We start from the raw sequence: 57,671 nt of genomic DNA on the forward strand, positions 1-57,671 counted from the left end.
ATAGATAGCTAAGAAAATGGCTGTCAATAGCAGGCCTCTGCTGAATTTCATATGTTTTCTATAGATGATGGCAAATACAATTGCGGCAATGGTCATGATGAGTGTGAAACCCATGGAAATCCAAGTCATGATAGATGCGGAGTGATCCTGCTGATCGATCCAGACTTGATGCGACGCAGGTAAGCTGAAGAGTACGTTATAACCGATCAGATTTTTATCATCGAAATCAACTCGAACCTGTAACTTTGCTTCGCCAATTGGTTTCGTTTGTTTTTCATAAAATAAGGTAGTTCCATGTGCTTGATCGCTTTCGGCAGTCCGTTTATCTATGGGTGCAAAGTCATCCGGCTCAAAACCTTGCTGCCGAATTTCCTGCTTGGCCAAAATGTCTGCTTTCTGCTTACTGATCATTGCTTGATCGGAAGGATTCTGCGTTTCACGCCATCCAATGATGGAAGCATTCGTGTAATTAATCTCAACTTCAAATTGACGGTTGGTCTTGGTGTCCTCTACGCTTACTTGATAATAATCAATGGGGTAACGCTCCCCATAATCCTTCAAATAGGCTTCTAACAAATGCTCCTTTTGCAAATAACCGCTGCGGTCCTTCTTGGACTGATAAACCACATAGGTTTGCGGGTTATGCAAATCATAGCGCTCACTTACAAATTGGGCTGCGCGATCCGCTGCCTGCTGCTTCGTGATAGAAGGATTGTCTGCTGCCGAAGGTTCTTCTGCCCGAAGTCCGTATAATGAGGATATTCCCAAATAAAGAGCTACTCCAATGCATGCAAGGAAGAGGAGAAAACGATTAAATTTTGGCCTGATCATAGTGAGTTCCCTTCTACATTTTCGATTCTGAAATCACATCTTTCACGTTATCATAGTTTAAAAAGAAAGCCAATTTACTGGTAAAGAATTAAAAACAATTATATAATACCTATCAATTGGGTAAGTTCGGAATTTCTAAATAATAACGAGGGAATCCTACCGTTAACGTATTTGAAATCCTTATTTCTTTTTTGTAAACACAGGAGGCACTATGATTAAAAAAATGAGTATTTGGCGACTAACGCCTCCGCAAATTCTCGTTCTCGGATTTGCTGCTATTATTTTCTTAGGAGCAGGGCTTTTGACACTTCCCTTTGCTTCGGCAACGGGACATTCGATTGCTTTTATTGATGCGCTGTTTACATCGACTTCGGCAACATGTGTAACGGGTCTGGTCGTAGTGGATACAGGGAGTACCTACACGATGTTTGGGCAGATCGTTATTGTGAGCTTGATTCAAGTTGGCGGCTTGGGTTTTATGACAATGTCGACTTTAATCGCTTTTGCCTTCCGTAAAAAAATCACATTAAAAGAACGACTAGTTCTGCAAGAGGCTTTTAACCAAAGCAGTATGGAAGGTATCGTCCGACTTATCCGTAAAGTTATTATTTACTCATTAACAATTGAAGCAATTGCAGCAGTCATTTTAACGATTCGTTGGTCATTTGACATGGAATTTGCTCAAGCCCTTTATTTCGGAATCTGGCATTCGATATCGATGTTTAATAACGCTGGTTTCGATTTATTTGGAACTGTCGATGCACCATTTGTTTCCTTTACAGCCTATGCTGACGATTTCGTTGTAAACTTTGTTGTAATGGCGATTATTGTGCTTGGGGGTATTGGATTCATTGTTATGTCCGATGTGATGGACTTCCGGAACAAGAAGAAGCTTACCCTCCATTCCAAAGTTGTTCTTAGCATGTCGGGTTTTCTCATTGTGTTTGGAGCTCTTGTCATCTTTATATTCGAATTTACAAATAACAGAACCATGGGTTCACTAGATATGGGCGGAAAAGTATTAGCTTCTTTCTTTCAATCGATCGTACCACGTACGGCTGGTCCGAATACGGTAGATATTGGAGCTCTTCGTCAAGCAACACAATTTTTTATTATCATCTTGATGTTTATCGGTGCATCTCCTGGCTCTACAGGGGGCGGTATCAAAACAACTACATTCACGATTCTTATTAGTGCTATCGTTACTATGATTCGAGGGAAAGAAGACATTGTTATTTATCGTTACCGCTTGGCAAAAGACCGTATTCTCAAAGCCATTACATTATCGATGATGGCATTATTTCTGGTTATCTTCGTGACGATGCTTTTATCGACAACAGAGGATTCGCCGTTTTTGAAAATTTTGTTCGAAGTGACTTCCGCCTTTGGAACTGTTGGTCTATCTATGGGATTGACCCCCGAACTAACGACATTTGGCAAGGTTCTCATTAGTTTAACGATGTTTGCAGGAAGATTGGGAACCATCACACTAGCCTATGCCCTGCAGCCGAAGCAAGAGAAAGAACTATATAGATACCCAGAGGGTAAAATCACGATTGGATAAGGGGAACAAGGAACATGAAAAAAAATCAATATGTTGTAATCGGGCTGGGTCGTTTTGGGGCCAGTATTTCCAAAGAACTCATAAAGCTTGGTTATGAAGTGTTGGGTATTGATAAAGATGAAGAAGTCGTTGATGAGATGAGTTCTGAGCTTACCCATACAGTAGTTGCGGATGCAACGGATGAAGAGGTATTGAAATCATTGGGCGTACGAAATTTCGACTGCGCGGTTGTAGCCATTGGGGATGATATTCAATCAAGTATCCTAGCGGCTATTGTGCTTAAAGATTTGGGCATCAAGAAGGTTGTAGCTAAAGCGTTGTCCGAATTGCATGGCAAGGTACTGAGTAAGCTGGGTGTTGACCGCGTCATTTATCCGGAACGAGATATGGGTATTCGTGTTGCGCATCAACTCGTATCACCTAATCTACTGGACTACATAGAGATTTCCAAAGAGTACACGATCGTGGAATTATCTGTCCCTAAGAATGTATGTGGCTTAGCTCTCAAGGAGCTGGATCCTCGTGCTAAGTATGGCTGCAGCATTGTGGCTATCAATAAGAAAACAGGGATTATCATTGCGCCAACGGCAGATGATGTTGTGAATGAGAATGATGTGATGGTCATCATCGGAACCAACAATCAAATTGATAAATTTGAAAGTGAAGTCATCGGCTAATGGAAAATACAACCTCGATCCTAATTGAACATGTTATGATTATTCTTGTGCTTATTTTTGGGTTGGGCATGATATCGGGGAAAGCGGCGCAATGGTTGAAGCTTCCTGACGTTGCCCTGTTTCTCATAGCAGGTATGCTGGTGGGACAAGCCTTTCATTGGATTACAGTATCCAGTACATCGTTTACGAACCAATTCATCCTTGTCTTGGGCTCAACCTTAATCCTCTTCGATGGAGGACGCAATATCAGACTCTCTGGTCTTCGCAAGGTATGGCTTACTGTAAGTTTACTTAGTGTTCCTGGCGTTCTTATCACGTGCGGCGCAGTGGCGGTAGTCGCTCATTTGCTGCTGGATTTACCTTGGCTTTATGCGCTGTTACTGGGAGCGATTATTGCTTCAACAGATCCAGCAACCCTGATCCCGGTGTTTAAACAAGTGAAGATCCGTCCGAAAGTGCGTGAAACGGTTGAAAGTGAATCTGCTTTTAATGACGCGACGGCTTCGATTCTAACTTTTTCTTTATTAGCGATTATTCTTGGCACACAAGAAGTTTCTGTTACTTCGGGTGTCTTTGATTTTGTGAAGACTGCATTGGGTGGGCTCCTAGTTGGTGCGGTAATCGGTTATGTAATGACGTTCCTGACGGCACATTTGAAGCTGGGTCATCTAAGAGACTACGCTACAATAGCGATGGTTGTGACTTCACTTGGTGCATATATCGCAGGAGAGGCGATAGGCGTTAGCGGTTTTATGGCGACCTTTACAGCAGGATTAATCTGGGGGAATGCGGGTACATTTAAGCTGGAAATGAATGATAAACAGCTTGAAATGGAGCATTTTTCAGAAAATATTACGGTCATTATGCGCATGCTCATTTTCATCTTACTAGGCAGTCAAGTGAACTTCCCATTACTCCTTGAGCATTTCTGGCCAAGCTTAGGTGTTATCTTTGTATTTATGTTTATCGCCCGCCCGCTTACGGTTCTGATCTGTACATGGCCGGATCGTAAAGCGAAATGGAAGCGAAATGAAATTCTGTTCATGTTCTGGGTTCGAGAGACAGGGGTTATACCCGCGGCGTTATCCGGAATGGTAGCTGGGATGGGCGTTCAGCACAGTGATCTTATAGCCAGCGTTACGTTCATGGCTGTGCTTATAACCATTTTGTTTCAAGCGAGTACAACTGCTTATGTGGCACGTAAACTGGGTCTTGAAATAAAGCCCGGCGATCCCGATAACCATGATTAAAATAAATTTTTTTGATCACCATTCGACTATTCAATTAATAAATTTGCTAGTACATATACAACAAGAGAATTTCTAACTGAAGGTGGACTCCCCATGTATAAGGTATTAATAATTGAAGACGATGCCATGATCGGCGATATGGTCACCATGTATTTAAGTGAAGAAGGATTTCATGTCGTAAGAAAGGCAAATGGGGCTGAAGGCATTGCAGCTGTCTCACAATTTGATCCAGATGTTATTTTACTTGATCTGATGCTGCCTGATATGGATGGTCTTGCCTTATGCAGACAAGTTCGGGAAACCTCGAAAATACCTATTATGATCCTCTCGATGAAAAATAAAGTCGTTGAACGCGTTAACGCGCTCGGGGCAGGTGCCGACGACTATATGTGTAAACCATTCAGTATGCATGAAATGAGTGCGAGAGTTCACGCTCTTATTCGGCGCTCCAACTTGTATTTGAAATCTAGTGTGAATACTCGTCGAGTAACGGAAGCTGTTGGAGGGTCAACGACTGCGGTATTAGAGGCGGTCTTGGATATCGATAAGAAGATTACGCTCAATCCGAATACGCGCTCTATGCGTGTTCATGGCGTTTTAGTAGAGACGACTTATTCGGAATTCGAAATTATGAAATGCTTTGTGAATCATCCTGGTCGCGTATATAGCCGGGAAGATTTACTGCAAACGGTTCGTGGATTCGATAGTTTAGTAACGGATCGGGCCATTGATGTGCATATTGCTAACCTTCGTAAAAAGATCGAGGACAATCCCAAAGAGCCTAAGTGGATTCGGACGGTTTGGGGTGTAGGGTACAAATTTGTATATTAGAAAAAGAACCTCTAGCCTCTGCATCTTCTAGGATGAGCGGCATGGAGGTTTTATTTTTGCTTTCGGAAGTAATTGATCGCTTGAGTGACAAACTTCATAGACGCTATATTATCCGCTGTATGATCGGAGTAAATAAGTGAAGTCGTTCGTTTCGTCTGTTCTAACTCGGCCAGATTGCGCAAAATCAATTCATTATTACGAATTAAATCTTCACGTAAATAGGATCTTGGAAGCAAGGTAGCTGTTTTACAAGTTGAAACGAGTCGGATAATGGCTTCGAAGGAGTCGATCTCCATTTGTACGTTGGGTAATATGGTATAACGGTTGAACAGCTCATCCATCAGAATACGATACCAAGTGCCTTTGGAGAAGAGGATCATCGGCAATTCATTTAAATCGTTCATTGTAATGGTAGCGCGATCGATAAGAGGATGCCCTAGAGGAAGCACCAGACATAAGTGATCATCGAATAAAGGCTCACAATGAAGGCTGGAAGCATTAATCTGGGAAGCGACGATGCCGATATCCACTTTGTTTTCTTTTGCCATAGTTACGATTTCATGTGTCTTACCCGTAATCAGTTTAATTTCTGTCAGGGGGTAATCCTGCAAGTAATCTGTGATGAGATCTGGGAGCGTCATTTGCAGTGTTGTCAGACTTGCTCCTATCGTAATCGAAGTGTGGCTTCCCGCTGCTTTGTAGGTTTGGATCGCTTGCTTGAACTTGCGCTCTAGGTGACGCAGTTCCAAGGCGTGGTCATAGCAAATTTGACCGACCTTGGTTAGTTCCAGCCTTTTACCTTTGCGGATAAAAAGTTCTACACCCAGCTCTTCCTCTAGCTTCATTATTTTGCGTGAGAGAGCCGGTTGCGAGATGTTCAATAGCTGAGATGCTTTATTGAGGCTTACTTGTTCGACAACAACTGCGAAAACATCCAAGAGTTCCATGCTTCAATCGACTCCTTTTGCGCTATGCATATGTGTTAAGGTTATAAGTATATATAAAAAAACGGCACTTCCATTATAAGCGTGAAAGAGGTACGATGTACATGTCACTTTTTATTCACATTTCTTGGACGAAGGTGTATAATCATTCACTGATTTGGCAAAATAGGCTTGGATGATTATGGGTTGACGCTCGTTTGCGGCGAGAGTACAATGGTATGTGGCTTGTCTTGTCTGATAATGTCGGATAAATGATGAATTTTTATGAGGGGGGAATTGGTTCAATTATGGGTAATTCGTATTACTTTCGAAAGATCCACTCTTTGCTTGGCGTAATTCCTGTGGGCTTCTTTCTTATTGAGCATTTGCTCACAAACTATGAAGCAACAAAAGGACCAGGCGCGTTCGTGGACCAAATTAACTGGTTAAACGGTTTGCCATTAGTATTGCTCATGGAAATCGTGGGGATTTGGCTTCCGCTTCTTTACCATGCCGTTTATGGACTCTACGTTGCGTATCAAGCACGAAATAACGTGTCGAATTACAGTTATTTCCGCAATCAAATGTTCATGCTTCAACGGGTTACTGGTGTCATTACCTTCTTGTTCATTGCTTGGCATTTGTTCGAGACTCGTTTGCAGGTTGCCTTAGGTAATGTTGCGCATGAAGAGCTTGGTCGAACGATGCATGATATTGCGACGAATCCGGTTATGTTCACGATCTATGTAGTAGGTATCGTTTCTGCTACGTTCCATTTCTGTAATGGACTTTGGTCGTTCCTGGTTAGCTGGGGTATTACAATTGGGCCGCGTGCGCAACGTATATCTTCCATCATTTGGATGGCTGTATTCGTTGTCATGTCCGTGATGTTTATTATGTCTTTGACTGCATTTACAGATACGCAATTTCAGCTTCCGGTAGAAGCGCATACGGGGAAATAAGGGAGGGTGAACAGAAGTGGCTAATTCAAAAATTATCGTCGTCGGCGGAGGCCTTGCGGGACTCATGGCGACAATTAAAGCAGCAGAAGCCGGAGTTCACGTGCAATTGTTCTCCTTGGTTCCTGTTAAACGTTCCCACTCCGTATGTGCACAAGGCGGCATTAACGGAGCGGTGAATACGAAGGGTGAAGGTGACTCCACGTGGGAGCACTTTGATGATACAGTTTACGGTGGAGATTTCTTAGCGAATCAACCGCCTGTTAAAGCTTTATGCGATGCGGCTCCAGGCATTATTCATTTAATGGACCGCATGGGCGTTATGTTCAACCGTACACCGGAAGGTCTTCTGGATTTCCGTCGTTTCGGCGGTACCAAATATCACCGTACGGCATTCGCAGGCGCTACTACAGGGCAGCAGCTCTTGTACGCACTTGATGAGCAAGTACGCCGCTGGGAAACAGCTGGTCTTGTAACGAAATTCGAGCATTGGGAGTTTCTAGGTTCCGTTCTCGATGATGATGGCGTATGCCGTGGTATTGCGGCTCAAGATTTGCGGAGCATGGAAATTCAAACATTCCCATCCGACGCGGTCATCTTGGCTACAGGCGGTCCTGGTATCATTTTCGGCAAAACAACGAACTCAGTAATTAATACTGGTACGGCGGCAAGTGCTGTTTACCAACAAGGCGTTAAATATGCGAATGGCGAAATGATTCAAATTCACCCAACGGCGATTCCCGGAGATGACAAGCTTCGCTTGATGTCTGAATCTGCGCGCGGTGAAGGCGGACGTATTTGGACATACAAAGACGGGAAGCCTTGGTACTTCCTCGAAGAGAAATATCCGGCATACGGTAACTTGGTGCCGCGTGATATTGCAACTCGTGAAATCTTCTCGGTATGCGTAGACCAGAAGCTTGGTATTAACGGCGAGAACATGGTTTACCTCGATCTTTCTCATAAAGATCCGAAGGAGCTTGATATTAAGCTTGGCGGTATTATGGAAATCTACGAGAAATTCATGGGCGACGATCCGCGTAAAATTCCAATGAAGATTTTCCCTGCGGTTCACTATTCTATGGGCGGAATTTGGGTTGATTACAACATGATGACGAACATTCCCGGCTTATTCGCTGCTGGTGAGTGTGAGTATCAACATCACGGTGCGAACCGTCTCGGAGCTAACTCGCTCGTTTCGGCCATCTATGACGGAATGGTTTCCGGCCCTAAAGCGGTTGAGTATATCCGCGGCTTAGAGAAGCATGCTGATGATACTTCCTCGATCGTATACGATCGCGAGAAGAAACGTCATACAGACCGTTACGAGAACTTGCTTAAAATGAACAACGGTACGGAGAATGCCTACGTTCTGCATAAAGAGCTTGGCGACATGATGAATGCCAACATGACGGTTGTTCGTTATAATGATCGTCTCGAAGATACAATTGGTAAGATCAAGGATTTGAAAGAAAGATACAACAACATCAACATCACAGATACAGCTCGTTGGAACAATCAAGGGGTAGCGTTCACACGTCAGCTCTGGAACATGTTCGAATTGGCTGAGGCGATGACACTTGGCGCCTTGCTGCGTAACGAGAGCCGCGGCGCGCATTACAAGCCAGAATTCACTGAGCGTGACGATGAGAACTTCATGAAAACAACAATTGCCGATTGGACGCCGGAAGGTCCGAAAATCAGCTATGAAGACATCGATGTATCTTTGATTGCACCGCGGAAACGTGACTACTCCACGGAGAAGAAAAAGGGAGGACATTAATCATGGCTGAGACACTAAGCGCACAAAAGACAGTGAAGTTTATCGTGACTCGTCAAGAGAGTCCTGATTCCAAACCTTATACCGAGGAATTTGAAATTCCTTATCGCTCCAATATGAACGTCATCAGCGGTTTGATGGAAGTACAGCGTAATCCAAAGAACTCAAAAGGCGACAAGACGACTCCTGTATGCTGGGAATCCAACTGTCTCGAGGAAGTATGCGGAGCTTGTTCCATGGTTATCAACGGTAAGCCGCGTCAAGCTTGTTCGGCTCTTGTTGATAAGCTGGAGCAGCCGATTCGCGTAGCTCCAATGAGCACGTTCCCTGTTATGCGTGACCTTGTTATCGACCGTGGGCGCATGTTCACTGCTTTGAAGAAAGTCAAAGCATGGGTTCCAATCGATGGTACGTATGATCTTGGACCAGGACCTCGTATGGCGGAGTCGAAGCGTCAATGGGCTTACGAGCTTTCCAAATGTATGACATGCGGCGTTTGTCTTGAGGCTTGTCCGAACGTGAACGACAAGAACTCCTTTATCGGACCATCTGCGCTTTCCCAAGTTCGTCTGTTCAATGCGCATCCAACGGGTGAAATGAACAAAGACGAGCGTCTGGATACGTTGATGACAGATGGCGGTATCGAAGGCTGCGGTAACTCGCAGAACTGTGTACGCTCCTGTCCGAAAGGCATTCCGCTGACGACTTCAATCGCAGCACTGAATGCAGATACAACGAAACATATGTTCAAAAAATGGTTAGGCGTGTAAACGAGATCGCCCGAGCCCGATGCCCTGTTATAGGGTGTCGGGCTTTTTTTGAGTAGATAAGACTTCCATACCGCGTTGCGGTACCGTCGCCACCGGGTGCTAGCGCACAAAAATTGTGCGCAAGGTCGTCGGATCGGTCGCGACCGGATGCTAGCGCACAAAAATTGTGCGCAAGGTCGTCGGATCGATCGCCACCGGACGCTAGCGCACAAAAATTGTGCGCAAGGGTCGGCAGATCCGTCGCCACCAGGCGCTAGCGCACAAAAATTGTGCGCAAGGYCGTCRGATCSRTCGCSACCGGACGCTAGCGCACAAAACCATCATGACCGAACCGGTCACCGCCATGTATGAAAATGAAAAGATGTTTTCAAAGACGAATTCCATCCAATACTGGATAATGGCAGGNCTAGCGCACAAAACCATCATGACCGAACCGGTCACCGCCATGTATGAAAATGAAAAGATGTTTTCAAAGACGAATTCCATCCAATACTGGATAATGGCAGGTCAAAGGTCGATCAATTTTTTGGTGAACCCAAACCCGAGCACAAAACCGCTCTATTGTAACGATGAGTACCGCCGATTGTTGCCCGAGCACGTGTATAAAATTACACACTCTCCGTTACATGACCTGTACAACTCAATTAATGAGGGATGAGTATGGATGCAGTATTAGAACGATGCGCGGGGTTAGACGTGCATCAAGAAACCGTAGTGGCTTGTGTTATAAGTGGTCCACTGGACCGCAAGCCACAACAAGAAATTCGAACTTTCGGGACGACAACGAAGGAACTCTTACAGTTGTCGGATTGGCTAACGGACATGAAATGTTCCCATGTCGCTATGGAAAGCACGGGGGTCTACTGGAAGGCTGTTTGGAACGTCCTTGAAGGTTCTTTCACACTCGTGCTGGGTAATGCCAAGAAGATTAGGAATGTCCCGGGAAGAAAAACGGATGTGAAAGATGCGGCCTGGATCGCAAGTCTTTTGCGCTGTGGGCTCATCGAGTCCAGCTTTGTACCGCCCGTCGACATTCGAGACCTTCGAGATCTGACCCGGTACCGTCGAAAGCTTAAAGGTCAAGTGACGTCAGAAAAAAATCGCATTCACAAGATTTTGCAAGACGCGAACATAAAGCTAACCACTTATGTATCCGACTTATTTGGCAAGTCAGGACTTGCTCTGCTTGAAGCTATTGTTAACGGTGAAGTACTTGATACCGACTCTGTCAAGAATATGGTATTCAGTCAATTAAAGAAGAAAGTGCCTGATTTAATCGAAGCTTTGAACGGTCGCGTGCGCGCTCACCACCGCTTTATGATCGGACGGCACTTGGAGCATCTCCGTCAAGTAGAAGAGCATATCGAGTTCTTGCAAGGTGAGATAGACCGTATGCTAAAGCCATATAGAGAGGAAATTGACCTGCTGATTACCATTCCGGGAATTCAAGAGGATGCTGCGGCGAGCATTCTGGCGGAGATTGGTGTAGACATGTCGGTATTCCCTTCCGAAAATCATCTGGCTTCGTGGGCTACAGTCTGTCCAGGAAATAATGAAAGTGCAGGCAAGAGTAGAAGTTCCAAGACAAACAAAGGCAATAAGGGGTTAAAAGCTGTCCTTTGCCAAGTTGCTTGGGCCGCTTCGAAAACCAAAAGCACTCGTATTGCCGCCTTCTATAGCAGGGTTGTGAAACGACGAGGACCTAAGAAGGCTGCTGTGGCAACGGCGCATCTAATTTTGAAGATATGCTATATCATGCTACGAGATAAAACCACATATCAAGAACTGGGATGGGATTATTTGCAAACCAAAGAAAAAGGACTTGATTACTGGGTAAGTAAAATCAAGTCACTAGGTTATAGCATCCAAATACAGGATGCCCACTCAGCTTAACTTTTAAAAAATTTTCGAAAGAAATTTTCGGGGGGTGGGTCTTTTTGTGCCAAAAACGTGCAAACCCATCATTAAACCACATTTTCGTATAAAAATTGTGCNTTTAAAAAATTTTCGAAAGAAATTTTCGGGGGGTGGGTCTTTTTGTGCCAAAAACGTGCAAACCCATCATTAAACCACATTTTCGTATAAAAATTGTGCGCAAGGWCGTCGGATTTGTCGCGGCCGGGCGCTAGCGCACAAAAATTGTGCGCAAGGCCGTCGGATCCGTCGCGACCGGACGCTAGCGCACAAAAATTGTGCGCAAGGTCGTCAGAWCCGTCGCGACCGGGCTCTAGCGCACAAAAATTGTGCGCAAGGWCGTCRGATYSGTYGCGRCCGGGCGCTAGCGCACAAAAATTGTGCGCAAGGTCGTCAGATCCGTCGCGACCGGGCTCTAGCGCACAAAAATTGTGCGCAAGGYCGTCAGATCCGTCAGCCGCAGCACACTACTCTTAAGGTAGTGCTTCTTTCAAAAAAACTATTGTAATTTTGCTTAACTTGAAGTAAATTATCCATTATCAGGTCGTGAAGTACACGCCGCTTGCTCCAGAAATTCATTTCTGTAGCAAGCGGCTATTTTATTTCCTAAAGGTGGAGAAGGTGGAGAAGATGGAGAAGATGGAGAAGATGGAGAAGGTGGAGAAGGTGGAGAAGATGGAGAAGATGGAGAAGGTGGGGAAGATGGAGAAGGTGGAGAAGATGGAGAAGATGGAGAAGAAGATGGAAAAAATAAACGATGAAATGAATCTGCAGCTTCGTGCTGCATACGAAAAGTGGATAGCATTTCAAATCAAATCGTGCACAGGGGAACGGTGTAAGAGGCTACAAAAGGGCCTGAGCTTTTCTCTAAAGAAATTCATTATCCATGTGTTTTGGCCCGCTTTCGGGAGTTTTGACGATTGGCTTGCAGAGTACGAAGTAATCGATTTTAAAGACGGCTTCAGATACCTGGATTTGGCCAAACCATCGCCCGTCAACAAAATTTGCATCGAAGTAGACGATAGGGGAACACATGGTTATAACGCGGATTCGTATAAATTTTCAGATGACCGGTTCCGCCAGAATGACCTTGTAATTGACGATTGGAAGGTGCTTCGCTTTTCACTGCATAGCATACTGGAGCAGCCTCGCCGCTGCCAACAACAGATGATGCATGCGTTAGCGAAGTGGGGGATTGAATCAAATATAATTGAACCGCCTTTGTCTCCAACGGAACTTGCTATTTTCAAATTTATCGAAAATAAGACAGAGGCCTATTCCCCGATTACGATAGCTCAAGCAGTTGGAATCCACAGAAATACTGCATAAAATATCTTAAGTGTCTAGTTGAAAAAGGCAAAGTGATGCCTGATGTCAAAACTAGTGGTCCAATAAGGCGGTACCGCAGCAATAGGCTTGAATAACGAAATTCCCCGAAAAAATTTCAGCAGCCGGATCAGTCTTCCTGGGGAAGGTCATTCGACCCAACTGTGGCAGAAACTCGATTGTTGAAATGTGAGCATTATCAAGCTGGTATTTCCGAAACAGCTTATAAGAAAAATTTCAACAGTTGCGAGAAGATTTTCTATTATTTTTAGTTTTGATCGAAGGTATGATGAAGACACAGGATGGTCCGCCAGTATCCGCTGTAATAGACCGTATTGCAGGATTTAAGGAAGCGATCAAAGGATCTCCGGATATTAAGAGTGGAACCATTTCATTACGACACAAAACGTAAAAGACTATAAAGGCTGGTAATATTGAGTCATTATTACCGATGTGGTACCTGCTAGCGGGTACCATATCGTGCTTTAATGAGAGAGAACGGCGCCGGTAAGTCGACGTTTATGAAGATTATGGCAGGGATATACCGTCCGGATAACGGTGTAATTCATGTATCGAAGGGAGGTGTAGAACATAGGTATGCTCCTGTAGGATATTTAAACAATCGATCCATTATTTTATGAAAGGGGTTACAAAAAGTGGCGATTAGCGCTCGAAAGGTAAAAAGTAATGTTGCGTTAGGTTTAGCTAGTTTTATGTTATTTTCTAATGTGGTTGCTTTTAGCGGAATATCGACAGCCGCGAATGCTTTACAACATCCTGTCACAATTGAAAATCCTGATTTTGAAGCTGGCGATCTATCAGGATGGATGACAACTGGGAATGCATTTAGCGATCTACCCTCATCTATACAGCATTTTTGGGGAGACCATCCATTTAAACAGAACGGGACTTATCATGCATGGGGATGGAATCCGGAGGCAGTAGATCCCAGCGATAGCAGCAAAAACATCTCAGATTCCAGAACAGGAACGTTGAAATCGAGTACGTTCAGGCTTTCTGGGAATGGCGAGGTTAACTTCTTGGTTGGCGGAGGCAATGATATCGACAATTTGTATGTCTCTCTCGTTCGCGCTTCTGATCATACAATCTTGTTTAAAAGTGCGGGGTTCGCATTGCCGGATCAATTTGAGCGATATGTACGAGTGAATTGGCAAGCTCAAGATTACATAGGGGAAGATCTCTATATTGAAGTTGTGGACAATAGCACAAGTCAGCACATTAATGTGGACGATTTCCATGTATACAATGTAACGAATAGTATTGACAATCCAAGCTTCGAAACGGGAGACTTGAGTGGTTGGAACGCTAAGGGCGATGCTTTTTCAGTCTCGAACGCGGTAGCTTATGGTGAGGCGCAAACCTCTTATTATCAAAAAGGAAAGTACTTTGTATCGGGCTTGACCGGTGATAAGTCAGGTTCTCTGCAGTCTACCTCATTCAGGCTAGAAGGAACAGGCGAAGTAAACTTTCTTATCGGCGGAACGAATGATATGGATCATACTTATGTTGCTCTAATTAGAGAGTCCGATGATACAGAATTATATAGAGCAACCGGTTCTTCTCTAGGTGACGGTCCCGAATCCATGAAAAGAGTGATATGGGATGCTTCCGCTCATCTTGGCGAAGTGGTCTACTTGAAAGCAGTTGATCTTGGTCAAGGACACATCAATGTTGATGATTTCCATGTATATAATACAATTCATGACATTATAAACCCTGATTTTGAAACTGGCGACTTAACAGGATGGACCGTCGTATCTGGAGAAGCGCCTGGTCAAGTTTCGCCAACCGTAAAATATTGGCATGAAAATCCGATTAATAAGACAGGTCAGTTCCATTTTTGGGGCGATGACATGAAGCAAGGATCTATCAAATCCAGTGAGTTTATCCTTGGTGGAACTGGCGAGATTAATTTCATGATGGGTGGCGGAAATCTCAATACGCAGTATGTTGCTTTAATGCGTGCTTCTGACAATACGGAACTGATGAGAGCAAATAATACACAATTTGCGGATTCTGAGGCGTATGCAAGAGTGACTTGGGATGCTTCGGCTTACTTAGGCGAGCAAGTCTATTTAATGCTTGTGGACCAGATAGCAGCAGGCGGATGGCAGCACGTGAATCTTGACGATATCCATGTTTATAATCTGCCTCATGACATTGTGAATCCTGGCTTTGAAACCGGGGACTTGACGGGTTGGACGGTTACGAGCGCTGAGGCACCTGGTCGGGTCACTTCAGAAGTAAATTACTGGCATCCTGACCCTATTAATAAAGTCGGTGAGTACCACTTCTGGGGTGATGATTGGAAGGAAGGCAGTATCCAATCAAGCACGTTTGTGCTAGGCGGGAATGGTGAAATTAATTTCATGCTAGGCGGAGGTAATTTCCCCCAAACGGAGTATGTTGCGCTTGTTCGTGCTTCTGACGGGAAAGAACTGATCAAATCCACGCATACAGCTCATGCAGGCTCTGAGGGGTATGACCCGGTTGTGTGGGACGCTTCTGCATTTACAGGTGAGGAAGTGTATCTGAAAGCAGTGGATAACGTGCCTGGCGGCGGGTGGCAGCATATTAACCTTGACGATATTCATGTATTCAACAACGATCCGGCCGATATCTTGAATCCAAGCTTCGAAACAGGCACTTTAGTGGGCTGGCAAGCTGCAGGTGATGCTTTTACAGGAACTGTTTCCGCTGAGGCAATGTCGGGTGAAGACCCAATCAACCAAATAGGAAATTACTATATTCAAGGCTTAGCTGGCGCCGGTTCTGGAAATGCGAATGCAAGAACAGGCTCTCTCCAATCATCGGTCTTTAAACTCGGCGGCAACGGTGAAATTAACTTTATGTTAAGCGGTAATCATGACCCGAGTAACCTTTACGTTGCGTTAGTAAACGCGGAAGACGATTCAATCCTATTTAGTGAGACACCGGCAAATGGTGCGGTAAACCCTGAATCTCTTCGACGGATTGTTTGGGATGCCAAAGCCTACTTAGGGAAAAAGGTGTTTTTGAAAGTTATGGACAATAGCCTAACGGGACATTTGAATGTCGACGATTTCCATGTTCGCAATACAGGTTCTCCTTCTTATGTGATGAATAATGAAGATTTTGAAAAGGGAGATTTATCTGGATGGACAGTTGGCGGCAGCGCCTTTACAGTTTCTAATCAGAAGACTGATTCTGCGGGAAATGCCTACGGGCAACAGCGCAATTATCATGTTATTGGAAATAACGAAGCGACAGGCACTTTAACATCCAGTACATTCAGGCTGGCCGGGACAGGGACTGTTAATTTTAAAATTAGCGGAGATATAGACGTTGACCATCTTTATGTGTCATTAGTTCGAGCTTCCGACCATAAAGAATTGTTTAGATCAACAGGTAACAACTCTCAGAGTTATCAAACCGTTAGTTGGGACGCTTCGAAATTTATAAACGAAGAGCTTTATTTCACTATAGTCGACAATGTGGCGACAGGTCATATCAATGTCGATGATTTCAACTACTATGTGTCTCATGAAATCATGAATGGCGATTTCGAGAGCGGAGACTTACGGGGTTGGAAGATCGTTGAAGGCAACGCTTTTGATAATACGGTAACAACGCAGGATAAATTCTGGGGAACAAAGCCATTTAAGCAAAATGGACTGTATCATCTATGGGGCTTTCAAGGCGGTGGAGACGGCAGAAAGGGAGTTATGGAATCCAGCCATTTCATCGCTTTGGGCGATAAGAATATCCCTACATCGGGAAGATTAACTTTCCTGATGGGCGGCGGTTCGGATATTGATAACTTATACGTTGCTTTAGTAAGGGATCGAACAGGCGAGATTCTTTTCACGGCTACAGGCAAGGGAGATGAACAGTATTCAGAGTATATTTTTGACGCTACCCCGTATGCCGGTGAAGAACTGTATTTCCGGATTGTGGATCAAACAACTGCCGGATGGGGACACATCAACCTGGATCGCTTTGTAACGGCGAATGCGGTTTCACAATTGGAAAACCCTGATTTTGAAACTGGCGATTTGTCTGGATGGACGCTGGAAGGTGAAGCGTTCAAAGATTCTATCTCAAATTTATCCGGAAATGGAAATTATGGAACGTATTATGTGAACGGGAATAAAGCGAGTAACCCTGCCCTGACAGGTACATTGTCATCCAAAGTATTCCAATTGACAGGGACTGGCATTCTGAGCTTTTTGGTCGCTGGAGGCAAGGATGCTGATCAGCTGCATGTAGCTCTAGTCAGAGCTTCAGATCATATGGAACTTTTTAGAGCCACGGGATCGGACTCAGACATATTTCAGGATGTTACATGGGATGCTTCAGCTTACCTGGGGAAAGAAGTATATTTTAAAGTCGTGGACAATAAGACCTCTGGCGCTTTTGGTTATATCAATGTAGATGATTTTCAATTGAGTATTCCGCGTGAAAACTATTCAGAACTATACAGACCACAGTTCCATTACACACCTGAAAAAAATTGGATGAATGATCCAAACGGTATGGTCTATTATCACGGAGAATACCATCTGTTTTACCAGTATAGTCCTTTTTCCACATCCCCTGCTTTCGATAAGATGCATTGGGGGCATGCGGTAAGTACAGATCTTACCCATTGGGAAGAACTTCCGCCGGCCATAGCGCCTGATGAACATGGTGCCATATTCTCAGGAAGCGCTGTAGTAGATGCGAATAACACATCCGGATTTTTTAATGAAGAAGGCTCCGGTCTGGTAGCGTTCTATACTCAAAATGGATCACAGCAAGTGCAGAGTATCGCCTATAGTAAGGATAATGGCAGAACATGGACGAAATATACAGGAAATCCTGTCCTGTTGCCGGAAGCTGCAACGGATTTAAGGGATCCTAAAGGAACTGCGCCGGATTTCAGGGATCCTAAAGTATTCTGGCATGAGGCTACTCACAAATGGATCATGCAATTAGCAGTTGGTCATCACATTGAGTTCTATTCATCGACAAATTTAAAACAATGGAACTATGAAAGCTCATTTGGTTCTGACGGTCTTGGTTCACATTTCGGCATCTATGAATGTCCTAATTTGATCGAATTGCCCGTCGATGGAGATTCAACCAAGAAGAAATGGGTTATGATCATAAGTACCGGTGATGGCAACGGAATCAGAAAAGATGTTGATCCTCAGCCTCCTGGCAAAGGATCGGGTATGATGTATTTTGTCGGCACGTTCGATGGCAAAACCTTTACACCGGATGAACGGCCAACTCCTGATCAATCCAATTGGATTGACTATGGTTCAGATTTCTATGCAGCAGTAACATGGAGCAATATTCGAGATGAGCAAGGAAGACCCATATGGCTCGGCTGGATGAATAACTGGAGATATGCGAGCAATACGCCTACAAGTACTTGGCGGGGTGGAATGAGCATTCCGCGTACGATTGAGCTTAAGACGACAACGGATGGAATCCGTCTGATTCAGGAGCCGATTCAGCAGTTAGAACAATTAAGAAAGCCGGTTCTGCATTGGACCAATCTCCAAGTTGGGCAGGATAACAATGTATTGCAAGCCGTATATGGAAGTACAATGGAAATTGTCGCGGAATTCGATATTCAGGATGCATCGGAATTTGGATTCAGAGTTCGTAAGTCCAACTCGCAGGAGACAGTGATCGGGTATGACACGTCAAGTCAAAAAGTGTTTGTGGACCGTACACATTCAGGAGGGCCTGACGTAAGTGATATTGTCCCTGTCCGACAAGAAGCTCCTCTGCTTCCGGAAAATAACAAAATTAAACTTCATATCTTCGTGGATGAGGATACTCTTGAAGTGTTTGCAAATGATGGAAGAAGAGTCTTCACAGATCAAATATTCCCTGATTCGAATAGTAAGGGCATTGAGCTATATGCAGAAAATGGGAAAGTGAACGTCAACTCTTTAAGTATTTATCAACTTGACAGTATTTGGGCGGATAGGTCGATCAAGAAGCTTCAAATGGATAAAAGAAGCTATACGCTTGGAACGAATGAAACCCACAAAACCGTTGTATCGGCTCTTGTTTTAAGTTCAATGACTCAAACTGTTAGCCAAGCGGTATATGGCGGTGCCATTCAAGATGCAAACAACTCTGTAACGGGAATCGTGTATGGAGGTTTGCAGGGTATGCCATTAACGGTATATGGATATGGCGATCTAACAAGCAAACAAATGGTTACGCACCAAGCAGTCTTCAAAAGCTCTGATCCTTCTGTAGCCTTTGTGAATGCTGCCGGCATCGTCCATGGGAAGCGACCGGGTCAAACCTTGATTACAGCTGCGTATAAAGGACATGTGACAACAGCTTCTGTTACGGTAGTACAAGCGAATGAAACTGGTTCAGACCCGGATCCAGATCCAGATCAAGATCAAGATCCTACGCCGGAGCTCCCGCTAACTACTGGTGCGGGCACGGCTAACAACCAGGGCCGACTTGTTGTTCCGACTAGCGTGATTAATAAAATTGCTGTGGGTAAAGTTTCGAAAGAGACGTTGAATAAAGCGTTGGATGCCGCAAGGATTGACCCTAAAGGCACTAAAAAGATTACAATCGAATTGGACAAAGCGGATGATGTTAAAGGGTACAGCATCGAGATACCATCTACATTCTTATCGAGTGATCCTGCGAATCGACAATTTGAAATTCGTAGTCCAATAGGCACCATGACTGTATCGAGTCAAATGTTTACCAAAGGCGCGTTCGATGAGAATGACAACATTGTATTAAGTATGATCCTTGCGGACCGTGATGCAGTTAGTAAAGGCATACAATCTGAAATCGGAGCAAGGCCGGTTCTTGAATTAATTGCCACTTTGAATGGTAAAGTTATTCCATGGCGTAATGCGGATGCTCCTGTACAGGTAGCTGTCAATTACACGCTTGCAGCAGAAGAAATGAACAAAACAGATCATTTAGTTGTCTGGTATCTGGATCCATCCGGCAGCATCGCACCTGTTCCAAATGCCAAATTTAATAAAGCAACGGGTGAAATGATCTTTCAAACGATCCATTTCAGCTATTATGTAATTGCTTATGTGAATAAGTCCTTTGATGATCTTAATGATTATGATTGGGCTAAAAAGCAGGTCGAACTCCTTGTATCCAAAGGCATTATTCAAGGCACAACAGAGACAGCTTTTGCTCCGCAAGAGGATATTACAAGGGCAGACTTTATTCTGCTGCTTGTACGCGCACTTGAATTAACGGGCCAAGCGGATTCCAACTTTGATGATGTTAAATCTGATGATTATTATTGTGAAGCGGTCAGTATCGCCAAAAAGCTGGGTATTACCAATGGCATGGATGGAAGTCACTTTAACCCGAGCGCTTCCATTACAAGGCAGGATATGATAGTTATGCTGAATAGAGCGATGGCTGCAGCGAAACGCGATGCAGCCAAAGGTACAAAATCGGATTTGACTGTATTCCAGGATAATAATGATATTTCGTCATATGCCATTGACAGCGTTTCTTCTCTTGTGAAATCCCATATTATTGAAGGAAGCAATGGGAAGATTCATCCATTCGATCATACGACGAGGGCTGAGACGGCTGTAGTGCTTTACCGATTATTGATACAGGAATAAGCGCAGCTAAGACGAATGTGTTGGTGTAAAGAGAAGTAGCAAGATATCGCCCTAGCCTGTCATAACAGGCCAGGGCGATCACAACATGACAACATGCGGCAACGTTACGGGAACAGACTTATTCTTGTTCATTCGGAGCCAAAGGTTGTTTTTTTCGTATTGGCGAATTATGCGGAAGGCAGAAAATAAAAGGAGAGCTGATACATGAAAATGAAATGGTTACAATTGCGAGTCCTGTTTTTCACAATGGTTATTTTTACTTCAAGTATAGTTATTAATTCCCCGGTTTCAAAAGCGGTTTCAAGCGTTGTCGCTCAATGGAGCTTCAATGAAGGGACGGGCAATGTGACGAAGGAGCTAATTTCCCAGATAAGTGATCCGATCCATTATTTTAAACCTGCGCCTGCTATTCCGGAATGGAAAACAGATGGCATTAGCAGCAGCGCTCTGCTTTTTGACGGCTATTCAACTTGGGTATCGCATCCTGCCATTTCCATTCCACAGAGCAAAATAAGCGTTGAAACCTGGGTTGCTCCGCGGGCTTATACATGGGGTGATGATTTCAAACTGGATGCTATTGTCAATCAGCAATCCAAAAGCGCAAATCAAGGGTTTTTATTAGGTATGTATCGTTATGGGACATGGTCCTTCCAATTCGGTTCGAACGGTACCTGGTACGATGTATGGTCCTATGAGCCCTTGCCTAAATTCGAATGGTCCCATATCGTAGCTACTTATGACAGCGCTTACGATAATACGGGAGGGTTGGCTGTTCTATACTTGAACGGCAAGCAGGTGGCTTCGAAAAGAACACCACTCAATACGTTGATTACTTCATCCGCGAACAATTTGTTGATTGGGACTAATAATGAAAGCACATATGGCGCTAGTCCATCTTTATTTCCGTATCATACATTTAACGGTCTAATTGATGAGTTGAAAATTTATAACGGAGCTTTGACAGCAACTGAAGTCCAAAATTCGTACAACTCGCAATTGACCAACCTTGACGGCAACTTGCCAACACCTAATCTGTCTTTTGATCGGAGCGTTTATAACGGGGACAATTACCGACCAACCTACCATGCCATCGCGCCCCAGCATTGGATGAATGAGCCGCATGCACCACTTTTTTTTAACGGGCAATATCATATGTTCTACCAATTTAATCAGCAAGGGCCTTACTGGCACAATATGCATTGGGGCCACTGGGTCAGCACGGATATGGTGCATTGGCGGGATCTTCCTCCTGCGCTTGCGCCTTCACTTTTCCAAGTTGATCCGGACGGCGATTGGACGGGCGGCTCGGTTATCGATGACAGTGGGAATCCAGCGCTGTTTTTCACGGCGGGTAACGATGCGAAAGCTCCTAATAACGAAAATGTTGGGTTGGCCAGAAGCACGTATCCTACAGATCAGGATAATGACTTGAAGCGATGGGATAAAGACGCTTCACTTGCGGTCACTCAACAGGCTGGTCAGGGAATACAAGGCGAATTTCGTGATCCATTTGTATTTAAGGACGGCAGCACCTGGAATATGCTTGTTGGATCGGGCATTAGCGGTCAAGGCGGAACAGCATTGGTATATACCTCGTCGGACATGACAAACTGGCAGTATAAAGGACCGCTTTATCAAAATAATCTATACCCTGCGGAGTTGGGCAATGTATGGGAGCTGCCTGTTCTGCTGCCGATCAAGGATTCATTGGGCCGCCAGAAATATATATTTATGGTCAGCCCTATCGGGGGGCAAGTCCGCGTATATTACTGGATTGGCACCTGGAATAACGTCACTTCCCAGTTTACCCCTGATCCCGGTTCGGATGCGCCGCAGCTGATGGACTATGGCGGTTTCCATTTTACCGGACCGAGCGGATTTGTAGATAAATCAACATCAGCGTACAATACACCAAATCGTACAATATTGAATACAATCGCTCAAGGAAATCGGAATTCACAGGCAGACTCGGATGCCGGTTGGGCGCACAATGCTGGATTACCTGTTGCACTGGATCTGCGTCTTGACGGTCAACTCGGCATCAATCCGATTTCTGAACTGCAATCGCTCAGAGGTACGCAGCTAGTGGATATTACCACGGACACTTCGTTCACTGATGCGAACCAAATTTTGTCTAGACTTCAAGGTGATACGCTTGAAATCGATATGGAACTATCGCCCGGTACGGCGGATAAAGTCGGCATGTATGTACGGAAGTCTCCTACCAGCGGTGAGAAGACACTGCTGTACTACAAAAAAAGCACGAAAGAATACGGAGTGGACCGGACGAACACAATCGCCGGGCAACCGCAAGGCATCGACAGCGGCACGATCGACTTGGCAGGTGACGATACGGTGAAGCTCCACATTTTCCTCGATAAATCGATGGTGGAATCCTATTTGAACGGGCTGAAATCGATTACTACCCGTACATACTCCACTTCCAACGATGCGCTAGGTCTGCAGTTGTTCGGGGATGTCAACCCGGATACGATCACGGTGAAACATTTGCAGATCTGGAACATGAATTCTGCTTATACTCCCGTACCCGTAACCGGAGTAAGCCTGAATACGGAGAGTTCTCAGGTTTTCACCGGAGGCAAGCAAACGCTTTACGCTACTGTAGCTCCATCCAACGCAACGAATAAAGACATTGTTTGGACTTCAAGCAACTCTGCCGTCGCGACTGTAACAAATGGAAGTGTTAGCGGAAACTCGGTCGGAACCGCGATAATTACGGCAAAAACGCGGGACGGAGGTTTCCTGGCGACAAGCACCGTTACAGTTGTTGCTCCTCCTGCATCAACACCTCTGACCAATGGCAATTTCGAAGCGGGGAACTTAAGCAATTGGACGGTCGTCAGCGGCAATGAATTCACCGATCACGCCGTTGTGACCAAATCTCCAACCTGGTGGGGCGTGCAACCGTTTAACCAACAAGGTGCCTTTCACCTATGGGGCTCCAATGGAGCTGAAGGAGACAGCCCAATCGGCGAGCTTAGATCGCAAACCTTTACGTTAGGAGGTAATGGTCAAATCAATTTCTTGGTTGGAGGCGGAATTGATATTGACAACCTTTATGTCGCTTTTGTTCGTTCTTCTGACGGCAAAGAGCTTTATCGGACTAGCGGGCCTGGGACCTATAAGGATTGGGCAGATCATAAAGGGGACACTGAACAGTATACGAGGAGGTACTGGGATGCAACCCCATACATCGGAACGTCTATGTATATTAGAGTCGTCGATAATAGGTCCGATTCATGGGGTCATATTAATGTAGATGATTTCAATATACCTATCCAAGCAACAGAGCAGCTACCCAATTATAATTTTGAAGCAGGTAACTTAAGCGGTTGGATTGTGGAGAGCGGCAATGCGTTCACTGACGCTGATGTGAGCTCCGCATCGACTTTTTGGAGTCCACCGCAATCTTTCAACAAAGAAGGCGATTATCACTTCTGGGGCTTCAATAATGGAGGTGATGATAGAGTTGGCGCGATGAGATCCGTAAGCTTTGTGCTTGGAGGGAACGGTTTAATCAACCTTCGCGTAGGAGGAGGGCAAGACATTAATAACTTGTACGTTGCTCTTGTTCGAGCTTCCGACAACGCTATATTGTTCAAAGAAACGGGACTTAACAACGAGGGATATACAGTAAGTAACTGGGATGCTTCAGCTTATATTGGCACAAGATGCTATATTAGAGTGGTCGATAATTCGACAGGAGGTTTTGGCCATATCAATCTCGATGCCGTGAATGTTCCTGTTCAAGCCGGTTCGATGATAGGCCAGTTGGCGAACCACGATTTTGAACTCGGCAACTTAAGCGGTTGGAACGTGACAAGCGGCAATGCATTCACCGACAGCGACGTGAGCTCCGCATCGACTTTTTGGAATCCGCCGCAATCTTTCAACAAACAAGGCACGTATCACTATTGGGGCTTCAATAATGGAGGTGATGGCCGGGTCGGCTCGATGCAATCCACCAATTTTGTGCTTGGAGGGGACGGACAGATCGACCTTCTCGTAGGGGGAGGGCAAGACTTGAATAACTTGTACGTTGCTCTTGTCCGTGCTTCCGACAACGCTATCTTATTCAAAGAAACTGGACTAAATAATGAGGCGTATACTCGAAAGAATTGGAATGCATCCACATATATAGGAACGACATGCTACATTAAGATGGTCGACAATACGATGGGTGGCTTTGGCCATATCAATATTGATGATGTGAATGTTCCAATTAGAATCCCTTAAATGATTTTGATCAAGGCCGTCGGACTCAATTCCGATAGAGGCAAACAAGACTTAGAGACCGGACGCTAGCGCACAAGAATTGTGCGCAAGGTCGTCGGATCTGGCGCGACCGGACGCTAGCGCACAAAAATTGTGCGCAAGGTCGTCGGATCTGGTGCGACCGGACGCTAGCGCACAAAAATTGTGCGCAAGGTCGTCAGATTCRTCGCGACCGGACGCTAGCGCACAAAAATTGTGCGCAAGGTCGTCGGATCTGCCGCGACCGGACGCTAGCGCACAAAAATTGTACGCAAGGTCGTCGGATCCGTCGCGACCGGACGCTAGCGCACAAAAATTGTGCGCAAGGTCGTCGGATCTGCCGCGACCGGACGCTAGCGCACAAAAATTGTGCGCAAGGTCGTCRGATYCGTCGCGACCGGACGCTAGCGCACAAAAATTGTGCGCAAGGTCGTCGGATCTGCCGCGACCGGATGCTAGCGCACAAAAATTGTGCGCAAGGTCGTCGGATCTGCCGCGACCGGACGCTAGCGCATAAAAATTGTGCGCAAGGTCGTCGGATCTGCCGCGACCGGACGCTAGCGCACAAGGTAGTGCGCTTTAAGCAAATTATCCATTTATCAGGTCGTGAAGTACACGCCGCATGCTCCGAAAATTCATTTCCGGAGCATGCGGCTATTTTTTTATCTGAATGAAGATAATGGAAAATTTTCAACAGTTGCGAGAAAATTTTCTATTATTTTTTGTATTTATCACAGGTATGATGAAGACACAGAAAACAAACATCCAATCTTTTAGGGAGGTGAGGTTTCTTTTAGGTAAGTGATTAGTGTCAATCATGCTTGACTTCATTTGGGGGATTTGGTTGTATCCAAAAAGAAAAGGAGGGAGAAAAGAACAACACATCTTCCTATTGTTCGCCAAACTTATTTTTTTGAAAATAATAATAAATCGGAGGAATTTGAATATGAAACACATGAAAATGATCTTATTGCTTTTTGTTGTATTTGCACTTTCGGCTTGTGGTAAAGCAGTGGAAACAAAACCCGCAGCAGCAACTGGGGCGCCGGCAGAAACAGCTAAAGCGGCAAAAGCAGCAGATCCGACACCAGGGAAAAAAGTAGTTATCGGTTTGACCGTACAAAACTTAAGCAATCCTTTCTTCGTAGCGATGTCCAAAGGTGCGGCTGAAGCTGCTAAGAAACACGGTGGTGAAGTTATCGCAGTTAGTGCAGAGGATAATTTGGCTACACAAACTGCTCAAATCGAAGATTTTATTACGAAAAAAGTAAGTATGATTATTCTAAGCTCCGTAGATACCAAAGGTATTGCGGCAGCAGTGGGTCAAGCTAAAGCAGCAGGTATCCCAATCATTTCTGTCGATACCATTTCTGAAGGCGGCGTTAATGCGAGCGTAACTTCCGATAACGTTCAAGCAGGACGTATAGCGGGTGAATATTTGGTTAAACGGTTGAATGGAAAAGGAAATATTGCCGTATTAGATGGTCCACCGGTGTCCGCTGTAACAGACCGCATTGCAGGATTTAATGAAGCTCTCAAAGCAGCTCCGGGAATTAAAATAGTTGCTAATCAAAATGGTAACGGTAATCGTGAAACATCGCTTGCTAAGATGGAGACCATTTTACAAGCAAACGGTAAAGGACAAATCGACGCCGTATTTGCCATTAATGATCCAACAGGTATTGGCGCCAAAATTGCTGCAGAGCAAGCTGGTCGCGACAAGGAAATGTTTATCGTTGGTGTGGATGGATCTCCGGATGCAGTGACTACACTTAAAGAAAACAAAAGCTATGTCGGGAGCTCAGCACAAAATCCATTCAATATGATTACAATTGCTGTTGAAACGGCATTTAAAGTTCTTGCTGGTGAAAAAGTGGAACCATTAATTAAACTTCCAACTGACTTCATTACGACAGAAAACGTTAAAGACTATAAAGGCTGGTAATATGGAGTCTTTACTGCGATGTGGTTCCCATTTCTGGGGGGGCCACGTCGTATAATTCAATCATCAACAAACGATATAAACTAATAAATGGGTTGGAGTGAGAACATGGAAGCTGTACAAGCGGAAGCTCAGAAGAACATTTCCTCTGAATCGTCGTCAATAGCGTTAAGCATGCGAGCGATCTCCAAGTCTTTCTCAGGGGTTAACGTATTAAAAAACATCAACATCGATCTGTATAAAGGTGAAGTACATGCGTTAATGGGAGAGAACGGTGCCGGTAAGTCGACGTTAATGAAGATTATGGCAGGGATATACCGTCCGGATAACGGTGTAATTATGTATCGAGGCAAATCAATCACATGGCATAATGCGATGGAAGCGCGTGAGAAAGGCATTAGTGTCATTCATCAAGAGCTTAATCTTTCTCCGAATATAACCATAGGTGAGAACGTATTAATGGGAACCAAATTCCCGAAAAATAAGTTGGGTATGGTGGACTGGAAGAAAGTTCACGAACGAGCCCATTTCCTTTTAAAATCAATCGGATCTGATTTAGATCCTAGATCATATGTCTCAACCTTAAGTGTTGCCCAACAACAAATGGTGGAAATCGCGAGAGCCCTATCTATAGAAGCAGAAGTTCTAGTGATGGATGAACCCACAGCTTCATTAACACACAAAGAAATAGATAAGCTGTTTATTATTATTAATGAATTAAAGCAAAAAGGTGTTGCGATTGTTTACATTTCACATCGTATGGATGAAATTTTTAAAATTTCGGATCGCTGTACCATTTTGCGTGATGGAGAGTGGATTACATCGATTCCTATCGCCGAAACCAATCCGGAGCATCTGGTTAAGACAATGGTTGGCCGTGAATTAAACGATTTATTTCAAAAACCGCCTTCACATACGAGTTGGATTAAAGGTAAAACGCCGGTTTTAGAGGTTAAAGGTTTATCTGATAACAAAAACGTAAAGGATATTTCGCTCGAGGTGCATTCAGGAGAGATTGTTGGGATTTCAGGACTGGTAGGGGCAGGAAGAACAGAATTAGTCAGAGCGATCTTTGGTTTATCGGAAATATCAGCAGGTGAAATTCTGATTAACGGTCAACCTGTGAAAATCTCTTCTCCTGAGGATGCTATACGTCATGGTATTGCTCATGTTCCGGAAAGTCGTAAGGAACAGGGATTATTCTTGAATATGTCGGTCAAAGAAAATATTATGATGGCTGAAATGTATAAATATCGAAAAGCAGCCCTCTTAGATTGGTCACAAATAAGTAATGAAGCTGACATGTATATAAGAGAACTAGGCATTAAAACGGCAAACAAAGAACAAAAAGTGGTCAGCTTAAGCGGAGGAAATCAGCAAAAAGCGCTGCTTGCTCGTTGGTTATCCATCCAGCCAAAAGTGCTATTGTTAGATGAGCCGACAAGAGGTGTTGATATTGGCGCCAAGACCGAAATTCATAAAGTTATTTGTAAATTAGCCAAAAACGGTCTTGCTGTGTTAGTCATTTCCTCTGAACTGCCAGAAATATTAGCGTTGAGTGACCGCATACTTGTTATGCATGAGGGTAAATTACGGGCAAACCTTGGGCGCGAAGACGCGACACAAGAAAAGATCATGTATTATGCAACGGGGGAGATCAAATGAGCGCTGGAATGGAAGTAGTCGTTAATAAAAAACAAAATGTTGGATTTTCCGTGAGAAAAATTTGGAATCAACTAGGCATGTTAATTGTGTTAGTTGCTATTTGCATCATACTCGCTATTTTTGCACCTAATTTCACGGATACGGGGAATATTCTCAATATATTAAAACAATCATCCGTTAACGGAATTCTTGCAGCGGGTATGACATTAGTAATTCTGACTGGCGGGATTGATTTATCTGTGGGATCTACGATCGCACTTTCAGGCGTTATTTCCGTACTGCTTTCAAAACAAGGAATTAACCCTTTTATTTCCATGTTCGCTGGGATTGCGGTGGGATATGCAGCAGGCTGGATCAATGGTTTCCTGACTGCAAGAACCAAACTTCCATCCTTTATTGTTACATTAGGCAGTATGACTTATATAAGAGGCGCTGCTTTTGTGATTAGCGGGGGATTACCTACCATATTGGCTTCGGAACCCTTTAAGTTTGTTGGATCAGGGAAGATACTATCGGTTCCAACCCCCATTTACATTATGCTCAGTGTATATATTGTTATGTTTATCGTACTTAAATACACGATGTTTGGCAGACATATTTATGCGATTGGCGGTAATGAAGAGGCAGCGAGATTAACAGGTATTAAGGTTGAAAAGACGTTAATTAATGTGTATGCCATTAGTGGTTTATGTGCGGGATTAGCTGGCGTAGTACTTGCAGGGCGTTTAATTTCCGGTCAGCCGAATGCTGGAAGCATGGCCGAGCTTGATGCTATTGCTGCTGTTGTACTCGGCGGTACGAGCCTAGCTGGAGGAATTGGCCGAATTCAAATGACGATTATCGGTGTGTTAATTTTAGGTGTAATAAGAAATGGATTGACGCTTTTAAATGTTAGCTTTTTTTGGCAAACCGTTATAACAGGTATTGTTATCGTACTTGCGGTGTTATTAGATCGTTTGCGTAGTGATAAGTAAGAGGAGAGGCTGTTAATATGGTAAAATTTCGTTTCAGAAGCATTCGTACCCGCACAATAGTCACGATTCTACCATGGTTAATTTTATCGATGGTTGTGTTGTCTGCATTAAGTTACAACTATTCTAAGCATATCATCAATGCAGAAATTCAAGATAAAATGGCATATCAATTAAACGCAACGATTAACAATATGCAAACCATATTAACAGCGCACAGTAAAATACCTGAAAGTTTAGCACGAACGATTGAACCTGTAGGTGACAAGATTGATAAAGGCAAATATTTTCAAATCATTCAAGGCTTGTTGTCGACAAACCCTGATACCTTTGGAGTTGGGATTTGGTATGAGCCCTATCAATATAAAAATTATTTACAATATTACAGTTCCTATGCCTATCGGGATAACGGCCGAATTTTATTTTCCAATGATTATGATACGAAAGAATATAATTATCCCGAAAAAGATTGGTATCTACTTGGTAAAAACACAAAGGAAACAGTGGTATGGACGGATCCGTTTTTTGATAAAACCTCGGGCGCTATGATTTTAACAACAACAGTACCCTTTTATAATAACAATAAGTTTCAAGGGGTTGTAACAGCCAACATCAATTTGACCAACTTGCAGCAGAAAATTTCAAATATTCATGTTGGAAAAGATGGATGGGCATTTTTGTTGGATCGTAATGGGAACTTTATTGCTAATAAAGATAATCAGGGTTCAACGAATCATCAAATCATGAATGATCCTAATGTAAGCTTGGCACAAATTGGCCAAGAAATACTTTCGAATAACAATGGAAATGCCGTTTTTAATGACGATACAGGTTCCAATAAAGTTTATTATCAGACGGTTCCGGAAACATCTTGGAAACTGGCTATCGTCATATCGCAGAAGGAGCTTTACCAGAAGCTAAACGATTATTTTAGCATCTCGCTTATGATTATAATTGTGTTGATATGTTTTATTATCATGGTGATTTATTTCTACAGTTTATACATTACCAATAACATTAAGAAAGTAAATATTCTTTCTCAATCGATGTCAAGCGGGGATTTAACCCAGACTATATCTGTAAAAACGGTCGATGAATTTGGCCAAATGGGCACAAATCTAAATACAATGGCAAGTAACTTGAAGTCCATTTTATTGCAAGTATCTGAAAGTGCGAAAAGCGTATCTGAAACTTCTGTTCTTTTATCCAATAATGCGGAACAATCCGCGAAAGCAACAGAAGAAATTGCACAATCGATTCAAGAAGTAGCGGGTGGTACACATACACAACTTTCATTAACGGATGAAGCTGTTGAAGAAACAACAGACATGTTTGTGAATATCAAAAAAATTACGCAACGAATTGAACTTGCAAGCCAATCAGCAAAGGATGCGCTGCAAACGGCCATTGAAGGAAAATCGGATATTGCTGAAGCAATAAATCAGATTAATTTGATTTCACGAAACTCAATCGATTCGGTTAGGATCATCCGCCAGCTAGAAGAGAAGTCCAAAAAGATCAATCATATTATGACCTTACTATCCACTATTGCCAAGCAAACGAAAATGCTTGCTTTAAATGCAGGTATTATTGCCGCCCACGCAGGATCAAATGGAAAAACATTTTCGGTGATTTCTAGTGAAATTCGCCTTCTTACTGAAAATTCAACGATATCAAATCATGAGATCGAAACATTAATAACAGAGATCCAGGAAGATATCTCGCATGCAGTGAAAGTTTTGGAAGATGGAGATTCATCGATTCAAGATGGGAGACTGCTTACGAAAAAGGCAGGAGATTCCTTCACTACGATTCTTAACTTAGTCGATGGGGTATCTGGGCAAGCGGGTGAAATGACCAATGAAATTATAATGATTCAAATGAATATGCAGAAAATGGTTGAAAACATGGAGGTAGTCTCTAATCTCTACGGAAGTTCAGCAAGTTCAACCAATCACATCTCGGCAACGACAGAGGAACAGACAGCGGCAATCCAAGAAGTTGCTTCCTATTCCAACGAATTAGCCCATATGTCTAAGGTCTTACAACAATCTGTGGCTTCATTTAAACTCAAGTAATTTATAAATCGGATGTGATTAAGCGATACATAGACTAATTGACTTTACGTGATGCTAGTAACATTAGGTGGTCTGCTTTTAGCTGATAGGCAATTTGGGGAAATCTCAAATAACCTAGGAATAGCTATTCAGACCTTCTTTTGTCATTCTTTTTCCGATAAAAAGAAGGATTAACGCCTTCTATTTTTTTGAACGCTTTACTGAAAGAATGAATATCCGGAAATCCGATAAGTTCCGCAATTCTTTTTAAAGGTTCATCAGTGAATTGGATCATCTCTCTTGCTTTTTCTATTCTCATTAATTGGTGATAGTGGATAGGACTCATTCCAAATGTTTGATTAAACAGGGTGATCAAATAGTACTTGCTGATTCCAGATATTTTGGCAAGTTCATCTAAAGTCACCCTTTGACCAATATTATGCTTTAAGAAAATTCTGACTTGCTCCAACTCATTGATATTGGAAAATAAGTGAGGATTTCTGTTCCAATAGTTTTCGCGCAATAATGCGGTGAATAATTGAATAAATAATCCCTTAATATTTAATTCATAAAATGGCAGCTTCATTTGAAATTCTCTTATAATTTCATAAAGTAATTTTTCTATAGCTAAATGATACTGCAACCGTATATGACTAGCTAGAGGAATAGTTAATCTGTCAATCTCGTCGCTTCGGAACCACTTCTTTTCATCGTTTGTCATATTTTCTAATTTTTTAAAAGAAACTTTAACATCGGGACTATCTTCTTGATAGAACAAATCAAAATGCAAATGGGGCTGTCGAACTAAATCAGTTCCAATTTTACTAATCGAATGCCTTTGTTTGGGGCGAAAGAAAAATATGTCACCTGGTTCTCCAAAATAAACATCATCCTCTACAGTAACTTTTAATCTGCCTTCTTTGAGATAAAGGATTTCATAGTCAAATAATACCCTTTCCTCCAAAAACCAAGGAAATGAGACGTAGCTATCCATAGCAATTCGTAAATAAGGAGACAGATTGTGTAAGTTCAAGTATTAACCTCCAACCAAAATATTTGACAAATTAATCATAATTTAAGCCAACGACAATGTTTCATTATTAGTATATCATTGGTTTTGTGGAAAAGAAAACGTTTAACTGAGAAAAGAAAACGTTTAACTGGAAAAAGAAAACGTTTTCCGAGAAAATCAAACGGTTTTCGAGAAACACAATTTTGGATAATCTTTTCTGTTTACTTGGGGGGATTGCCTGGGGATATTTGAGGGTATTGGAAAGCATAATGACAAAACAAATGAAAAGATGAAGGAATGAACGCTTGGCAACCTAATAGTCCTTTAAAGGGACTACCATTTGTTAAATAATAATGAGGGGGTAACTTTTTATGAAATTAAAAGGTAAATTATTATCTGGTGTTCTTGTACTATGCATGTCTTTTTCAGCGATTTTGGTTGGATGTTCTAGTAATGAAAAGAACCCTGAAAGCTCTGCGTCCAATAAAGGACAACAAACTTCTGAGAAAGGAGCATCTGGCTCGTCGGATAAATCCATCACGGTTCTGCTTGAGGGCGGAAGTCCAGCCAATACGGTCGCCAGCCAAACGGCGGAAGAATTTAAGCAAAAGACTGGCTATGAAGTGAAGATTGAAACGGTTCCCTACATCGGTGTCTATGACAAATTGAATGTAGAAATGAAAGCTAACTCAGGAGCATACGATGTTGCCACGATCGATATCTTGTGGTTTCCTGCTTTGGCAAAAAACTTGGTAGCTATGGATGACTTAATGACGGATGAGGTCAAAAATGATTTTGTACCTAATGTAGTCGATGGCGGTAAAGTGAACGGTAAAATTCTGGGCATGCCGGTTTGGACGAACTCAAAAATTTTATTGTATCGAACCGATTTGTTTAATGATCCGAAGGAACAAGATGCATTTAAGGCTAAATATGGATATGATTTGAAGCCGCCTACGAATTGGCAGCAATACAGGGATGTCGCCAAGTTCTTTACTCGTGATACGAATAATGATGGGACTACTGATCTATATGGTACAGGCGTATTAGGAATGAATAACGGGGATTCAGTTGCCAGTTGGTTGGATCATGCCGCACAATCAGGAGCCAAACCGTTGGTTGTGGGCAAAGATAATAAAGCCTTAGTCAACTCGGCACCATATGTAAAAGCTCTGGAATTTGAAACAAAGATTTTACGTGAAGATAAGTCTGCGCCAGAAGGTGCACTAAACATGGCGTCTTCTGAAATTTCTGAAATGTTTTGGAATGGAAAAATGGCTATGATGCTTGAGTGGGCTCATTTCTTTGTCCCCTCTAACGATCCAGCCAAATCGAAAGTAGCGGGGAAAGTGGGGGCGGCGCCAATGATTGCCGGAGAATCCGGGGTAGGGGTTGTACCAGGACCTTGGTATCAAGTGATCCCGAGCACTTCCAAAAAACAAGATATCGCAAAACAATACGTGAAATTTATTTATGAAAAAAATGAATTGTTTATGAAAGCATTAGGAGTGGCTGCACGAAAATCGGTCTTTGACAAATACGGCCAAAAACCTGAATATGCACACCTGAAAGCACTTGAAACTACACTGGCTGCCAGCCAAACACAAAATCGTCCAATATTGCCACATTGGAACGAAATCGAAAATGAAGCATTAGTCTCTGCAATTCAAGTAGCTCTCTCCGGAAAGGAAACACCGCAAGAAGCATTAAACAGAGCTGCAGCAAAAATAAACGAGATACAAGGAAAATAAATGGAAAAAGGGGCTCAGGTTCGAGCCCCTCTTTAACCGAATTCCAATTCTCACAGAAGGATGATGGATATGTCCCTAAGAGATCAGAGGCTTTCTTTCTTATTTTTTCTACCGGCTTTCGTCTTCATGATCTTGTTTTTTGTTTACCCAATGATGTTGCTTTTTAAAGATAGTTTTTTTGATGATGAAGATCCTTCAAAATTTATTGGTCTACAGCATTATTCTCACGCTTTAACTTCGGACACATTCTATCAATCCTTACACAATACAATTGTGTATGTGATAGGTGCAGTTGCAATTGAGTTAGTATTGGGCATGTTTCTTGCTCTTCTGCTAAGTACAGGGTTTAAAGGCGCCAATATCATTCGCACTTTGCTTTTGAGTCCGTTAATGATTTCTCCTTTGGTTTGTGGTTTAATATGGAAATTTATGCTAAATGACCAATTTGGTATCTTAAATGTAATTATATACAAATTAGGTTTGATTAAGAATCCTCAAAGTATCTTGTGGTTATCTGACAGTAAGTTGGCTTTAATTTCCTGTATGATTGCCGATGTATGGCTTACCACGCCATTTATGATGTTGATATTATTAGCGGGCATACAAGGTATACCTGAAAGTTTATACGAAGCTGCCCGCATGGACGGAGCAAATAAGTTTCAAAACTTTTTGCATATCACACTGCCAAGTTTAAAACCGGTCATTTTAGTTGCAGTTGTCATACGTATGATTGATGCAGCTAAATCCTTTGATATTATTTGGGTGATGACACAAGGCGGTCCGAATGGTTCCTCTTCCTTAGTAAGCACATTAATTTATAAATCGGTAGCCAGATACAATCAAGAGGGCTTTGCAAGTGCAATGGCGGTAATCTTTATGATTATATTGCTGGCGATATGCTCATTCTTTTTTAAACAATTCTGGAATCCTCATAAGAAAGCGGTTCGATAGGAAGGAGATCAGCAAGATGATTGTAACCTTGAGTAAACAAAAATCCAGAGTTACCGAGATACTTGTCTTCGTCATATCAAGTTTCTTTTTGTTAGTTACTTTATTCCCATATATGTATCTTGTATTGTCTTCATTGAAACCGCCAAATGAAGTGATCTCCACAAACCCATCGTTATTGCCTTCTGTTTTTACTTTAGCCAATTATAATGCCTTGTTTCATCAACTGGCAATCGGCAAATATTTTGTTAACAGTCTTATAACTGCAATGTCAGGTACACTATTGAGTGTTTTTCTGGGTTCATTAGCTGCTTATGGCTTAACCAGATTTGCATCAAAGTTAGGGAATTTATTTCTACTTTTTACTTTGGGTGTTCGTATGACGCCTCTGATTAGTGTTGCAATACCGATGTATCGTATTATTGGGCAATTAGGTTTAATGGATACAAAATTAGCATTAGTTTTAGTCTATACCAGCATAAACATTCCGTTTGTTATCTGGATGATGATTGGTTTTTTTGACAATTTGCCAAAAGAGCTTGATGAATCTGCGCGTGTCGACGGATGCGGGATGTTTGGAACTTTTATGCGTATTATCTTACCGATCTCGCTGCCTGGAATCGCAACTACCTCAATTTTTAGCTTTATGCTTTCCTGGAATGATTTCTTGTTCGCATTACTTTTAACAAGCACTTCGGCCAAAACGGTGCCAGTAGGAATTTCAGAGTTTTTAACAGCTTACGGTTTGGATCTAGGCCCCATGACGGCTGCGGCAACCATATTTAGCGTGCCTGTCATGCTATTTTCGTTTGTAATGCAAAAATACATTGTTCGCGGAATGACAATGGGTGCTGTTAAAGAATAGAGAATTTGAATGATGAAATAAAGAGTGGAGGAAATATTGATGCAATATGATCACCATACGTTCCATAATCTCATGTTAGGTAAAGCAGAACAATCGGCTGCAACTATAAAGGACCATGTGGGTAAAGACCCTATGCGCTTAAAGTTTCATTTTATGCCTCCCGCCTATTGGATGAACGATCCTAACGGGCTTATATACTATCAAGGAGAATATCATATGTTTTACCAGTTTCACCCCTATTCAGCCGAGTGGGGTCCGATGCATTGGGGCCATGCAAAAAGTAAAGATTTGGTTCACTGGGAACACCTTCCTATTGCACTTGCGCCAAGTGAAGTCTACGATCTTGACCAAAAAGGCGGATGTTTTTCCGGAAGCGCCGTCGATGACAACGGGATATTGACTTTGATCTACACCGGCACGATTATGAAGGAAGGGCGTGTCATTCAAACCCAATGTATAGCTTCCAGTACCGATAGCGTGACATTTCAAAAATATGTAGGAAATCCGATTATCTCTGTTCCTCCAGAAGGGAGTTCCTCTGATTTCAGGGATCCGAAAGTATGGAAACACGAAGATAAATGGTATATGGTCGTAGGTTCAAGTAAAGATGGAAAAGGAAGAGCCTTGCTTTATCGCTCGAATGACCTGTATGTATGGGAGTATGTAAGTGTATTGGCTGAGAGTGACGGTACGATGGGTACGATGTGGGAATGTCCGGATATTTTTCAGCTTGGCGATCGTTATGTACTAATGTTCTCCCCAATGGGAATGGGTGAAAAAAAAGCGAGTTATTTAACTGGTTCATTAGATTATAGTAGTGGGAAATTTACTTGGGATTATTGCGGAGAAGTGGATTGCGGGTTCGAGTACTATGCTCCTCAATCCTTCCTTGATGATAATGGAAGACGAATTATTATAGGTTGGTTGAACGCTTGGGATTGGATGCCGTGGTTTCAAAATTTCGGTCCCACTTTTAAAAACAATTGGTGCGGCGCGATGTCCATTCCAAGAACTGTAGAAATGGACGATGACGGACATTTGAGATTTCTTCCAGTTGAAGAATTAAAGGCGTTACGGGGGGGACATTTCCATCTTGACCGTACGGCGATTGAAGGGGAAATACAAGCGCTTCCCCGATCGATAAAAGGGGATAGTTTAGAGATTGTGGCGGAATTCAATCTGAAAAATTGCCACGCGGAGGAATTCGGCTTCAAAATGCGGGTGTCGGATGACGGCAACGAGGAGACGGTACTCTCTTATTCGCCTAAGACCGGAGAACTTCAATTTGATAGAAACAGATCGGACGGATGGAGTCAGGGGATTCGAAAATGTAAACTGGAATCTGCCGATAAGGATACATTAAGGCTGCATATCTACTTAGATACTTGCGTTGTTGAAGTATTTGCGGATGAAGGGCGCACGACAATGACCAATAACATATATCCCAATCCGTACAGTATAAACTTGAAACTTTTTAGCCTTGGAGATAAGGTTGAACTCATTTCTCTTGATATATGGCAACTTCACTCTGTCTGGTGAAGGAAGACTGTGAAAGTAAGAAAATCGCCTCATCCTGCCTTCTTGGCAAGGATATTGGCGATCTTTTTGACCATATAATTAATTGATAGGAGAATTTAATTATGGCTAGTGAAAATTATTACGACGTAACAGAGTGGCCTGTCGGTAATCCGTATGAGGATATTGGTGAGGTAATCAATAGCATTATAGCAGATATTAAAAGTAGGCAAACGGACACTGATGTGAATAAAGGCGGAAAGCCGGGTGCGGTTATCTATATTCCACCGGGAGATTATCATCTTGGCAGTCAAGTAGTTATAGACATCAGTTATCTTAAAATTATGGGTTCTGGACACGGGTTTACATCTTCGAGTATTCGTTTTAATACTTCTGAGAATGAATGGGCGGATTTGCATGAATTGTGGCCGGGAGGAAGTCGCATACTCGTAGATATTCCCCTAGAAGTAAATGACGAGGAATATAAAGGAGCTGCATTTTATGTTGAACGAAGTGGAAATCCCCGAATAAGTTCGGTAGAGTTTTCAGACTTTTGTATTGATGGATTGCATTTTATTGAAGATGGTTCAGGAGAAACAAATCCGGAAAACACATACACTAACGGGAAAACGGGTATTTATGTTGCAAGTGCTTGTGACTCATTTCGGATTACAGGCATGGGGTTTGTGTATTTAGGGCATGGAATTACTATTTATCATGCAGATGCACTGACTATACATGATAATTTCATAGCTGAATGTGGTAACTGTATAGAACTACGAGGTTGGGGACAGGCTTCAAAAATAACCGACAACTTGATAGGAGCCGGTTTTAAAGGATATTCAATTTACGCTCAAAATTTTGGTGGACTTTTGATTACAGCGAATAATGTTTTTCCACGAGGTGCGAGCAGTATCTATTTTGATGGTGTGACACGTTCCAGTATCACAAATAATAGACTTCATTCATTTTATCCAGGAATGGTGGTATTCAGGGAAAATTGTTCGGAAAACTTGGTTTCTTCAAATCACTTTTTACGTGACCATGAACCTTGGACTCCTTTTCTGGGAATAGACAATGGTTTAGATGATTTGTATGGTCTCCTCTATATCAGTGGCAATAACAATTCTGTAATTGCTAATCACTTTTCTGAAGGAATTAATACTCAGAACATCAAGCCGATAGGTGCAACACCTGTAATCATACGTATTGTTTCGGGTAATGGAAATTATATTTCTAATAATCATGTTGTTGCCACGGAGGTTCATGCCAAGATAAGTGATTCTTGTTTCTCTGCGCAAGTAGACGCTTTGTTGACTACCGAAGCATCAGAGCCGCTTACTGTATCAACAGTGTTGGTAGAAAAAGAATCGCTTCAAAATACGATTCTTGATTCGGGAAGTGATGCGCAGGTTGTAATGGACAAGACTGTAAATGCATTCAGAGCCACTCCAACGCCAGGAGCATAAATAATATATTCAACAATGTTTTTGTGGTAGTTTTTGTTCCAAAGTTTCTAATTTTTTGGGTGCTTCCTAGCGATGGAAGTGCCTCTTTTTAACAAAAATACATTGTTCGCGGAATGACAATGGGTGCCGTTTAAGAATAGGGAATCTATACCCCATCGGTTATGTATAACTCTATGGAGTGGGGGGGAGAATGGGAAATATTACATTTACATCTAGGTGGGCTTTTTAATGAATAAATTTCTGCAGCGTTTTGCCCCGAAATATAAGGAGAGCTCGCAACAAGACGTTCAAGTAAACACGAAACAAGATGATACACTATCAAACAGCCTTGAGCAGAATATCTTAAAAATATCAGAGTTAACGGGAAACAGCTCAGATATTTCCATTCGTACCTTTCAAGGGGCTAATTGTTTACCTATGGCTATTGTATATATAACCGGTCTAACCGATACCTTGGTCATTAACGATAACATTGTGAATCCGATTATGTCCGATATAGAAATAAATTCAACTCAGCAAAGGACTTTAGTCAATTCATTTACGGCTATTAAAGATAAAATTCTTACCGTTAGCGCCACAAATACCGTGAGTAAAATAGATGACTTAATGTCGGCTTTGTTCAAGGGAGATACCATTATTCTTGCAGAGGGCTGGGATCAAGGTATTTCCGCAAGTTCTTCCAAATGGCTACATAGAGGCATAGAGGAACCTTCTTCCCAATCCGTTATTCGGGGACCAAAAGATGGATTCACTGAGGATATAAGTATTAATGTAGCGCTAATCCGGCGTAGAATAAAAAGTTCGAATTTATGGAAAATAGATCGAAAAATAGGAAGGGTGACCCAGACTGACGTAAGTGTCATGTATCTTAAAGGGACCGCCAATGATTTAGTGGTGAACGAGGTGCTTCAAAGGCTCGATCGTATTGAAATAGATGGCATTCTGGAAAGCGGATACTTGGAAGAATTTATACAGGATCAAACCTTCACCCCATTCCCCACAATCATAAACACGGAACGTCCTGATAGTGTTGCGGCCTCCATTTTGGAAGGACAGGTCGCCGTCTTGGTGGATGGAACACCATTTGTACTTATACTTCCCATCACCTTCTTTAAATTTTTTTTAGCTAGCGAAGACTATTATCAGAGGTTCGATATCGCTACCTTTCTGCGTCTTTTGCGTTTCATTTCGTTTACCATTTCTATGATTCTACCTTCTTTATATATAGCAATCACGACTTTTCATCAAGAAATGATTCCTACGACCCTTCTGGTCAGTCTTGCAGCACAAAGGGAAGGTATTCCTTTCCCCGCATTCTTTGAAGCATTAATGATGGAATTCACGTTTGAGGTATTAAGGGAAGCGGGAGTTAGAATGCCCAGGGCCATTGGTTCTGCAATTTCCATCGTTGGAGCACTTGTTTTGGGACAGGCGGCTGTTGAAGCAGGTCTAGTATCAGCAGCCATGGTGATTGTGGTTTCTTTCACGGCAATTTCCAGTTTCGTCATTCCAGCTTTTAATATCTCCATTGCCGCCCGGTTGATCCGGTTTATTTTGATGGTTCTTGCCGCAGCCTTAGGATTGTTCGGGATTATGTCTGGCCTCTTCTTTCTCTTGATCCATCTGTTGTCTCTTCGCTCTTTCGGTGTTCCCTATTTAACACCATTAGCGCCATTCGTGCCAAACAACATGAAAGATACCTTTGTAAGGGTGCCTTGGTGGATGATGGTGACCAGACCACGTCTTTTCGCAAAGGAAAATTATGTTCGCCAAAACATAAATAAGCGTCCTGGACCTTCCGACAAGGAAAGCGAAAAGTAAGACAACAAAAGGGGACAAGGACATGAAGCGAAGACTATTCATGATGTGGACCATCCTCATGGTATTATTTGAGAGCGGGTGTTCGAACCGTACCGAACTAAATAAATTGGGGATCATCAACGCAATCGCCTATGATTTAGACGAAAAGAATCAATGGGTATTGACCTTTCAAGTCATCATACCGAAGTCAACTCAGAGTAAATCCGGCGGCGGCTCCCAATCACCGGTTACTGTCTATTCAGCGAAAGGAAAGACCATATTGGAGGCCATTCAAAAGAGCGAACTAGAAGCTCCACGCCACCTCTTTTTTTCCCATACGCAAGCCATTATTATCAGCAGGCGGGTTGCTGAGTACGGAATAAATCAACTATTGGACTCTAACTTGAGAAGTTACGAATCAAGGGAAAATACGAATGTTCTTCTTTCTGATGGAGATGCAAGCAAAGTGTTGGAAGTTCTTACGCCAATAGAAACCATTCCCGGAAACGCGATTTCCAATTTGACTAGCGAGCAGGGAGACAGGCAATCCAACTTGGTTCCATCCAGAATACATGATTTGATGTCCATCATGACGAATCATTCGGCGAGCGCTACGTTACAAGAAATCAAAATCTCTGGTGAGCAGCAGGGTCAGACTTCATTGGATATTCTCAAAAAAACGCGAAGCATGGCAGTCATGAAATTGGATCGAGTCGGGGTATTTAAACAAGATAAATTTGTGGGATGGTTAAGCCGAAATGAAAGCCTTGGGTTACCTTGGATCACGAATCGCTTAAAGAAAAAGACCATCGTCTTTTCATGTGAAGGGGAGAAGCAAAATGATAAGCTGTCCTCTTTTTTGGTTGGAAAATCACGTACTGCATTAAAACCGAAAATTTCGGACGGTAATTTGTTAATGTCCGTAGAAATTGATACGAAAGGAAGCTTCATTGAAACGGCATGTCACCTGGATCTGAAGAAGGCCGAAGCCTTGAACAGACTTGAGAAATATATCCAGGAACAAATCAAAAAGGAAGTGGAGCTTTCATTTCAAGCCGTGAAAAAGATGAAAGCAGACACCTTGGGCTTTGGTGACGCCTTCCATAAGGCATATCCGCAAGCCTGGAAAAAACTGAGCAAGAACTGGGAGGATGAGTTTGCTGAAGTGAAAATGGACGTTAAGGTTAAGGTAACGATTCAACGAACCGGAATGATTGATGACTCCTTTTCCAAGATATCCGGTGAATAAGAATCAGAACAGGGGCAAAGTATGGAGCGGATCAGCAAATATCAGTTAGGCTCGATGATTATCTTATTTGAAATCGGAAGCACCCCTTTATTTGAATTAGGGATCAAAGCCAAACAAGATGCTTGGTTAGTGGTCATTACTAGCATGCTGCTTGGGGTTCTACTGCTCTTACTCTTTCTGGCGATCCAACGCAGGGAATCGGAGAAAAACTTGAGCCAGATCCTCATTCAATATTTCGGTCCGGCTGTGGGGAAGTTTGTGTTATTGCTCTATGCCTTGATGTTTACTTATGAAGCCATGCGAAATTTGCGTGATATTGGAGATCTTACGATCTTAACCATTCTTCCTCGTGGTCCCATCTTTCTCATTATGCTGATTATGATCACTTTATCCATCTATGTAATTTACAAAGGGATCGAAGTCTTCTTTCGGTTGGCTGAATTTCTCGTGGCGGGTGTGCTGTTGTTTTATTTTATTTTGATCATCATGCCTTTTGCTTCCGGAATTGTGCACTTGGATCGTCTTCTTCCTATCTTGGAGAATGGAATGCGGCCTGTCTTACTGGAAAGCTTATCGGAACACCTCTGGTTTCCATTCGGCCAAATGGTGGTTTTCCTGATGTTCTGGACCTATCTAAACGAGAAGAAAGAATTGTCTAAAACATCGATTCGATCTTATTTCGTATCTGGCATGGTTATTCTTCTCACGAATATGATTAACCTGACCGTTCTGGGCCCGCAATTAACGAGCATCAGTACCGTGCCCCTGCTGCAATCCGTACAGTTGATTCAGATCGCCGAAGTATTTGAACGTTTTGACTCGCTTGTCATTCTGCTTTTTTATACGGGAATATTTATCAAAGCAACAATATGGTTTTTGGCCGCGGTCCTAGCGTTATCTCAGTTATTTCGTACGGATTATCGAAGGTTTGCCCTCCCTGTGGGAGGAATCATGTACGTCATTTCCTTTCTCCCGCGAAGCTGGCAGTCGCATTTAGAAATTGGGAAAGTCGTTGCTAATCAATTCATGATCAATAAGATTTTCATTGGAGTCATACCTGCCCTTCTACTTATTGTGATGTTAGTAAAAGGGCGCGGCAACAAATGATTTATGCGAATTACCGTTGGACAAATGGGCAAAAGGCCGCATTCATCGTTTCGCCGAGTATTCTTGGCAAGACGAGGTACAAATGGATTTACGTTACGGAAAACAAGGCAGCGAGTCTCACAAGAACAGCTCCATGAGGCGGAACGGCCGTCGACAGCCTATCCTGAATAGGGCTGATTTCTTTGCCTGTCCAAAGCTCCTTGCCTTGAACCTTCCCTTTGATTTCAAGTTGGGTAAGGGTAACACTAGCTTCCATAACCGTATCTCCGGTATTGAAGAGGGCTACATAGCGTTCTCCCTCATTGCCGTATGTTGTCCAGACAATGGTATGTTCTTCGCGCTTCACTAGTTTGGCCCCGTTGCTGTTGCGATGCATGGCCAGAACGTCACGGTTCGTCAGAAGAGAAAGCGTCCACTCGTCGTTATCACGAAGCTCGCCGCCGAACATAAGCGGTGAACGGAAGAGGCTCCATAGCGTCATCATGGTCAACTGCTCATCGCGCGTGAATCTTGTCCATCGGTCAGCGCCGCCGCCATCAACTGAACGGATACCGATATGGCCGAGAGGCAGCATATCACAGTCCGGCCAGACGCCTGGAGCAGGTCGACCTTGCCACTTCTCGCAACGATCGAACATGTCGAGCAGCAGCGGCCATAAATCCCAAAAGTCATCCGTTATCCGCCACATGTTCGCTTGTGATTCGAAGAAGTCCGCATACTGGGTTGGTGCCGGCCCTGGAGATAAGCTCAAAACCATCGGTCTTCCGCAGTGGTCTATAGCACCACGTATGAGCTGAATCTCATCTTTGTGTGTGTCATACAGCCTGGAAGCAGCAATATCGTCGACCTTGATGAAATCAACGCCCCATTCCGCGTACAGTTCAAAGAGTGAATCGTAATAGGCTTGAGCGCCTTCTTTGGAAGCATCTATGCCATACATGTCCGTATTCCATGGACAGATCGAATTGGTATGGGCAATGTCCCGTGCCGTAACATGTGTACCTTTTAGGGGCGTATTGTTGTGAACGGCCTGGCGAGGTATTCCCCGCATGATATGAATGCCGAATTTAAGCCCAAGACTATGCACATAGTCGGACAAGGGGCGAAATCCTTTTCCGCCTTCAGCGGAAGGAAAACGGTTGACGGCTGGCATAAGCCGTGAATATTCATCGGTTTCCAGCGAGACAAAAGGGCGGTATTGCGAGGAAACCGCTCCGGGCTCGTACCATTGGATATCAACAACGACGTATTCCCACCCAAAGGACAGTAAATGCTCCGCCATATACTGGGCATTCCCACGAACCTCTTCCTCTGTCACTGCTGCTCCGTAACAATCCCAACTGTTCCATCCCATAGGCGGCGTAAGCGCAAATTCTTTATGCAACATGATGTAGTCCTCCTCAAAGATACACGATCGAAATAAATTGCTTTCTCGATCTAATTGTAGCCCTGATATAGCCTGAATTCTATAGTAATTTCGAACAATGTATGGTAAAAAATTGCGGTTGTGTCAGTCGAAAAAGAGACGGCTGTATACCAGACTTTCGCTGCCTGAACGAAAAGCCCCCGGTGTTTGACCGGTCAATCGGCGGAAAACCTTAATGAAATAACTACCGCTTGAGTATCCTAGCTGCTGTGCAATGTGCTCGATGCTGTACGACGTTTGGCGCAGAAGCTCCATCGCCCGTTCTGTTCGGATCCGATTTAGATAATCGTTTGGGGTCATCCCGACGACAGCAGAAAAGGTTCGTAGAAAATGGTATTTGGAAATGTGGAGCTCCTCCGCCAACTTGTCCAAACTAATCATACTTGCGTAATGAATATCCATATAGTTTGCGGCCTGAATGACTTTGTCCGGCCAGCCCTCCCGATTGCTATGGCTGGAGGCTGCGTATCGGCAAAGCTCCGAAATAAACTGAAAGACATAAGAAGAAGCCATGTGTGGATCCGAAATGCGTCCTGCTTTGGCTTGAATGAAGATGTCGCGCAGCAATCGGATGGGCGCACTTCCCACAGGCAGATCAGGGGTGCTGCCAATTCTGGACTTGGCATCAAGCCAATTCGGCAGGATGAGCTGGGGGCGGATTAACAAGAAATAAAACTCCCAGGGTGTGTGATCACCTGCATAGAAATATCGGTGGTTACCGGGAATTTCAGTGAGAAAGGCTTTCCCTGTATCGATTCGCTCCCGGCCTTGATCCGATTCAAATACCCCTTCACCCTTTATCGTATATTGAAAAAGGAGAAGGGGCCCGTCTGTCCTCGATTGGCCATCCCAATAATAATCGCTGCTCTGGATGCGGTCATGTCCGACCGCGAATAAACTGCACATCGAAAGCTGAGGAAATTCGGAGAATCGGAAGCCAAAAGTGCCATAATCCGTGTCAAACATGATCAAACAACAACTCCTCATGCATGCAATAATCATCGTTGAAGTCATTGTAGCATGGGAGTGATCCAATATCGATTGGGTTCGCTGATTTTGTCGCGGAAAGGACACGGTCAGCCTTTTATCGAGCCGATTAATACGCCTTTTTCAAAATATTTTTGGATAAAAGGATAGAGGATTAAAATCGGCAGCGTAGATACGATGATAACGCCATACTTGATTTGATCGGCATATTTTTGCGCATAGCCTCCCGCATCACCGCCAACGCCTGCGCCATTTGCAAAAACCTGATTCGATAAAAGAATATCCCTTAATATGATTTGCAGCGGCTGCAGCTCATTTTTTCTAATATAAATTAAAGCCGTGAAGAAATCATTCCAGTGTGCGACCAAGTAATAAAGGCCGATAACGGATATAAGCGCTTTGGACAAAGGCATAGCCACCTGTATAAAATACTTGAAATGAGAACAACCGTCCATGGCAGCTGCCTCATACAATTCCGATGGCAACGTTTCAAAAAAAGTTCGTGCAATAATGAGATTGAACACATTAACGGAGAATGGCAAAATGAAAACCCACATTGTGTTTGTCAAGTGCAGAGATTTTATCAATAAGTAAGTTGGAATTAATCCGCCGTTAAAAAACAACGTAATGACGAAGATCAACATTAATGCACGTCTAGCCATAAATTCTTTCCTCGATAGCACATAGGCTGCCGGTAAAGTGAACAGCAAATTTACAAAAGTTCCGAGAAATGTGTATACAAGTGTATTTCGATAACCGACCCAAATTCTGGCGTCTTTAAAAATTTCCTGGTATCCAAAAAAACTGATGCCTTTCGGCAGAAATAAGACATGACCGGTTGAAACAAGGGTAGAGTCACTAACAGATGCAATAATGATAAAGTACAACGGATATGCAATGATTAAAAATATCAAGACACATAGTACGAATAGAATGAGACGGAATATGATTTCATTGCCATTCTTGCTTAATAGACTCAAGTCTGCTCCCCCCTTCGACATCCAATCACCATAGACTCATATTTGAAAATCTCTTCGAGATGGCGTTCACGGCAATCAAGAAAATAAAATTAATGACCGTATTGAACAAACCAATGGCCGACGAGTAACTGAATTGATTAGATACAATACCGATCTTATATACATAAGTGGCAATAACCTCGGAAACAGGGAGATTTAACGCATTTTGCATTAAAAAGATTTTTTCAAAGCCGGTGCCGAGCACATTCCCCATGCTGAGAATAAACAAAATAATCATCGTAGGCACAATAGCAGGTATATCCACATAACGGATCGTTTGCCATCTGCTGGCCCCATCAATTTTGGCGGAATCATACAATTGCGGATCGACCGTGGAAAGCGCAGCTAAATAAATAATGCTGTTCCATCCGCAATGCTGCCAAATGTCGGAAAGCACATAGACGGGCATGAATGTATTTGTAGAAGCCAGCAAGTTAACATCGCCCATACCAATGGACTTCATCAAGTGTCCAACAATGCCGGTTTCGGGCGATAATAGGACATTTAGCATCCCAACTAGTACAATGGTCGAAATAAAGTGGGGTAAATACACCGTCGTTTGCAAGGTCTGTTTTGCTTTTTTTCTTCTGATCTGATTCAGTATCAATGCCAGAATAATAGGAGCGGGAAACCCGAGAACAATCGACGCCAAACTGATGGTAAACGTATTTTTCATTAAATCGACAAACAAATAGCTGTTCATAAATTGTTTGAAATAGTAGAGTCCGTGCCATGCTCCACCCGTAAGGCCCTTGGAAAAATCATAGTCGCGGAAAGCGAGTTGAATGCCGTACATCGGCACATAATTAAAAATTAAAATGACGGCGATTGCCGGGAAAATCATGATCCACAATTGATGGTCGCGTTTGAATGTGCTTACAATGGTCGGTTTTCTAGCTAATCGAATACTTGCCGTATGTTTATCTATTTCGCTTATTTGAGAGCTCATCCATGCATTCTCCCTTTTAGAGAGATGCTATGCCGTCCGTATAGAAAGCATAGCATCTATCATCATGCTATTATTTGTTCTTGCTCATGAAGCTATCGTAGTATTTTTGCATAATCTCGATATTTTGCTGCAAACCGGCTTTTTGGCATTCTTTCACATAAGCATCCCACTGGGCGTCAATGCCGCCTTTCGTAACCCACTGCGCAAATTTGGGATTCGCCAAATTCATGAGGTTCGTGTTATTCAAGCTTAATGTGCTATTGTCTGCAGTTGAATATTTGATAAACAAGTTAGGGAAGACGTCGGTCTTCGTACTCACACTTAGAGCGCTCTTCAGCGGTTCGGATTGCGTGAGAACCTCGCTCATATCTTTGCCGAGATTCAATTTTAAAGCATCAGCAATATACATAGGTCCGTTATCCGCCATAGATGACGTCCATTTCCATGTACCAGGATCCATTTTTGAATCTGTCGGCGGCAATACGCTGTAACTGTCATCTCCATTATCCTTAATATTCGTACCTAATGAACCGAACAAGACTTGCATGCTGACTTTAGGATCATACAATTTATTGATGAATTTCATTGCTGCGTCTTTATTCTTCGTTTTCGCCGACATGACTACCATGTTGCTTCCAAAGTTTAGGGAGTTGTAATCATAGCTCCAAGATAGTTTAGTGTTAGAATCTGCTGACCTCTTTAATGGGGACATCGACGCATATTGCGGCGCCACCTGGTCTCCGAATCTGTCCGATGCGACCCAACCCCATGTGAAGCCGACTTTCGCCATATCTCCGGTGCCGCGGGCAATCGACTGGTATTTCGTGTAATCGTGCGTAAATACTTCTGGGTTAATCAACCCGGCTGCGTAGCATTTATTCAAGAATACGACCAAATCTTTAAAACGTTCGTCGATCAGGAAGTTTTTCACTTTCCCGTTTTCCACATAATAGCCTTGGCCGCTTCCATCGGATAATGTAATGCCCTCACTTCCCAGGAGAACTGCTGGATTGAAATATCCGCCGATACCTCCCGGCCAGTCCATAGGGATCTCATCATTCAAATCGCCGTTACCGTTAGCATCTTTTTCTTTAAACGCGACCAGCACGTTAAATAATTCATCCCACGTAGTCGGCATTTTTAATCCCAGATTGTCCAACCATTTTTTATTGATAAATTGTCTTGTAGCAGAAGCGGGCCAAAAACGTTGGTATTTGGGCAAACCGTAAATTTTTCCGTCAGGTTGCGTGGCAATGACTTTTGTTTCGGGTTTAGCATTAAACATCATCTGCACATTCGGAGCGTCTTTGTTGACCAAATCGGACAAATCTTGGAACAGGCCTTGAAATTGCGCAAAATCGGCATCTGTAATGACATTAGGACCAACAAATAAATCCGGAACATCACCGCTGGCAAGCATGGTACCTTTTTTCTGTCCCCAGTCTGCTGTAATCTCTTGCCACTTGATTTCTACACCAGCTTCTTCTTCCGCTTTTTTCAGCCATTCCATTTCTGCGAGCGGTTTCGTAAGCGGGTGTTTGACCATGATGGCCGTTAATTGTACTTTGGCACCGCTTTTACCTGCATTTCCCGAACCAGAGTCGCTAGTTCCTTCAGTTTTGGAGCTGGATTCGCTGCAGCCTGCCATTACTACGGCAGAAACCATAAACAATGATAGTACAACTGCTAATTTTTTACGCATTGCCGTCATCACCCCTCAAAAGATTTGGTTATGCACAATCCTTACCGATTTCACCTTAACTTTAATCTGCATTCGAGGAGGCGTAAACGATCAGTTTTTGATGAATCCCCATTTTTTGAAAACGCTTTACAACGGTATTGGAAAACGCTTGCAAATGCCTCTTACAGGCGGATTTCAAAAATTGCATATCTTCAAAAAATGCGTCTTTACGAAAAAAAACGGCTACCACGCGGCCTACAACGGGTAGCTTCTTTTCATTTGTTTGAATCCCGATATTGGCCCGGCGTAATGCCGACTACCTTTTTGAAGGAGCGAATAAAACTCGACGTATTCGAATAGCCGACTTGCTGCGCAATCAATTCCAGCGTTTCATCTGATCTTCGAAGTAATACAATGGATTTTTGAATACGAAGCTGATCGATATATTCCTTGAAATTTTGTCCCATCGTTTTCTTGAAGTGATAGCTGAAGCCCGAAATCGACATGCTAAAATGATCGGCAATGAGCTGCAGCGAAAATTCAGGATACATGCCATTTCCTTCAATGAACGCAAGGATGTCATTCTGTGACGCTGATCTGGTAGTTGGCTGTGAGCTGCGAATGAGATCGCAAAGCTTGCAGCAGCTTTCACGCATAATATCGATCATCTGCTGGGTCGTGTAACGATGAAGGTAAGAGACGCTGGTCAATTGCAGCAAGCTTTGGTCGCCCTGCCGGAAACGCTGCAGTCCATTGAATATGACGATGACCGTGTTCAAGTAAACAGCTCTGACCATATGCGGCGGCGTACCGTCGTGCCCGATATAGGTGATGATGCGCTCCATAACCGATTCAACTGCGGGGACGTCGTTTTTTAAAATGAATAGTTCAAGCGATTGCAGTTGTTCTGCAAAATAGGAAACTGCGCTGGTTTGCTGGACTTCGATTTCGTCAAAAACAAGAACCGAGTATTGATTCCGGACCCGAAGGTGTTCGGCAGCGCGAATGGCTTGCAAATAAGATAGGTGAACTCCTTCCGGGGATTGCCCCGGTGTTCCAATTCCGATCAGCGTACGTATGCCAGTCTGTTTGAGCAGCTCCTGTTGAAGAACGCAGAGATACGCTTTTAATTGAAAGATCGGGTTATGTGAGCCAACAAAGACGATCTCTTGATTATAAATGCTATTGAAGAAGTACCCTTGAAGTCCTTCTGGCAGTCTGGGCTCCTCCACCCGGCAATATTCAGCAATCGCTTCGATGCCGCCTTCTTTTGTTTCGCAAGAAAGGACAGCAACAGCAATATGAGAATAGTTGAAGTAAACGCCGTACGGATCGGCCTCCTTTTGAAACGCCTCCCATGTCGGGTAACGGTCGCATATCAGCTCGAACAACAGATTATCACGCATGACAGGCAGCGTGCTTTTTACCCTCTCGTCCAGCCTGCTGTTGGCGGAGGAAAGCTGATCCAGCGCATACCGTATCGTATCGACTTCGTTCATTGTTCTCGGCTCTCTTAGTGTAAACAGGTTTTTAGCGAAATGGACCAAACCTTTGATCGGATGATAATTTTTACGGATGGACACATAGATGACGATCACTTCAAGTAATAAAATCAAAATAAAAAGAACGACAGTGTTGCGCTGGATCAATCGGATATCTTGCAACGTTTCAGACACTGCCCTTAGAGTGACATATTTCCACCCGTTTTTATCAGATACTTCGTGCGAAACGATAAAAGATTTGCCGTTGATCTGATAAATACCAGATCCTGACCGACGTTCACCCAAACCAGACACCAAATCTTTGAATTCACTCGAATGACTGTAGGAGGTTTCATTTGAAGCAACCAAACGGTTTCCCTTCGGGTCGAAAATAAAGAAATCACCAGTAAAAGCTTCGGAAACCGACTTCATCAGCCGGATAATTGTTTCCTCTTTCACCATGATGAGCACTGTACCGGGCGAGTTGAGGCCGCCTAACGGTAACGGAGATAAGAACGTCAGCATTCGCGTCCGGTTATTACCGGATACGATGACGTTTTCCGCAGGCCGAACCGTTGGTGTTGTCAAGTTGTTCAATTCCTCGAACATGGCTTTATGCGGCCAATTTTCATAATAATATCCGACGCCCGGACTCTCAAAGTCATGAATACTGTAGGCACTTCCTGTCTTGGCAAACAGAAAGCCGATGCTTTTCACATACAAGAAGGTGTTATCGATGAATGCATCCGTCGCATTGTATTTCCGCATTTCGTTTGCAATAACGATTCTTTGATAATCGTCGTCTCCAGCCAAGTACAACTTGATCTCCTGGTTGTTCACCAGCTCTGACGGAAGGTTGTACACATAACGGGTGAAAATATCCATCGAATTCATAAACTGTTCGGTGACATGCGTGTTCCAGTCCATTTCCTTTTGCTTCACAACTTCCGTCGAATTCGGGTAATAGTAGAATAGAATAACAATGACGGGAAACAGCAGCACCAATATATAGGAAATCAACAATTTGGCTAACAGGTTGAACCTGCTTTTTTTCATAAGTGTCCCCCTTCTGGAATACGCCGCAAAATAAATATTTATAGTAAGCGGTTACATGATGAGTTGAACCAATTGTGAAGAAATCACCGACTTCCCATAGGCTTAGATATCCTTTGCTTTGAATTATAATAAAAAATGGAAATATGTAAATAGAGTGGAAACACAAATACAGATACAAACAGTACTCAAATTTCACGTTCAATAGATCTGTATATCGAAGATATGGAGAAGCTTTCGCTTTCTGTATTCAAAGATCCGCTTGTTCAGCGGGTTTTAAGTGAAAATGCGTTGGTGGCGCAGTAAAGGGATATATCGATCTATGATCGGTAAAGCTTTCGATATCCGCTTGGTGATTGTCCAACTATTTTTTTGAAAATACGATTGAACGAATCGATATCACGGTAACCGACTTGCTCTGCAATTACAGTGATTTTGTAATCGGAGTCTCGAAGCAGTGCACAGCTCCTTTGGACGCGACAATTTTGCAGATAGGAACCGAAAGTTTGGCCGGTATGCCGCAAGAATATGCGCTGCAAATGTCGACGGCTCCACTGTGATAATGACGCCAAATCTGAAAGTGTAATTGGCTCGTATAAATGGTTCTCCATGTATTGGAGTACTCTAGAAAAGTCGGCAGTTTCTGTTGTAGGTTTATCTATTTCTCCGAATTTCTGTCTGTAGACGGCAATGACTAACTGGGCTAAGAGTATTTGAAGCATGGTAGTAGAGCCCATACAGGGAGCAGAGACTTCGCGGTAAAGCTTCATTATGATGTTTTCAAATGAATAATCACTATCGAAGGTAGTGAAATAGGTCGAAGTACCGTCCGCGAGAGAGCTGAGATGTTCCCTGATTGGAGAATCATGAAGCAGGAGAGATAGATGCTCCATCATTTGGGTATCAAACAGACAATTATAGACGATCAACGGATCGCCTGAAGTGTTGGGAGAGGTCGGTCGAAATACATGTGATACCCCGACAGGGATCGCAAAGAGTTGCCCTTTATGTACAGGGAAAGTTTCACTTTCAATATGGTGGAAGCCCTTACCCTCAGCCACATAACAATATTCGATAAAGTCGTGAGTGTGGAAAGGAACACTAAAGTCTTCAACAAAGCGATTGACATGTAGATGTACGTTGTTCTGAACAAAGTATTCACTTTTAAAAAATTGAACGGATCTATTCACTAAAGTTCCTCCCTTCAATCGTCTTAGTCATGATTATAAAATAATTAATGGATTGAGTCTATGAATGTGTAAAAAAAATGGCTTTATTTCAGGGTGATTATGACCGAATTGCCGGGTGTTTTGAACAATAAGAGAGATATAATTAGGCTATAGCTTGCGCATTTTATATATGGTTGAGAGGAAGGCATTCACTAATGAAGATTACGAATATGTTGGTACAATATTTGGAAAATCCTTTAGGCATTGAAACAAAAAGTCCCCTATTAAGTTATACACTCGAATCAGAAGATCAGAATCAGTTTCAAACCGCGTATTGTATTTTGGTATCTTCAACGAAAGAGTTGTTGCATAGAAACATTGGAGATTTGTGGAATTCCGGAAAAGTATCACATGAAAATAACTATGCCATTCCGTACGGTGGAGCTTATCTTTCATCCAGGCAGGAACTGTTTTGGAAGGTGAAGGTATGGGATAAGAACGATCTAGCGTCGGAGTGGAGCGATGTTGCTTCTTGGGAAATGGGGCTTTTAGAACAGAAGGATTGGAAAGCACACTGGATAGGACAGGGAGATACGGCAGATTGCAACAAATCAGCAGCACCCCAAGTAGCTAAAGATTTTCGTGTATCCGATGTGAAAAATGTTGTCAAAGCTCGTGCTTATGTGAGTGGATTGGGCTTATTTCAGGCAAGTATGAATGGCGTGCAATTAGATGATACTCTTTTTAATCCAGGTGAGAGCGATTATTCCAAAACCGTCTACTATGTCACATATGATATAACCCAGCAGTTGAAGAACGGCACGAATGCGTTCGGTATCCTAATTGGGAATGGGCAGTATGTTAATTTTAGAGTTAACCCTACGATGATGCTGGATGAAACAACCGAAGCTCCCGAACACCGCTACCAAAAAAATGATTCAAGATACGTCAGACAAGGACTTTACGGTGAAAAGAAAGTCATCGCTCAGATCGAAGTTACTTATGAGGATGGCCGTGTAGAAATCGTTGCAGCGACAGATGATGCTTGGCAACTAACAGACAGTCCCATCACCTTTAACAACTGGTATGGCGGCGAGGATTATGATGCAAGAGCAGAGATACGCGGTTGGAACGAGCCTTTTGCAGATCGCACAGGCTGGCAGCAGGCCATCATCATGGAACAACCGCTAGGAAGCTTGAAAGGGAGAGAATTTATTCCTGCTAGGATCATTGAGAAGTTACCAGCAGCTTCTGTCACAAGACTGGATAATGGGAATTTGCTCGTGGATATGGGCATCAATATTGCGGGATTCCCCGAAATCGTGCTCCCTGGCATGACTGAGGCGGACAGAGGAACTGTCATTGAGATGTATCCAGCTGAGATCCTGAATGATGAGAAAACGTCCGTCGATCAGTCCTCCTGCACTCAGAGCTGGAGTCAGAAATATCATTGCAGTATCAAGAATAGTTATACGGTAAAAGGAGATGGAGATGAGAGATGGCATCCTTCATTTTGCTATCAGGGATTCCGGTATGTCGAGGTTTCCGGCTTTAAATGGGAAGCGACAGTCGATCATTTTAATTGCTGCATATTACGTGTTGCGAATGAGAAAACGGGGATGTTTGAAACCTCGAATCCGGTATTGAATCAAATTGATGTGATCACCAATCGTGCCATTGAAAGCAATATGTTTTTCTCGTTTACGGACTGCCCGCAGATTGAGAAAATCGGGTGGTTAGAAACCACACATTTGATGTTTCGGTCCATGTCAGCAGGATACGATATCCGTTCATGGATCCCCAAAATCGCCCAAGATATGATGGATGCTCAGACCAATGAAACAGATATCGTGAATGGGGACACCGAAGGGCTTGGCTATATGCCTGCCATTGCACCTGAATATTTTCGTATCGACGGTTTGAATCGTGACCCGAACTGGGGCGGAGCCTGTATCTTGACACCATGGGAATATTATCAGATCTATGGCGATTGTTCCCTATTGCAAAAGGCCTACCCAACTATGAACAAATATATCATGTATTTAGAAACTCAAACCCAGAACGGCCTATTAGCGGGCTACGCCCAAATGGGGGACTGGGGGCAGTTGCATGAAAACACACCAATAACTCTGGTAGAAAATTGCGCTTACTATTACTTACTGAGCACGATGGCTAAGATTGCAGCATTGACAGGACATTCCGGGGATGTAATGAATTTCGCCGCTAAGGCTGAAAAAGTAAAGGAGCAGTTTCATCTGCATGCGGAGTGCTACCAACCGGAAAGCCGCATTTATGGTAATGGCAGTCAAGCAAGCTACGGATGTGTGCTATTCAGCGGCATCATTTTAAAAGAAAATAATGAGATGGCAGTTAATCGACTTGTAGAAGCCGTCCAGATCCGTGATTATCACCTTTCGTCAGGCGAAGTGGGCTTAAAGCAAGTGTTTGCTTCGCTCGGGAAGTATGGGAAGAACGATATTGTGTATAAAATGGTTATGAATGATACGCAGCCAAGCTATAAGTTCTTTGTTGATAATCACTTGACTACATTGCCTGAATACTGGAACTATGAGGAATTATGGATGGGTATGGTAAGATCAAGAAATCATGCCATGATGGGTCATGTGAAAGAGTGGCTTACCTCCTATGTACTAGGCATACGAATGGCAGAACCAGGGTATCGAAAGATTATAATTGAACCAGCTTTGACACAGACCGTTGAAAAGGTAAAGGGATGCGTATTTAGTCAATATGGTTTGATAAATGCGGAGTATTGCCGAAATGGTGAGGAAATCGTTTTGGAAGTAAAGATACCGATCGGAGCTACAGCATCTATTGGTTTGCCAAACGTAGGCTCTGAAGAGTTAACTACGAATTGTAGCGAATATATAACTCAGAAAATTGGACAGACGTATTGGATTCATTCTATAGGGTCGGGCACTTACACATTTAGTTTAAAGTAAATGCAGCGAAGCAGAAACGCCTGTTTTCATTCGAAAACAGGCTCTTTTCGTTTTAATTTTTTAATTGTTCCCGTTACGAAATTTAATTGGACTATACCCGGTATGTTTTTTGAAAATCCGACTGAAATGTTCTTGGTTTACATAGCCGACAGCTTCACTAACCTCTTGAATGGTAAGTGTATCATTTTTTAGAAGTTCTTTGGCTTTTTCAATTCTAAGTTTTGTTAGATAACTAATGAAGGTTTCTCCTGTTGTTGAAAATAAACGACTTAAAGATGATTCACTAACATGAATGTGCTCACTAACTGATTTTAAGCTAAGATCTCGATAATAATTATGTCTCAAGTATTCTTTTACAATATTTATTTTTGAAGTTGAATGTGTTTGGCTTTCTTTGATTTGTTTGTATATGTCTAAAAATTTGAATTTGATATAATGATGAATTTCTTCAATGGTCTCAAATAGACCCATTTCTTCAACTATTGCTATATCATTATCATAGACAAAGAACGTATTTCTTTGTAAATAGCCTATAGTCTTCAAAAATATAGCCAGATAAGTATGGAGGACTTTATTAATATCAGGATGAGAATTCAAAACCTTAAAAATCGAATTTAAAGATTCCTGAATCTTATTTTCATCCAGATTATACAATGCATCCATTAAATCTCTTTCATGTTGTGATAATGTTATCTCTTCATTGATTATCGGAGATACAGCCTTAATTAAGTTTTGTTGAAAGTAGATGTTCCCCTTCCCGTTTACTATTTTAAGATTATTTGCCAGAACAGCTTGTTTATATAGCATAGGGATCCTGTCATGTCCATTATCGACATCGCTAATTCCTATCGTAAGAGAAACATTTAATAACATGCCACATGCATGTTTAAAGTTACTAAGAAAGCTGCTGACTTTTTGAAACACATTTGCGATACTATTTTCATTTGCAAACCCGCAAATAAAAACATATTTTGACTCTTCTATTTTTACCGCTTCACCCAGGTTGTATTCGTCTGCTTTTTGCAAAAGCAATTTATGAACGGATTCGATGATGTTGCCGAGAGTAAAGGCATCCAAGTTATTTTCTAATGTTTTATAATTATCAATTGTTAAAACCGCAACCGTTATATTAACTTTAGGAATGTTTATGTTAAAACTTTCTAATTGGCCTTCCATATCCGGTTGAATATTTCCTGAAATGATGTTCTCAAGAAACTTTTGCTTATAGAATTGAATGGATTTCTGTGTGATTAGATGATTTTTTTTGTTTGAATCGCCCAAATGAGTTGCTTTTTTGAATAAGGAGAGGAGTGTATAGAAATCCAGTTCGGACTTTAAAACATAATCCTGAATTCCGAGCTGGAAGGCTTCCCTTACAAGTTTAAAATCATTATACGAACTCAATACAATGATGGGTTTCATTTTATTTTGAATTCTTATTTCGCGAATGAACTCAAGTCCATTCATTTTAGGCATACTTATATCAGTAACAATCAAGTCAAAGTCATTGCCTTCATGATTAAATTTTTCGAATGCATCCAGTCCGTCACAGGCTTCGGAAGCGATTTCAAATCCATGAGACTCCCAAGGACCAAGTGATTTAATGGTAAGCCGAATCAAGGGTTCATCATCAATAAGTAAAATTCTATACATCACAATCACCCGCTGTCGAAGGAATCATTTCTCTAGTCATTGCCGGAAGCTTTAAATGAATTTGTGTGAATGATTTCAATTTACTGTGTATTTCTAAACCGTATTGATTTCCAAAGTTTAATTTTATTCTTCTGTTTACATTGTGGACACCTATGTGACTGAATCCGGAATGGTTGTCGTTTTGATGATGGAGAAGTGTTTCAAT

At 42.8% G+C, this 57,671-nt stretch carries 37 protein-coding genes (2 of these 37 running past the window's edge); 25 read left to right on the top strand and 12 right to left on the bottom strand.

All coding sequences use genetic code 11. The features are described 5' to 3' along the window. On the bottom strand, window positions 1–768 hold the start of the coding sequence (locus tag ASG93_RS05470) for a CPBP family intramembrane glutamic endopeptidase (protein WP_162262826.1). It extends 804 nt beyond the left edge of the window; 768 of the gene's 1,572 nt are visible here — the first part of the coding sequence; the start codon lies at window positions 766–768; the stop codon falls past the left edge of the window. Between the two features lie 274 nt (window positions 769–1,042). Between ASG93_RS05470 and ASG93_RS05475 the strand changes: the two genes are divergently transcribed. The 4 genes from ASG93_RS05475 (at window position 1,043) to ASG93_RS05490 (ending at window position 5,153) form a co-directional block, all read left to right on the top strand. Next, window positions 1,043–2,395: a TrkH family potassium uptake protein gene (locus tag ASG93_RS05475; protein ID WP_056829640.1), complete on the top strand. Its 1,353-nt coding sequence runs from the start codon at window positions 1,043–1,045 to the stop codon at window positions 2,393–2,395. Window positions 2,396–2,409: 14 nt separating this feature from the next. After that, on the top strand, window positions 2,410–3,072 hold the full coding sequence (locus tag ASG93_RS05480; protein ID WP_056829641.1) for a potassium channel family protein: 663 nt from the start codon (window positions 2,410–2,412) through the stop codon (window positions 3,070–3,072). Further along, complete coding sequence (locus ASG93_RS05485) at window positions 3,072–4,322, top strand: cation:proton antiporter (RefSeq protein WP_056829643.1); 1,251 nt, start codon at window positions 3,072–3,074, stop codon at window positions 4,320–4,322. Before ASG93_RS05480 ends, ASG93_RS05485 begins: the two co-directional genes overlap by 1 nt. 93 nt (window positions 4,323–4,415) lie before the next feature. Then, the gene (locus ASG93_RS05490; protein WP_056829646.1) at window positions 4,416–5,153 is read left to right on the top strand and encodes a response regulator transcription factor; all 738 of its coding nucleotides are present in this window, start codon (window positions 4,416–4,418) and stop codon (window positions 5,151–5,153) included. A gap of 50 nt (window positions 5,154–5,203) precedes the next feature. Here ASG93_RS05490 and ASG93_RS05495 read toward each other — a convergent pair whose 3' ends face one another. Continuing rightward, the gene (locus ASG93_RS05495) at window positions 5,204–6,100 is read right to left on the bottom strand and encodes a LysR family transcriptional regulator (protein ID WP_056829648.1); all 897 of its coding nucleotides are present in this window, start codon (window positions 6,098–6,100) and stop codon (window positions 5,204–5,206) included. 284 nt (window positions 6,101–6,384) lie between these two features. Between ASG93_RS05495 and ASG93_RS05500 the strand changes: the two genes are divergently transcribed. The 12 genes from ASG93_RS05500 (at window position 6,385) to ASG93_RS05555 (ending at window position 31,390) form a co-directional block, all read left to right on the top strand. Beyond that, on the top strand, window positions 6,385–7,038 hold the full coding sequence (locus ASG93_RS05500; protein WP_056829649.1) for a succinate dehydrogenase cytochrome b558 subunit: 654 nt from the start codon (window positions 6,385–6,387) through the stop codon (window positions 7,036–7,038). Window positions 7,039–7,054: 16 nt separating this feature from the next. Further along, window positions 7,055–8,818: a succinate dehydrogenase flavoprotein subunit gene (gene sdhA / locus ASG93_RS05505; RefSeq protein ID WP_056829651.1), complete on the top strand. Its 1,764-nt coding sequence runs from the start codon at window positions 7,055–7,057 to the stop codon at window positions 8,816–8,818. Between the two features lie 2 nt (window positions 8,819–8,820). Next, window positions 8,821–9,585, top strand: a complete 765-nt coding sequence (gene sdhB / locus ASG93_RS05510) for a succinate dehydrogenase iron-sulfur subunit (RefSeq protein ID WP_056829659.1) — start codon at window positions 8,821–8,823, stop codon at window positions 9,583–9,585. Between the two features lie 660 nt (window positions 9,586–10,245). Next, entirely contained in the window at window positions 10,246–11,478 is a 1,233-nt protein-coding gene (locus tag ASG93_RS05520; protein WP_056829663.1) for an IS110 family transposase, read from the top strand. Window positions 11,479–12,120: 642 nt separating this feature from the next. After that, entirely contained in the window at window positions 12,121–12,828 is a 708-nt protein-coding gene (locus tag ASG93_RS05525; RefSeq protein WP_156410806.1) for a DNA-binding response regulator, read from the top strand. Window positions 12,829–13,313: 485 nt separating this feature from the next. Then, entirely contained in the window at window positions 13,314–13,466 is a 153-nt protein-coding gene (locus tag ASG93_RS33865) for an ATP-binding cassette domain-containing protein (RefSeq protein ID WP_082614710.1), read from the top strand. A 15-nt stretch (window positions 13,467–13,481) separates the two neighbouring features. Next, window positions 13,482–20,459: a GH32 C-terminal domain-containing protein gene (locus tag ASG93_RS33580; protein ID WP_063891776.1), complete on the top strand. Its 6,978-nt coding sequence runs from the start codon at window positions 13,482–13,484 to the stop codon at window positions 20,457–20,459. A gap of 204 nt (window positions 20,460–20,663) precedes the next feature. Next, on the top strand, window positions 20,664–24,716 hold the full coding sequence (locus ASG93_RS05535; RefSeq protein ID WP_063891777.1) for a GH32 C-terminal domain-containing protein: 4,053 nt from the start codon (window positions 20,664–20,666) through the stop codon (window positions 24,714–24,716). Window positions 24,717–25,680: 964 nt separating this feature from the next. Next, window positions 25,681–26,679: a substrate-binding domain-containing protein gene (locus tag ASG93_RS05540; protein ID WP_056829667.1), complete on the top strand. Its 999-nt coding sequence runs from the start codon at window positions 25,681–25,683 to the stop codon at window positions 26,677–26,679. Between the two features lie 105 nt (window positions 26,680–26,784). Further along, entirely contained in the window at window positions 26,785–28,341 is a 1,557-nt protein-coding gene (locus tag ASG93_RS05545; protein ID WP_056829669.1) for a sugar ABC transporter ATP-binding protein, read from the top strand. Window positions 28,342–28,349: 8 nt separating this feature from the next. Further along, window positions 28,350–29,315: an ABC transporter permease gene (locus tag ASG93_RS05550; RefSeq protein ID WP_414858842.1), complete on the top strand. Its 966-nt coding sequence runs from the start codon at window positions 28,350–28,352 to the stop codon at window positions 29,313–29,315. A gap of 17 nt (window positions 29,316–29,332) precedes the next feature. Beyond that, a complete protein-coding gene (locus ASG93_RS05555; RefSeq protein WP_056829673.1) occupies window positions 29,333–31,390 on the top strand; it encodes a methyl-accepting chemotaxis protein in 2,058 nt (685 codons plus the stop codon). A gap of 124 nt (window positions 31,391–31,514) precedes the next feature. On the opposite strand, the gene ASG93_RS05560 is transcribed toward ASG93_RS05555, so the two are convergent. Next, entirely contained in the window at window positions 31,515–32,402 is an 888-nt protein-coding gene (locus ASG93_RS05560) for an AraC family transcriptional regulator (RefSeq protein WP_056829675.1), read from the bottom strand. Between the two features lie 350 nt (window positions 32,403–32,752). Here ASG93_RS05560 and ASG93_RS05565 point away from each other — a divergent pair, with 350 nt between their 5' ends. From ASG93_RS05565 to ASG93_RS05600, 8 genes are all read left to right on the top strand, one after another. Further along, a complete protein-coding gene (locus ASG93_RS05565; RefSeq protein ID WP_056829677.1) occupies window positions 32,753–34,132 on the top strand; it encodes an ABC transporter substrate-binding protein in 1,380 nt (459 codons plus the stop codon). Window positions 34,133–34,201: 69 nt separating this feature from the next. Next, on the top strand, window positions 34,202–35,083 hold the full coding sequence (locus ASG93_RS05570; protein WP_056829679.1) for a carbohydrate ABC transporter permease: 882 nt from the start codon (window positions 34,202–34,204) through the stop codon (window positions 35,081–35,083). A gap of 16 nt (window positions 35,084–35,099) precedes the next feature. Beyond that, a complete protein-coding gene (locus tag ASG93_RS05575; protein ID WP_056829681.1) occupies window positions 35,100–35,945 on the top strand; it encodes a carbohydrate ABC transporter permease in 846 nt (281 codons plus the stop codon). Window positions 35,946–35,984: 39 nt separating this feature from the next. After that, window positions 35,985–37,484 carry a glycoside hydrolase family 32 protein gene (locus ASG93_RS05580; RefSeq protein WP_056829683.1) on the top strand — a complete coding sequence of 500 codons (1,500 nt, stop codon included), beginning with the start codon at window positions 35,985–35,987 and terminating at the stop codon, window positions 37,482–37,484. Between the two features lie 101 nt (window positions 37,485–37,585). Further along, on the top strand, window positions 37,586–38,929 hold the full coding sequence (locus ASG93_RS05585; protein ID WP_056829684.1) for a NosD domain-containing protein: 1,344 nt from the start codon (window positions 37,586–37,588) through the stop codon (window positions 38,927–38,929). 228 nt (window positions 38,930–39,157) lie between these two features. After that, entirely contained in the window at window positions 39,158–40,750 is a 1,593-nt protein-coding gene (locus ASG93_RS05590; protein WP_082614711.1) for a spore germination protein, read from the top strand. 22 nt (window positions 40,751–40,772) lie between these two features. Next, window positions 40,773–41,978 carry a Ger(x)C family spore germination protein gene (locus tag ASG93_RS05595; RefSeq protein ID WP_056829685.1) on the top strand — a complete coding sequence of 402 codons (1,206 nt, stop codon included), beginning with the start codon at window positions 40,773–40,775 and terminating at the stop codon, window positions 41,976–41,978. 21 nt (window positions 41,979–41,999) lie between these two features. After that, window positions 42,000–43,085 carry a GerAB/ArcD/ProY family transporter gene (locus tag ASG93_RS05600; protein WP_056829688.1) on the top strand — a complete coding sequence of 362 codons (1,086 nt, stop codon included), beginning with the start codon at window positions 42,000–42,002 and terminating at the stop codon, window positions 43,083–43,085. Between the two features lie 88 nt (window positions 43,086–43,173). Here the strand turns inward: ASG93_RS05600 and ASG93_RS05605 are convergent, their stop codons facing one another. From ASG93_RS05605 to ASG93_RS05635, 7 genes are all read right to left on the bottom strand, one after another. Further along, window positions 43,174–44,472 (bottom strand): glycoside hydrolase family 27 protein, encoded by a 1,299-nt coding sequence (locus tag ASG93_RS05605; RefSeq protein ID WP_056829690.1) that lies wholly within the window; start codon window positions 44,470–44,472, stop codon window positions 43,174–43,176. 123 nt (window positions 44,473–44,595) lie between these two features. Next, the gene (locus ASG93_RS05610) at window positions 44,596–45,477 is read right to left on the bottom strand and encodes a helix-turn-helix transcriptional regulator (RefSeq protein WP_156410817.1); all 882 of its coding nucleotides are present in this window, start codon (window positions 45,475–45,477) and stop codon (window positions 44,596–44,598) included. 110 nt (window positions 45,478–45,587) lie between these two features. Further along, on the bottom strand, window positions 45,588–46,478 hold the full coding sequence (locus ASG93_RS05615; RefSeq protein ID WP_235550751.1) for a carbohydrate ABC transporter permease: 891 nt from the start codon (window positions 46,476–46,478) through the stop codon (window positions 45,588–45,590). Between the two features lie 25 nt (window positions 46,479–46,503). Beyond that, the gene (locus ASG93_RS05620) at window positions 46,504–47,361 is read right to left on the bottom strand and encodes an ABC transporter permease (RefSeq protein WP_056829967.1); all 858 of its coding nucleotides are present in this window, start codon (window positions 47,359–47,361) and stop codon (window positions 46,504–46,506) included. Window positions 47,362–47,536: 175 nt separating this feature from the next. After that, window positions 47,537–49,168, bottom strand: a complete 1,632-nt coding sequence (locus ASG93_RS05625) for an ABC transporter substrate-binding protein (protein ID WP_056829694.1) — start codon at window positions 49,166–49,168, stop codon at window positions 47,537–47,539. 254 nt (window positions 49,169–49,422) lie between these two features. Beyond that, window positions 49,423–51,684 carry a helix-turn-helix domain-containing protein gene (locus ASG93_RS05630; protein ID WP_056829696.1) on the bottom strand — a complete coding sequence of 754 codons (2,262 nt, stop codon included), beginning with the start codon at window positions 51,682–51,684 and terminating at the stop codon, window positions 49,423–49,425. Between the two features lie 317 nt (window positions 51,685–52,001). Next, window positions 52,002–52,871 carry an AraC family transcriptional regulator gene (locus ASG93_RS05635; RefSeq protein ID WP_056829698.1) on the bottom strand — a complete coding sequence of 290 codons (870 nt, stop codon included), beginning with the start codon at window positions 52,869–52,871 and terminating at the stop codon, window positions 52,002–52,004. 194 nt (window positions 52,872–53,065) lie between these two features. Between ASG93_RS05635 and ASG93_RS05640 the strand changes: the two genes are divergently transcribed. Further along, a complete protein-coding gene (locus ASG93_RS05640; RefSeq protein WP_056829700.1) occupies window positions 53,066–55,813 on the top strand; it encodes a family 78 glycoside hydrolase catalytic domain in 2,748 nt (915 codons plus the stop codon). A 60-nt stretch (window positions 55,814–55,873) separates the two neighbouring features. Here ASG93_RS05640 and ASG93_RS05645 read toward each other — a convergent pair whose 3' ends face one another. Then, window positions 55,874–57,466 carry a response regulator transcription factor gene (locus ASG93_RS05645; protein ID WP_056829701.1) on the bottom strand — a complete coding sequence of 531 codons (1,593 nt, stop codon included), beginning with the start codon at window positions 57,464–57,466 and terminating at the stop codon, window positions 55,874–55,876. After that, window positions 57,459–57,671, bottom strand: partial view of a sensor histidine kinase gene (locus tag ASG93_RS05650; protein WP_056829703.1) — the end only. The gene runs 1,617 nt beyond the window's last position; 213 of the gene's 1,830 nt are visible here — the last part of the coding sequence; its start codon lies off the right edge, out of view — the gene reads right to left on this strand; its stop codon occupies window positions 57,459–57,461. Before ASG93_RS05650 ends, ASG93_RS05645 begins: the two co-directional genes overlap by 8 nt.

The organism is Paenibacillus sp. Soil787, from assembly GCF_001429545.1.
In the GTDB taxonomy this organism is placed as follows: domain Bacteria; phylum Bacillota; class Bacilli; order Paenibacillales; family NBRC-103111; genus Paenibacillus_E.

Excerpts from the sequence above, each read along its gene's own strand:
- ASG93_RS05475 (WP_056829640.1), top strand. The coding sequence starts at position 1,043 with ATGATTAAAAAAATGAGTATTTGGCGACTAACGCCTCCGCAAATTCTC.
- ASG93_RS05480 (WP_056829641.1), top strand. The coding sequence starts at position 2,410 with ATGAAAAAAAATCAATATGTTGTAATCGGGCTGGGTCGTTTTGGGGCC.
- ASG93_RS05485 (WP_056829643.1), top strand. The coding sequence starts at position 3,072 with ATGGAAAATACAACCTCGATCCTAATTGAACATGTTATGATTATTCTT.
- ASG93_RS05490 (WP_056829646.1), top strand. The coding sequence starts at position 4,416 with ATGTATAAGGTATTAATAATTGAAGACGATGCCATGATCGGCGATATG.
- ASG93_RS05495 (WP_056829648.1), bottom strand. The coding sequence starts at position 6,100 with ATGGAACTCTTGGATGTTTTCGCAGTTGTTGTCGAACAAGTAAGCCTC.
- ASG93_RS05500 (WP_056829649.1), top strand. The coding sequence starts at position 6,385 with ATGGGTAATTCGTATTACTTTCGAAAGATCCACTCTTTGCTTGGCGTA.
- sdhB (WP_056829659.1), top strand. The coding sequence starts at position 8,821 with ATGGCTGAGACACTAAGCGCACAAAAGACAGTGAAGTTTATCGTGACT.
- ASG93_RS05520 (WP_056829663.1), top strand. The coding sequence starts at position 10,246 with ATGGATGCAGTATTAGAACGATGCGCGGGGTTAGACGTGCATCAAGAA.
- ASG93_RS33865 (WP_082614710.1), top strand. The coding sequence starts at position 13,314 with ATGAGAGAGAACGGCGCCGGTAAGTCGACGTTTATGAAGATTATGGCA.
- ASG93_RS05535 (WP_063891777.1), top strand. The coding sequence starts at position 20,664 with ATGAAAATGAAATGGTTACAATTGCGAGTCCTGTTTTTCACAATGGTT.
- ASG93_RS05540 (WP_056829667.1), top strand. The coding sequence starts at position 25,681 with ATGAAACACATGAAAATGATCTTATTGCTTTTTGTTGTATTTGCACTT.
- ASG93_RS05545 (WP_056829669.1), top strand. The coding sequence starts at position 26,785 with ATGGAAGCTGTACAAGCGGAAGCTCAGAAGAACATTTCCTCTGAATCG.
- ASG93_RS05550 (WP_414858842.1), top strand. The coding sequence starts at position 28,350 with ATGGAAGTAGTCGTTAATAAAAAACAAAATGTTGGATTTTCCGTGAGA.
- ASG93_RS05555 (WP_056829673.1), top strand. The coding sequence starts at position 29,333 with ATGGTAAAATTTCGTTTCAGAAGCATTCGTACCCGCACAATAGTCACG.
- ASG93_RS05565 (WP_056829677.1), top strand. The coding sequence starts at position 32,753 with ATGAAATTAAAAGGTAAATTATTATCTGGTGTTCTTGTACTATGCATG.
- ASG93_RS05570 (WP_056829679.1), top strand. The coding sequence starts at position 34,202 with ATGTCCCTAAGAGATCAGAGGCTTTCTTTCTTATTTTTTCTACCGGCT.
- ASG93_RS05575 (WP_056829681.1), top strand. The coding sequence starts at position 35,100 with ATGATTGTAACCTTGAGTAAACAAAAATCCAGAGTTACCGAGATACTT.
- ASG93_RS05580 (WP_056829683.1), top strand. The coding sequence starts at position 35,985 with ATGCAATATGATCACCATACGTTCCATAATCTCATGTTAGGTAAAGCA.
- ASG93_RS05585 (WP_056829684.1), top strand. The coding sequence starts at position 37,586 with ATGGCTAGTGAAAATTATTACGACGTAACAGAGTGGCCTGTCGGTAAT.
- ASG93_RS05590 (WP_082614711.1), top strand. The coding sequence starts at position 39,158 with ATGAATAAATTTCTGCAGCGTTTTGCCCCGAAATATAAGGAGAGCTCG.
- ASG93_RS05595 (WP_056829685.1), top strand. The coding sequence starts at position 40,773 with ATGAAGCGAAGACTATTCATGATGTGGACCATCCTCATGGTATTATTT.
- ASG93_RS05600 (WP_056829688.1), top strand. The coding sequence starts at position 42,000 with ATGGAGCGGATCAGCAAATATCAGTTAGGCTCGATGATTATCTTATTT.
- ASG93_RS05605 (WP_056829690.1), bottom strand. The coding sequence starts at position 44,472 with ATGTTGCATAAAGAATTTGCGCTTACGCCGCCTATGGGATGGAACAGT.
- ASG93_RS05610 (WP_156410817.1), bottom strand. The coding sequence starts at position 45,477 with ATGTTTGACACGGATTATGGCACTTTTGGCTTCCGATTCTCCGAATTT.
- ASG93_RS05620 (WP_056829967.1), bottom strand. The coding sequence starts at position 47,361 with ATGATTTTCCCGGCAATCGCCGTCATTTTAATTTTTAATTATGTGCCG.
- ASG93_RS05625 (WP_056829694.1), bottom strand. The coding sequence starts at position 49,168 with ATGCGTAAAAAATTAGCAGTTGTACTATCATTGTTTATGGTTTCTGCC.
- ASG93_RS05630 (WP_056829696.1), bottom strand. The coding sequence starts at position 51,684 with ATGAAAAAAAGCAGGTTCAACCTGTTAGCCAAATTGTTGATTTCCTAT.
- ASG93_RS05640 (WP_056829700.1), top strand. The coding sequence starts at position 53,066 with ATGAAGATTACGAATATGTTGGTACAATATTTGGAAAATCCTTTAGGC.
- ASG93_RS05645 (WP_056829701.1), bottom strand. The coding sequence starts at position 57,466 with ATGTATAGAATTTTACTTATTGATGATGAACCCTTGATTCGGCTTACC.